This window comes from Gulosibacter sp. 10 (genome assembly GCF_900163695.1).
Lineage (GTDB): Bacteria > Actinomycetota > Actinomycetes > Actinomycetales > Microbacteriaceae > Gulosibacter.
This window is the reverse complement of the sequence record NZ_FUIC01000029.1, coordinates 1-56300: the sequence shown is the minus strand read 5'-3', so window position 1 is coordinate 56300 and position 56300 is coordinate 1. Positions and strand designations below refer to the sequence as shown.

At 72.1% G+C, this 56300-nt stretch carries 49 protein-coding genes and 1 pseudogene; 27 read left to right on the top strand and 23 right to left on the bottom strand.

The features are described 5' to 3' along the window. From FM112_RS11390 to rfbB, 3 genes are all read right to left on the bottom strand, one after another. Positions 1-942, bottom strand: a 942-nt coding sequence (locus FM112_RS11390; protein WP_087007611.1) for a glycosyltransferase family 1 protein, incomplete at its 3' end; no start/stop codon positions are given. Continuing rightward, positions 936-1808, bottom strand: a complete 873-nt coding sequence (gene rfbD / locus FM112_RS11385; protein WP_087007609.1) for a dTDP-4-dehydrorhamnose reductase — start codon at positions 1806-1808, stop codon at positions 936-938. The genes rfbD and FM112_RS11390, both read right to left, overlap by 7 nt. Then, a complete protein-coding gene (rfbB, locus tag FM112_RS11380; RefSeq protein ID WP_087007607.1) occupies positions 1805-2800 on the bottom strand; it encodes a dTDP-glucose 4,6-dehydratase in 996 nt (331 codons plus the stop codon). The genes rfbD and rfbB overlap by 4 nt, the downstream gene beginning before the upstream one ends. A gap of 92 nt (positions 2801-2892) precedes the next feature. Here rfbB and FM112_RS11375 point away from each other — a divergent pair, with 92 nt between their 5' ends. Continuing rightward, positions 2893-5067, top strand: a complete 2175-nt coding sequence (locus FM112_RS11375; RefSeq protein ID WP_176386799.1) for a glycosyltransferase — start codon at positions 2893-2895, stop codon at positions 5065-5067. Between the two features lie 574 nt (positions 5068-5641). Here FM112_RS11375 and FM112_RS11370 read toward each other — a convergent pair. After that, positions 5642-6205, bottom strand: coding sequence for a hypothetical protein (locus tag FM112_RS11370; protein WP_140400664.1), 564 nt, complete (start codon positions 6203-6205; stop codon positions 5642-5644). Between the two features lie 571 nt (positions 6206-6776). On the opposite strand from FM112_RS11370, the gene FM112_RS11365 reads away from it, so the two are divergent. Beyond that, positions 6777-7583, top strand: a complete 807-nt coding sequence (locus FM112_RS11365; RefSeq protein ID WP_176386798.1) for a ribonuclease HI — start codon at positions 6777-6779, stop codon at positions 7581-7583. A gap of 3 nt (positions 7584-7586) precedes the next feature. On the opposite strand, the gene FM112_RS11360 is transcribed toward FM112_RS11365, so the two are convergent. Then, positions 7587-8243, bottom strand: a complete 657-nt coding sequence (locus FM112_RS11360) for a response regulator transcription factor (RefSeq protein ID WP_087007598.1) — start codon at positions 8241-8243, stop codon at positions 7587-7589. After that, positions 8221-9516, bottom strand: a complete 1296-nt coding sequence (locus tag FM112_RS11355) for a histidine kinase (RefSeq protein ID WP_087007596.1) — start codon at positions 9514-9516, stop codon at positions 8221-8223. Before FM112_RS11355 ends, FM112_RS11360 begins: the two co-directional genes overlap by 23 nt. A gap of 124 nt (positions 9517-9640) precedes the next feature. Here FM112_RS11355 and FM112_RS11350 point away from each other — a divergent pair, with 124 nt between their 5' ends. Then, positions 9641-10513: an ABC transporter ATP-binding protein gene (locus FM112_RS11350; RefSeq protein WP_087007594.1), complete on the top strand. Its 873-nt coding sequence runs from the start codon at positions 9641-9643 to the stop codon at positions 10511-10513. Next, a complete protein-coding gene (locus FM112_RS11345; RefSeq protein WP_087007592.1) occupies positions 10510-11877 on the top strand; it encodes an FtsX-like permease family protein in 1368 nt (455 codons plus the stop codon). Before FM112_RS11350 ends, FM112_RS11345 begins: the two co-directional genes overlap by 4 nt. A 17-nt stretch (positions 11878-11894) precedes the next feature. On the opposite strand, the gene FM112_RS11340 is transcribed toward FM112_RS11345, so the two are convergent. From FM112_RS11340 to FM112_RS11320, 5 genes are all read right to left on the bottom strand, one after another. Beyond that, the gene (locus tag FM112_RS11340) at positions 11895-14114 is read right to left on the bottom strand and encodes an acyltransferase family protein (RefSeq protein WP_176386797.1); all 2220 of its coding nucleotides are present in this window, start codon (positions 14112-14114) and stop codon (positions 11895-11897) included. Between the two features lie 144 nt (positions 14115-14258). Continuing rightward, entirely contained in the window at positions 14259-16484 is a 2226-nt protein-coding gene (locus tag FM112_RS11335; RefSeq protein WP_087007587.1) for an acyltransferase family protein, read from the bottom strand. A gap of 28 nt (positions 16485-16512) precedes the next feature. Then, positions 16513-18678, bottom strand: a complete 2166-nt coding sequence (locus FM112_RS11330; RefSeq protein WP_087007585.1) for an acyltransferase family protein — start codon at positions 18676-18678, stop codon at positions 16513-16515. A 9-nt stretch (positions 18679-18687) separates the two neighbouring features. Beyond that, entirely contained in the window at positions 18688-20832 is a 2145-nt protein-coding gene (locus tag FM112_RS11325) for an acyltransferase family protein (protein ID WP_176386796.1), read from the bottom strand. A gap of 7 nt (positions 20833-20839) precedes the next feature. After that, positions 20840-22966, bottom strand: a complete 2127-nt coding sequence (locus tag FM112_RS11320) for an acyltransferase family protein (RefSeq protein ID WP_087007581.1) — start codon at positions 22964-22966, stop codon at positions 20840-20842. Positions 22967-23139: 173 nt separating this feature from the next. Here FM112_RS11320 and FM112_RS11315 point away from each other — a divergent pair, with 173 nt between their 5' ends. Together FM112_RS11315 and FM112_RS11310 are read left to right on the top strand one after the other, a co-directional pair. After that, positions 23140-24486, top strand: a complete 1347-nt coding sequence (locus FM112_RS11315) for a UDP-glucose/GDP-mannose dehydrogenase family protein (RefSeq protein WP_087007579.1) — start codon at positions 23140-23142, stop codon at positions 24484-24486. 113 nt (positions 24487-24599) lie between these two features. Then, positions 24600-25133, top strand: a complete 534-nt coding sequence (locus FM112_RS11310; RefSeq protein ID WP_087007577.1) for a thioesterase family protein — start codon at positions 24600-24602, stop codon at positions 25131-25133. Between the two features lie 212 nt (positions 25134-25345). Here FM112_RS11310 and solA read toward each other — a convergent pair whose 3' ends face one another. Further along, a complete protein-coding gene (gene solA / locus FM112_RS11305; RefSeq protein WP_176386795.1) occupies positions 25346-26485 on the bottom strand; it encodes an N-methyl-L-tryptophan oxidase in 1140 nt (379 codons plus the stop codon). Between the two features lie 171 nt (positions 26486-26656). Between solA and FM112_RS11300 the strand changes: the two genes are divergently transcribed. The 3 genes from FM112_RS11300 (at position 26657) to FM112_RS11290 (ending at position 29571) form a co-directional block, all read left to right on the top strand. Next, positions 26657-27895: an ammonium transporter gene (locus FM112_RS11300; protein ID WP_087007571.1), complete on the top strand. Its 1239-nt coding sequence runs from the start codon at positions 26657-26659 to the stop codon at positions 27893-27895. A 55-nt stretch (positions 27896-27950) separates the two neighbouring features. Then, positions 27951-28298 (top strand): P-II family nitrogen regulator, encoded by a 348-nt coding sequence (locus FM112_RS11295; RefSeq protein ID WP_087007570.1) that lies wholly within the window; start codon positions 27951-27953, stop codon positions 28296-28298. 142 nt (positions 28299-28440) lie between these two features. Next, positions 28441-29571 carry a tyramine oxidase subunit B gene (locus tag FM112_RS11290; RefSeq protein WP_254910466.1) on the top strand — a complete coding sequence of 377 codons (1131 nt, stop codon included), beginning with the start codon at positions 28441-28443 and terminating at the stop codon, positions 29569-29571. 13 nt (positions 29572-29584) lie between these two features. Here the strand turns inward: FM112_RS11290 and FM112_RS11285 are convergent, their stop codons facing one another. Then, complete coding sequence (locus FM112_RS11285; protein WP_087007568.1) at positions 29585-30526, bottom strand: glycosyltransferase; 942 nt, start codon at positions 30524-30526, stop codon at positions 29585-29587. Positions 30527-30601: 75 nt separating this feature from the next. Here FM112_RS11285 and FM112_RS11280 point away from each other — a divergent pair, with 75 nt between their 5' ends. The 3 genes from FM112_RS11280 to FM112_RS11270 all read left to right on the top strand — a co-directional run bounded on the left by FM112_RS11280 (position 30602) and on the right by FM112_RS11270 (position 32608). After that, positions 30602-31219 (top strand): dTDP-4-dehydrorhamnose 3,5-epimerase family protein, encoded by a 618-nt coding sequence (locus FM112_RS11280; protein WP_087007565.1) that lies wholly within the window; start codon positions 30602-30604, stop codon positions 31217-31219. Then, positions 31216-32088 carry a glucose-1-phosphate thymidylyltransferase RfbA gene (gene rfbA / locus FM112_RS11275; RefSeq protein ID WP_087007563.1) on the top strand — a complete coding sequence of 291 codons (873 nt, stop codon included), beginning with the start codon at positions 31216-31218 and terminating at the stop codon, positions 32086-32088. Before FM112_RS11280 ends, rfbA begins: the two co-directional genes overlap by 4 nt. Positions 32089-32233: 145 nt before the next feature. Then, positions 32234-32608: a nuclear transport factor 2 family protein gene (locus FM112_RS11270; protein ID WP_087007561.1), complete on the top strand. Its 375-nt coding sequence runs from the start codon at positions 32234-32236 to the stop codon at positions 32606-32608. A gap of 85 nt (positions 32609-32693) precedes the next feature. Here FM112_RS11270 and FM112_RS11265 read toward each other — a convergent pair whose 3' ends face one another. Continuing rightward, positions 32694-33677 (bottom strand): MsnO8 family LLM class oxidoreductase, encoded by a 984-nt coding sequence (locus FM112_RS11265; RefSeq protein WP_087007560.1) that lies wholly within the window; start codon positions 33675-33677, stop codon positions 32694-32696. A gap of 203 nt (positions 33678-33880) precedes the next feature. Here FM112_RS11265 and FM112_RS11260 point away from each other — a divergent pair, with 203 nt between their 5' ends. Then, on the top strand, positions 33881-34339 hold the full coding sequence (locus FM112_RS11260) for an SRPBCC family protein (protein ID WP_254910465.1): 459 nt from the start codon (positions 33881-33883) through the stop codon (positions 34337-34339). Between the two features lie 257 nt (positions 34340-34596). Here the strand turns inward: FM112_RS11260 and FM112_RS11255 are convergent, their stop codons facing one another. Beyond that, the gene (locus tag FM112_RS11255) at positions 34597-36114 is read right to left on the bottom strand and encodes an HNH endonuclease signature motif containing protein (RefSeq protein ID WP_176386794.1); all 1518 of its coding nucleotides are present in this window, start codon (positions 36112-36114) and stop codon (positions 34597-34599) included. Between the two features lie 1406 nt (positions 36115-37520). Continuing rightward, positions 37521-38288, bottom strand: a pseudogene (locus FM112_RS11250) (HAD-IIA family hydrolase); the annotation flags it as partial. A gap of 318 nt (positions 38289-38606) precedes the next feature. Between FM112_RS11250 and FM112_RS11245 the strand changes: the two are divergent. From FM112_RS11245 to FM112_RS11210, 8 genes are all read left to right on the top strand, one after another. Further along, complete coding sequence (locus tag FM112_RS11245) at positions 38607-39587, top strand: CPBP family intramembrane glutamic endopeptidase (RefSeq protein ID WP_087007554.1); 981 nt, start codon at positions 38607-38609, stop codon at positions 39585-39587. A gap of 27 nt (positions 39588-39614) precedes the next feature. After that, the gene (locus FM112_RS11240; RefSeq protein ID WP_087007552.1) at positions 39615-39866 is read left to right on the top strand and encodes a FeoA family protein; all 252 of its coding nucleotides are present in this window, start codon (positions 39615-39617) and stop codon (positions 39864-39866) included. Between the two features lie 53 nt (positions 39867-39919). Next, entirely contained in the window at positions 39920-40207 is a 288-nt protein-coding gene (locus tag FM112_RS11235) for a type II toxin-antitoxin system Phd/YefM family antitoxin (protein ID WP_140400662.1), read from the top strand. Then, a complete protein-coding gene (locus FM112_RS11230) occupies positions 40204-40629 on the top strand; it encodes a PIN domain-containing protein (RefSeq protein ID WP_176386793.1) in 426 nt (141 codons plus the stop codon). Before FM112_RS11235 ends, FM112_RS11230 begins: the two co-directional genes overlap by 4 nt. Before the next feature lie 94 nt (positions 40630-40723). Beyond that, the gene (locus FM112_RS11225) at positions 40724-41086 is read left to right on the top strand and encodes a GntR family transcriptional regulator (RefSeq protein ID WP_087007547.1); all 363 of its coding nucleotides are present in this window, start codon (positions 40724-40726) and stop codon (positions 41084-41086) included. Then, positions 41083-42084, top strand: a complete 1002-nt coding sequence (locus FM112_RS11220; RefSeq protein WP_087007545.1) for a hypothetical protein — start codon at positions 41083-41085, stop codon at positions 42082-42084. Before FM112_RS11225 ends, FM112_RS11220 begins: the two co-directional genes overlap by 4 nt. Before the next feature lie 186 nt (positions 42085-42270). Continuing rightward, positions 42271-43083: a tyrosine-protein phosphatase gene (locus FM112_RS11215; protein WP_087007544.1), complete on the top strand. Its 813-nt coding sequence runs from the start codon at positions 42271-42273 to the stop codon at positions 43081-43083. A gap of 63 nt (positions 43084-43146) precedes the next feature. Beyond that, positions 43147-43524: a DUF4186 domain-containing protein gene (locus FM112_RS11210; protein ID WP_217874531.1), complete on the top strand. Its 378-nt coding sequence runs from the start codon at positions 43147-43149 to the stop codon at positions 43522-43524. Between the two features lie 116 nt (positions 43525-43640). On the opposite strand, the gene FM112_RS11205 is transcribed toward FM112_RS11210, so the two are convergent. After that, positions 43641-44054 (bottom strand): NUDIX domain-containing protein, encoded by a 414-nt coding sequence (locus FM112_RS11205; protein ID WP_254910464.1) that lies wholly within the window; start codon positions 44052-44054, stop codon positions 43641-43643. A 239-nt stretch (positions 44055-44293) separates the two neighbouring features. Here FM112_RS11205 and FM112_RS11200 point away from each other — a divergent pair, with 239 nt between their 5' ends. The 3 genes from FM112_RS11200 (at position 44294) to FM112_RS11195 (ending at position 47364) form a co-directional block, all read left to right on the top strand. After that, positions 44294-46165 carry a BCCT family transporter gene (locus FM112_RS11200; RefSeq protein WP_087007540.1) on the top strand — a complete coding sequence of 624 codons (1872 nt, stop codon included), beginning with the start codon at positions 44294-44296 and terminating at the stop codon, positions 46163-46165. Between the two features lie 132 nt (positions 46166-46297). Further along, positions 46298-46420, top strand: a complete 123-nt coding sequence (locus FM112_RS17580) for a hypothetical protein (protein ID WP_254910463.1) — start codon at positions 46298-46300, stop codon at positions 46418-46420. Then, complete coding sequence (locus FM112_RS11195) at positions 46417-47364, top strand: phosphotransferase (protein ID WP_087007538.1); 948 nt, start codon at positions 46417-46419, stop codon at positions 47362-47364. The genes FM112_RS17580 and FM112_RS11195 overlap by 4 nt, the downstream gene beginning before the upstream one ends. 91 nt (positions 47365-47455) lie before the next feature. Here the strand turns inward: FM112_RS11195 and FM112_RS11190 are convergent, their stop codons facing one another. The 6 genes from FM112_RS11190 to FM112_RS11165 form a co-directional block, all read right to left on the bottom strand. Then, entirely contained in the window at positions 47456-48664 is a 1209-nt protein-coding gene (locus FM112_RS11190) for a peptidoglycan DD-metalloendopeptidase family protein (RefSeq protein ID WP_176386792.1), read from the bottom strand. A 150-nt stretch (positions 48665-48814) separates the two neighbouring features. Further along, entirely contained in the window at positions 48815-49138 is a 324-nt protein-coding gene (locus tag FM112_RS11185; RefSeq protein WP_087007534.1) for a transcriptional regulator, read from the bottom strand. Beyond that, positions 49135-49617: a hypothetical protein gene (locus FM112_RS11180; RefSeq protein WP_087007532.1), complete on the bottom strand. Its 483-nt coding sequence runs from the start codon at positions 49615-49617 to the stop codon at positions 49135-49137. Before FM112_RS11180 ends, FM112_RS11185 begins: the two co-directional genes overlap by 4 nt. A gap of 207 nt (positions 49618-49824) precedes the next feature. After that, the gene (locus FM112_RS11175) at positions 49825-51042 is read right to left on the bottom strand and encodes a glycosyltransferase family 2 protein (protein ID WP_087007530.1); all 1218 of its coding nucleotides are present in this window, start codon (positions 51040-51042) and stop codon (positions 49825-49827) included. Between the two features lie 7 nt (positions 51043-51049). Continuing rightward, positions 51050-52234, bottom strand: a complete 1185-nt coding sequence (locus tag FM112_RS11170; RefSeq protein WP_087007528.1) for an ABC transporter ATP-binding protein — start codon at positions 52232-52234, stop codon at positions 51050-51052. Then, the gene (locus tag FM112_RS11165) at positions 52234-53175 is read right to left on the bottom strand and encodes an ABC transporter permease (RefSeq protein WP_087007526.1); all 942 of its coding nucleotides are present in this window, start codon (positions 53173-53175) and stop codon (positions 52234-52236) included. The genes FM112_RS11170 and FM112_RS11165 overlap by 1 nt, the downstream gene beginning before the upstream one ends. Before the next feature lie 98 nt (positions 53176-53273). On the opposite strand from FM112_RS11165, the gene FM112_RS11160 reads away from it, so the two are divergent. The 3 genes from FM112_RS11160 to FM112_RS11150 all read left to right on the top strand — a co-directional run. After that, on the top strand, positions 53274-53516 hold the full coding sequence (locus FM112_RS11160; RefSeq protein ID WP_140400661.1) for a methyltransferase: 243 nt from the start codon (positions 53274-53276) through the stop codon (positions 53514-53516). 3 nt (positions 53517-53519) lie between these two features. Then, positions 53520-54329 (top strand): rhamnan synthesis F family protein, encoded by an 810-nt coding sequence (locus FM112_RS11155; protein WP_087007521.1) that lies wholly within the window; start codon positions 53520-53522, stop codon positions 54327-54329. A 48-nt stretch (positions 54330-54377) separates the two neighbouring features. Next, positions 54378-56300, top strand: a 1923-nt coding sequence (locus FM112_RS11150) for a glycoside hydrolase family 99-like domain-containing protein (RefSeq protein WP_087007519.1), incomplete at its 3' end; no start/stop codon positions are given.

Sequence of the window (56300 nt, the reverse complement as noted above, 5' to 3'; positions counted from 1 at the left end):
GAGCGCCGGCACATCCGTGTGCACGACGGGGGTCCCGGCGCGGAACGCCTCGAGCACCGGCAGCCCGAAGCCCTCGTCGAGCGAGGGCATGCAGAACACCGTGGCGCGGTCGAGCACGACGGCCAGCTCCTCGTCCGTGAGGTAGCCGAGGCCGCGCACCCGGTAGCGCTCGACGCCGGCCTCGGCGCACAGGGCGTCGAGGTCCACCTCGCCCCAGCCGTCCGGGCCGGCGTGCACGAGCACGGCACCGGCGAGCTGCGGCTGCGCGAGCGCCCGGATGAGGCGGTCGAGGCCCTTGCGGGGCTCGAGGGTGCCGACCGCGAGGATGAACTCGCCCGGCAGGTTGAGGCGCATCTCGATCTCCGCCCGGCGGGCCTCGTCGGCGGGTACCCGCAGGTCGGGGGAGGCGGCGCCGGGGATCACGCGCAGCCGGTCGCCGAAGTCGTAGAGCTCGGCCACCTGCTCGGCCACCGCGTGCGTGGGGGTGACCACCGCATCCGCGTACTGCCAGGCGCGCTTGAGCTGCGCCTTGTGCCAGCGCACACCGTTGGGGGTGAGGGTGTCGGGATGCCGCCAGGGCACGGTGTCGTGCACCGTCACGACGGTCTGGTGCGCGTCGCCGCTCGACGGGTCGCGCAGCGGCGCGAACAGGCTCGGCGCGTGGAAGAGCCCGCCGCCGAACACGCCGGTGAGGAAGCCGTGCTGCCAGGCCTTCGAGAGCGCCTTGCGGCTGAGCTTCGAGGTCTCGATGTGGGCGATGCCGGGGAAGCGGTCGTAGAGCCGCTGCTCCTCCTCGGAGGGGATCTGCGAGACGAGCCCCGCCACCTCGCATCCCGCGGGGGCGCGGCGGATGACCTCGCGCGCGAGGTTCTCGGCGTAGCGGCCGATGCCGCCGGGCACGTCGCCGAGCAGCTGGTCGAGGAAGAAGTTGAGGGTCACCATGATGAGACGAGCACTCCATCTGCCGCCGCGGCTTCGAGGGCCTCGCGCCAGTCGCGCATCGGGGACAGACCAGCGCGGCTCCAGGCGTCGTGGCCGAGCACCGAATAGGCGGGGCGCGCGGCGGGCCGAGCGAAGGCGGAGGAATCGGTGGGGGCGACGCGCTCGGGGTCGTGCCCCGCGAGCCGGAAGATCTCGCGCGCGAAGCCGAACCAGGTGGTCTCGCCCGCGTTCGTGGCGTGGTAGACGCCGGCCGGGCCGCCCGCCTCCGCGAGCCGCACCGCCTGCTCGGCGAGGTCGCGCGTGTAGGTCGGCTGCCCGAGCTGGTCGTCCACCACGGCGACCTCGGGGCGCGACTCGGCGAGCCCCACCATCGTCTTCGCGAAGTTCGGGCCGCCCGCGCCGTAGAGCCAGGCGGTGCGCAGGATGCACGTGCCTTCGGGGTGCGCGGCGAGCGCCGCCTCCTCGCCCGCGGCCTTGCTGCGGCCGTAGGCGTTGAGCGGGTCGCGCGGCGCGTCCTCGCGGTAGGGCTCGTGCGCGTCGCCCTGGAACACGTAGTCGGTCGAGAAGTGGATGAGCCGGGCGCCGGTGCGCGCGGCGGCCTCGGCGAGCACCGCCACGCCCCTCGCGTTGATCGCGAACGCGGCCTCCTCGTCCTCCTCGGCCCGGTCCACCGCGGTGTACGCGGCGGCGTTGAAGACCACGTCCACGCCCTCGAGCGCGGCGGCCACGGCCTCGGGGTCGGTGATGTCGAGCTCCTGCCGGGTGCGCGCGTCCACGGTGTCGCCGGCCGCGGCGCGCGGCTCGAGCGCGCGCCGCAGGTCCTGGCCGAGCATCCCGCCGGCGCCGGTGATGAGGAAGGCGCTCATCGCGCCGAGTCCAATGCGGCGCGCTCCTTGAGGGGCTCCCACCAGTCGCGGCGGTCGCGGTACCACTGCACGACCTCCGCGAGGCCGGCGTCGAAGGGCACCTGCGGCTCGTACCCCAGCTCCTCGGCGATCTTGTCGATGTTCACGCAGTAGCGCAGGTCGTGGCCCTTGCGGTCGGCGACGTGCTCCACGGCGGACCAGTCGTGGCCCGTGAGCTCGAGGATGCGCTCGGTGATCTCGACGTTCGTGAGCTGGGTGCCGCCGCCGATGTTGTAGACCTCGCCGGGGCGGCCGCCGGCGTAGACCAGCGCGATGCCGCGGCAGTGGTCGTCGACGTGCAGCCAGTCGCGCACGTTCTCGCCCGTGCCGTACAGGGGTACCCGCCTGCCGTCGAGCAGGTTCGTGGTGAACAGCGGGATGAGCTTCTCGGGGAAGTGGTACGGGCCGTAGTTGTTCGAGCAGCGCGTGATCGAGAGGTTCAGGCCGTGCGTGCGGTGGTAGCTGCGGGCGAGGAGGTCGCTGCCGGCCTTCGACGCGGCGTAGGGGGAGTTGGGCTCGAGGGGGAACCGCTCGTCCCATTCGCCCTCCTCGATCGAGCCGTACACCTCGTCGGTGGAGACGTGCACGAAGCGCTCGACGCCGTGGCGCAGCGAGGCGTCGAGCAGGCGCTGGGTGCCGAGCACGTTGGTCTCGACGAAGACGCCGGAGTCGAGCACCGAGCGGTCGACGTGCGACTCGGCGGCGAAGTGCACGACCCCGTCCACGCGGGGGAAGAGCTCGTCGAGTAGGCGCTCGTCGCGGATGTCGCCGTGGACGAACTCGAAGCGCGGGTCGTCCTCGACCGGCGCGAGGTTCGCGCGCACGCCCGAGTAGGTCAGCGCGTCGAGCACGAGGATCTCGGCGCCCTCGATGCCGGGCAACTCATCGCGGATGGCGCGGCGAACGAAGTTCGAGCCGATGAAGCCGGCGCCGCCGGTGACGAGAAGTTTCATGAAGCTCCCTGCAGAGACCTGGGTGCGCGCCGCTGATGTTCGCCGCCAAGCCTACCCAAGACCGGCTGCGAATCCCGGTAGCTTGGGGGACCATGAAGCAGAATCCCGAACCGATCCGAAGCCTGCTCGCGATCGTCGTGACCTGGAACGGCGGGGAGGAGGCCGCGCTGGCGGTGCGGTCGCTCGTGCGGCAGTCGGTGCCGGACCGCGCGCTGTCGGTGCTCGTGGTCGACAACGGCTCGGCCGACGACACCGTGCCGCGCTGCCGGGCCGAGGGCGCGGCGGTGCTCGAGCTCGGCGAGAACCTCGGGTACGGGACCGCCGCCAACCGCGGCATGGCCTTCGCCCGGGCCGACGCCTACGTGCTGTGCAACCAGGACGCGATCTACGAGCAGGGCTTCGTCGCCGGGCTCGCGGACGCGCTCGACGCCTCGCCCGGGGCGGGGGCGGCGACGGCGCAGGTCCGCCTCGCCGGACGCTTCGAACGGGACGCGGAGGGCGGATTCGTCGGCCACGACGGGGAGCGCTGGCGGCGGGTCGAGGAGGGCGGCGTGGAGCTGCTCAACTCGACGGGCAATCAGGTGACGCGCAGCGGCAACGGGCGCGACCGCGGCTGGCTCGCGCCGGTCGGCACGGAGTTCCCGCGGGCGGTGTTCGGCATCCACGGCGGCGCCTGCGCGCTCCGCGCCGCGGCCGTGGCGCCGCTCGGCGGGTTCGACGAGCGCTACTTCATGTATTACGAGGACACGGATCTCTCGTGGCGGCTGCGCGAGGCCGGCTGGACGGTGGTCTACGCGGCCGAGGCCGTCTCGGTGCATCGGCACGCGGGCTCCTCCGGCACCGCGAGCGCGAGGTTCATCGAGTGGAACACGCGCAACCGGCTGTGGTGCGCGCTGCGCAACGGGCCATTCGCGATGCGGCTCACGGCGACGACCCGTACGGCGCTCTCGGCGGCGAGGGCGGGGGTATCGTTCCTCCGTGCGCGCGGCGACGCGGATGCGCGTGAGGCGGCACGGGCGCGCATCCGGGGCGCGCTGGCCGGGCTGCGGGGCGCGCGGCGGCTCGCGGCGCAGCGGCGGGCGGCGCACGAGGACACGACGCGCGGCGCCTCCCGCGGGGTCTCCGGGGGCGCCTCCCGCGCTGACGGCGGCCGGCTGCCGGTGCTGCTCGACTTCACCTCGCTGCCGCCCCAGCTGGGCGGGGTGGGCCGCTACCTCGAGGGCCTCGCGGCGGGGATCGAGGAGCTCGGCGGACGGCCGCGGATCGTGCTGCGGCGCGAGCACGAAGCGCATTTCCGCGCGCTGGCGCCGCACGCCGAGCTGCACCTCGCGCCGGGGTGGATCGGCAGGCGGGGTTTGCGCTTCCTGTGGGAGCAGACGGGGCTGCTGCGGCTCGCGAGTTCGGTCGGCGCGGCCGCGATCCACTCCCCGCACTACACGTTCCCGCTCGCGGCGGGGGTGCGCCGCGTCGTGACGGTGCACGACGCCACGTTCTTCAGCGATCCCGAGGCGCACACCGGGCTCAAGCGGCGCTTCTTCGCGTGGTGGATCCGCCGCGGCACGCGCGCGAACGTGCGCCTCGTCGCGCCCTCCGCGGCGACGGCGCGCGAGATCGAGCGCTACGCGGGCAGGCCTGCCCGCCCCATCCTCGTGGCGCACCACGGTGTGGACCGGGAGGTGTTCCGACGCCCGGAGGCGGCGGAGGTGGAGGCGTTCCGCAAGCGGCACGGGCTCGGCGAGGCGCCCTGGATCGCGTTCCTCGGCACGATCGAGCCCCGCAAGCGCGTGGGCGAGCTGGTGCGCGCGCATCGGGCGCTGTGCAAGGCGGATCCGGATGCGCCGCTGCTGCTCGTCTCGGGCGCGCGGGGGTGGGACGCGGATGCGGCTGCCGAGCTCGACCGCGAGGCGGGCCGCGCGGATTCGAAGGTGCGGGAGCTCGGCTATCTGCCGCTCGAGGAGCTGCGCGCGCTGCTCGGCGGGGCGGTGGCCTTCTGCTACCCCTCGATCGCGGAGGGGTTCGGGCTGCCCGTGCTCGAGGCGATGGCCTGCGGGGCGCCCGTCGTGGCGACCCGGCTCTCGGCGCTGCCCGAGGTGGCGGGGGACGCGGCCGAATACTGCGAGCCCGAGGCGGCGTCGATCGAGGCGGCGCTGCGCCGCCTGGCGGAGCGGCCCGACCTGCGCGAGCGCCGGGCTGCCGCTGGGCTGCGCAGGGCCGGGAAGTTCACCTGGGCGCGCTGCGCGGAGCTCCACCTCGAGGCCTACCGCTAGCCCCGGACTCGCGACTCGCGCGCGGCTCGTGGCTTGCGGCTCGGCGGTTGCGGCTCGCGCGGCCGGCGGCGCGACTACAGATGCGTCGCAGAATGCCGTTATGCAGTGTCCATAACCGCGTTCTCTGACGCATCTGTGTGTGTGGGGCGGGCCCGGGCCTTGTCCGGTGCCGTGCGGGATCCGTTCGGCTGCCGAGCCGGTGCCGTCTGGGTGTCGGGCTGGTACCGGCCCCGCTGGATCCGGTGGCGACAGATGCGTCGATGAGTGCGGTTATCCGGCGTCCGTAACCGCATTTCGTGACGCATCTTTGGAGAGCAAGGTCGGACCTCGTTCGGGTGTCGTTCTAGTACTGGCCGGGGCCCGGTAGTGGCTGGGGACAGATGCGTCGATGAGTGCGGTTATCCGGCACCCGTAATCGCGATCTGCGACGCGTCTGTGGGAATGCCGACGGATTCTCCACGATGCCGCGCGGGGCGGCCTGTAAGGACTGCTACTGCCTCAACGATTTCCCGGTGCGAAGGCCACCTGTCGTGAGTGATCCGATATCACTCACGACAGGAGACGTCGCATGAAGCTATGGACGTGTATCCGATGGACCGGCGATCGACTCCCAGGCCTCCTCCAGCAGGACCCCGCCGGGATGTGGACTGTGCTCGTAGAGATGCCGCAAGGCAGCCCATTGCTCCTCGGTGGCGTCCATATCGATCAGGTACTGATCGATGGACTCGTAACTGTGGTCCCCGATCCGGGTGGGGTTCTTCACCTCGGGGGAGACGCGGGGATTATGACGAGCGGTAAGGCCGTTGAGGGGGTCGCAGCGCGCGATCGTCTCGAGCAGCGCCCTGGGTGCGTCCGAGTTTCCCGCCAAGACACTCACGGCCTCATCGTCTTGGCTGGCGAGGAGCGCCCAGTAGAGCGATTCGGGGAGATCGGGTTCGCTGGCAAGAAACCACCGAAACTCGCTCGTACCGACTCGAACGCGTCGAATCATGTCCCATTCCTCAGTCGATTCTATTTCGGGGATAGGCATCGGAATGCTCCTGTACTCGATTTCTTGCAGGCGGACGTCTTTCTTCCATTCAAGCGTCGATCGTGAGAGCCGGGTGGCTTCGGGGCTGCGCAGTACCGGAGAGTTCACCGGGCACACCGTGCAGCGGGCCACCTCGAGGCCTGCCGCTAGCCACAGATCGGTCGCAGAACGCGGTTATTCGTTATGAAAACCGCACTTTGCGACGCATCTGATTCGGGAGGAGCTGGTCGAATCGAGGAATCCGTTCAACATCGGACTGACGCGCGGCCCCGGGCAACCTGTCCGGAGCTGCGTTCGGGGTGATGGCTCGGCAACAGATGCGTCGAAGAGTGCGGTTATCCGGTGTTCGTAACCGCATTCTGTGACGCATCTGTGGAGAGCAAGATCGGGCCCCGTTCGGGTGCCGTGTGGGATCCGTTCGGCTGCCGAGCCGGTGCCGTCTGGATGTCGAGCCGGCACGCGGCCCCAGCTGGACCCAGCTGGACCCGGCGGCGACAGATGCGTCGAAGAGTGTGGTTATTCGATGTTCAAAACCGCATTCTGTGACGCATCTGTGCCCAGCGTCACGAACACAGCGCGGGCACCGGGGATCCGTGGACGCCGGACGGGCACCGGGGATTCGCCGGCGCCGGACGGGGGACGCGCGGCCCGTGCCGGTTTGGCCGTAGGGTTCTGGGTGATGAACGACATTCTGACTATCGGCACCGACGGCGGGGCCGCGCCCAAGAACCCCGGCCCGACCGGCAGCGCCTGGGTCGCGGAGGACGGCCGCTGGCAGGCGAAGCACCTCGGCCACGGCACGAACAACATCGGCGAGCTCACCGCGATCAAGCTCGCGATCGAGGCGAATCCGGACCGGCCGCTGCGGGTGCTGAGCGACTCGCAGTACGCGATCAACTGCGTCACGACCTGGGGGCCGAACTGGCGCCGCAAGGGCGTCAAGGACAAGAAGAACCAGGAGCTCATCTACGAGATCATCGACCTCGTGGCGGCCCGCCGGTCGAGCGCGCCGGTGACCTTCGAATGGGTGCGCGCCCACGACGCGAGCAACAGCGCGCCGCTCAACTCGCTCGCGGACCAGTACGCGAACGCGGCCACGGATCCGGGGTTCGGCGAGCAGACGGGCGTGATCGAGGACGTGGCCGAGGCCTCGGCGGCCGCCGCCGCGAGGCAGCCCGGCGGCAGGTCTGCCGGCGCGGGCAAGAGCGGCGCCGGGAAGACGGGCGCGGCGAAGGACGGCGCGACCGGCGAGAAGCCGCAGCGCAAGGCCTCGGGCGCGTGGCAGACGATGACGGAGATCGGCAAGGCCCACGGGCTCACGGCGCAGCAGGTCGGCCGCCGGCTGACGGAGGCGGGGCTGCGCGACGGCTCGCTCGCGAGCGAGGCCGCGGTCGAGGCCGGATGGGCGAAGCACCGCACGATGAAGAACGGCACGACGTTCTCGGTGTGGAACCGCCACAAGGTGGGGGAGCTGCTGGGCGGATAGCGGTCACCGCCGGTGCTCGAGGTAGAGGAGGATGGCGCGCACGCGCCGGTTCTCCTCGCTCGGCGGCAGACCGAGCCCCGTGAAGATATTGCCTACGTGCTTGCGCACGGTCGCGGGGCTGAGGTGCAGCCGCTCCTCGATCTCGTGGTTGGCGGCGCCCTCGGCCATGAGCTCGAGCACCTCCCGCTCCCGAGCGGTCAGCGCGTCGAGCGGGCCGGGCGCGGGCGCGTGCAGCAGGTGCCGGGTGACCTCCGGGTCGATGACGGTGCCGCCGGCCGCGATGGAGCGCATCGCGCGGTCGAAGTCGGCGATGCGCCCCACGCGCTCCTTGAGCAGGTATCCCACGGCCCCCTCGGGCAGCGTGAGCAGCTCGCGGGCCGACCGGTCGCCGAGGTACTGCGAGAGCACGAGGACCGGCTGGCGCGGATTCGCCGCGCGGATGCGCAGGGCCGCCCGCAGCCCGTCGTCGCCGTCCCCGGGCGGCATCCGCACGTCCGTGACGACGAGGTCGGGTCGCTCCTCCGCGGCGAGGGCGCCGTAGCGGTCGAGCAGCCCGGGCGCATCCTCCGCGGTCGCCACGATCTCGTGTCCGAGCCGCTCGATCAGCATGATGAGCGACTCGCGCAGCAGCGTCGCGTCATCGGCGAGCAGGATTCGCATCCGCGGACTCCTCCGCCCGGGCCGGCCCGCCGGCCGGGACCTCGATCGACAGCGCGGTGGGCCCGCCGGCGGGGCTCGAGATGCGCAGCTCGCCGCCGACCGCGTCGATGCGCTCGCGGAGCCCGATCAGCCCGGTGCCGCGGGCGGGGTCGGCGCCGCCGCGGCCGTCGTCGGCCACGTCGATCCGGACGCGCTCCCCGCCCGAGGCCGTGATGACGACCCGTTCGGCGCCGCTGTGCTTAGCGGCGTTCGTGATCGCCTCGGCGACGAAGAAGTAGGCCGCGCTCTCGACGGCCGGGTCGAGCCGTTCGAGCTCGCCGCCCCGGAACTCGGCGGGGAGGGGCGCCCGCACCGCGAGCTCCTCGATCGCCGCGCTGAGCCCCCGATCGGCGAGCACCGCGGGGCGGATGCCGTGCACGGTCGCGCGCAGGGAGGCGAGCGCCTGCTCGGTGCGGGCCCGGGCGAGGTCGAGCGCGGACCTCGCCCCGGCGGTGTCCGCATCGAGTGAGATCAGCTCGAGCTCGAGCACGCCGAGCGCGGCGGCGACGCCCACCAGCTCCTGCTGCGCCCCGTCGTGCAGATCGCGCTCCATGCGCCGGCGCTCCTCCTCGTGGGCCGCGACGATCGCCGCGCGCGAGCGGGCCAGCTGCGCGATCCGCTGCTCGAGCTCGTCGCCCCGCGGCGCGAGTATCCAGTGGACGAGCGAGGCCTGGCCGAGGGCGAGCAGGGCGTTCGTATAGGCGTAGACGGCGAGGAGCGGCGGCACGAGCAGCAGCGGCGCCCACCAGTTCTCCGGGCCGACCCGCAGGCCGAGGTCGCCGAAGACCGTGACCTCGCGCTCCTCGCCCGACGCGATGACGGCGAGGCCGATGGGCACGATGAGGAATACCGTCTGGAAGAAGAGCAGCACGACGGCCGCCGCCCCCGCCACGATGTCGACGAGCAGCACGGTCGTCTCGCGCCAGGTGGCGGCCTCCGTCATCCGGATGCCCAGCCAGTGGCCGCGCTCCTCCCGCGGCACGGGCACGTGCCCGCTGGGCACCGCGGGGAACCCGAGCATCCTGCCGCGGTGCCGCTCGAGCGCGCCGAGCAGGATGCCCCAGAGGGGGATGATGAGGAACGTGGCGATCGCAAGGGGCGCGAAGAGCACCGCCACGGCTGCGCTGAGGACCAGATAGGCGAGCGCCCGCCAGGGCGCGCCGCCGAGGAGGAACCGCCACGGCGGCACCGCGATCCGGCGCCACGTGTCGGAGGGCTGGACTCGCGCGGGCATACCCCCACCCTAGGAGGCGGCGGCGCCCCGGTCCCGCTCCGGACCGCAAGAGTAGACCTGGCTCTACCCGCGGAGTGGCCCGGGCTCCGCCGACGGGGAGCCGCCGGTCGGGTTCGCTGGGGGCATGAACGTCTCCGCACCCGACCGCATCCCGCTCATCCGCGCCCGGAACCTCCGCCACGAGTATCCGCCCATCGACAGGCGCGGCGCGCCGGTGGCGGTGCTGCGGGGCGTCGACGTCGACCTCCGGGCGGGCGAGATGCTCGCGATCGTCGGCCCGAGCGGGTCCGGCAAGTCGACGCTGCTGCACTGCCTCGCGGGCCTGGAGCCCCTCTCCGAGCAGTCGGAGGGGGCCGAGCTGCGGGTGTGCGGGGTGCCGCTGCTCGTGCCGTCGTCCGGGGGCGCGCGGGCGGCGGGCCGCGGCCGCGTCGCCCGGCTGCGCCGCGACCGGCTCGGCTTCGTCTTCCAGAGCCTCAACCTCATCCCCTCCCTCAGCGTGCGCGAGAACGTCGCCCTCCCGGCCCGGCTCGCCCGCCGGGGCCGGCCCGATGTCGAGCGGGCGCTCGCGGAGGTGGGGCTCGAGGGGAACGGCGGCAAGCGGCCGGGGCAGCTCTCGGGCGGCCAGCAGCAGCGCGTGGCCATCGCGCGCGTGCTCGCCGCGGCCCCGGCGGTCGTGTTCGCCGACGAGCCGACGGGATCGCTCGACACGATCACCGGGGCGCGCGTCCTCGACCTGCTGCGGGCCTATCCGGACGCCGGGCGGGGGCGGGCCGTGGTGCTCGTGACCCACGATCTGGATGCGGCCTCGCGCGCCGATCGCGTGCTCGTGCTGCGCGACGGCGCGGTGCTCGTCGAGCTCGAGCGGCCCGAGCCGGCGCGGATCCTGGCGGCGCTCGAGGGCGCCACGCACGAAGGAGCCGAGGGCGCCGAGCACGAGCGGCGCCCGGCGGCGCCCGGCGCTCGGGACGCGGCGATGGCGGAAGGCGGCGCGCGATGATCCGGCTGGTGGCCGCGGAGGCGGTCGCGGGGCTCCGGACGTGGGCGGGCCTGCTGCTGGTCGCCGCGGTGGCGGCCGTCGCGATCGGCCTGCCGGCGAGCGCGCTCGAGACCGGCGCGGCGGTGGCGGACGAGGTGCTGGCGGAATCGCTGTCGAGCATCGCCGCGGTCATGTTCGTCTTCGGCGGCCTCGCGGCGGTGGCGGTGACGGCCTCCGTCTCGCGGCTCGCCGTGCGACTCGCCCGGGCGGATTACGCGCGCTGGCAGCTCGCGGGGGCGACGCCGGGGCGGGTGACCGCGGTGGTGCTGGTGCAGCTGCTCGTCGCGGGGCTCCTCGGCGGCTGCGCGGGCCTCCTCGCCGTGCGGGGCCTGATGTCGCCGTCCTGGCACCTGCTGCTCGGGGAGGATCTCGACGGGGTGGCGGTGCTCGCGGGCGCCCCGACGGCGATCGCCTCGATCGCGGGGGCCGCCGCGCTCGTGCTGCTCGGCGGCGGTGCCGCGGCGATCGCGGCGGGGCGGGTCTCGCCGCTCGCCGCCCTGGGCGGGAGCGAGGCGGAGCCGCGGGGCGCCGGGGCGATCCGATGGGCGTTCGCGGTGCTGGTGCCGGCGGGGGCCGCCTGGTTCGTGCACTCGATCCTCGCCGCGCGGCTGCGGGGAGGCGAGCCCGACCCGGAGGGCCGGCTGCAGCTGATCTTCAACATCGGCCCGCTGCTCGCGCCGGTGCTCGCGACGGCGGTCGTGGCGATGGCGCCGCTGCTGTACCCGCTGCTGCTGCGGGCGTGGACGGGGATCGTGCCGGCCCGGTGGTCGGGGAGCTGGATGCTCGCGCGGCATCAGGCCCGGTACCACCTTCGTCGGAGCACAGCCGCGGTCACGCCGCTCTTCGTGGGCGCCGCGATGTACGGCGGCCTGTTCACGAGTGTGCAGACGATGGGGAACGCGCTCGACGGCGACGCGAATCTCGCCCCGAACGAGGTGCTCGTGCTCCTGGGCGGCCCCGTGGCCCTCGGCGTGGTCGGCGCGGCCGTGGTGATCTTCATGAGCAACCGGTCGAGCGGGCGCGAGCAGGCGCTCCTCGACGCCGCGGGCGCGGGGCGGGGCATGATCGTGCGGATCGCGGCGCTGCAGGCCTCGATGCACGTGGCCACCGCGGCGCTGCTCGCCGGCGGGGTGATCCTCGCGACCGGCTGGATCCTCGCCGAGGGGATGCGCCCGCTCGTGCCGGGCGGCGTGGCGCCGAGCTTCGAGCTGCTGCAGCCCGCGCTGCTCGTTGGCCTCGGCCTCGTCCTGACGCTCGCCGCCACCGTGCTGCCGGTGCTGGGGCGGCTCCGGGAGCCGCTCGCGCGCCGGCTCGCGGGGGAGTGAGACGGGGCCGCCCGCAGCTAGGGCCGCGCGTACAGCTCCGCCGGCCAGTCCGGCACGTCCTCGGCGACGGCGTCGGCGAAGTGCTGCACGAGGGTCTTCACGTAGGTGGCGGTGAGGTGGTTCTCGTCGAACCACACCACGACGCCGCCGACCTGCGGGCGGCAGACACCGTCGGGGCAGATGTGCTCGGAGAGGTCGGTCCAGGTGCCGCCCGCGGCCTCGACCTCCGCGATGAACCCCGGGTCGACTGCCGGCGGCGCGGGCACCTCGCAGGCGCTCGCGTCCCAGCCGTTCGCGAGGCCGCACTCGTACGGCGCCGTCTCGAAGCGCGGGGAGTCGCGCAGCACGATCACCGAGGTGCCGGGCGAGGACTCGAGCGCCTGCTCGATCCACTCGGGCGCGCCCGTCATGGGCTCGTCCGCCTCGCCCGCGGCGGACATCGTGCCCACGAGCACGACGAACTCTGGTCGCTCGTTCGCGATGTAGTCGAGCGCCGCGCGCCAGGTCTTGCCGCACGCGTCGTCCGCCTCGAGGTCGCCGTCGCGCAGCGGGCATCCCGGCCCCGCCTGCAGCCGCACGTTCAGCGACTCCGAGATCTCGGCGGTGCGGTAGCCGATCGCCGCGAACTGCTGCGTGTGCGAGTTGCCGACGAACAGCGCCGTGGGCGCATCCGGCCCGGCCCCGAGGGATTCGAAGCACACGCCGTCCGTGCCCGGGGGCGTGTCGTACTCGGCGCATTCGGCGCCCTCGCCGGCCCACTCGTACTCGATCGACCCGGCGCCCGGCAGCGGATCCGCGACGGACGGGAGCCCGGGCGCCTCGGCCCCGACCTCGATCGTGATCGGGTCCCAGCCCGGGCTGCGATCCTCCTCGGTCGGCTCGGGGGAGGGCGCCGGGGTGCCGCCGCTCAGCGCATCCTGGGCATGGCCGGCCTCGGCGGCCGCGAGCTGCGAGCGCACGAGCTCGCCGCCGCCCGCCACCAGGCCGGCGGCCACGAGGCACACCGCGACGGTCGCGGCGGGGGTGGAGCGGATGCGCGGGGAGCGCAGCGCGGCCGCGAAGCGGCGGGCGGGGCGCAGGAGCGGGGTGCGCCGCAGCGGCCCCGCGCGCACGAATCCGGGGACGCGCCGGCCGACCGCGCGCGCCGCGGGCCGCTCGACGAGGTGCACGAGCAGCGCGCTCGCCGCGGCGGAGATCGCCATGATCCACAGGCCGTCGAGCAGCGGCACCTCCTCGAGCCCGCCGAGCCGGCGGTAGAGGATGAGCACCGGCCAGTGCACGAGGTACAGCGCGTAGCTGTAGTGCCCGAGCCCGCCGAACCAGCGGCGGGTGAGCAGCCGGTCGGCGCCGAGGCGGGTCGGGGCGCCGGCCGCGGCGATCACGAGCGCGGCGGCCGCGACGGGCCAGAGCGCGGCGAAGCCGGGGAAGGTGGATTCGACGGGCAGCACGAAGCCGCAGGCCACGAGCATCGCGACGCCGAGCCAGCCGAGGAGGGCCCGCAGCGCGGGGCCGAGGCGCAGCGCCGGCAGCACGAGCGCGAGCAGCGATCCGGCCGCGAACTCCCAGGCCCGCGCCCCGGTCTCGAAGTAGGCCACCTGCTGATCGGCCGCCGTGAGCCAGACCGACCACGCGAAGGAGACGGCGAACACGGCGCCGAACAGCGCGATGAGCACCCCGCGCACGCCGCGGCCGAGGCGGCGGGCGATCCCGTATCCGAGCAGGTGCAGGAACGGCCAGAGGATGAAGATCTGCCCCTGCACCGAGAGCGACCAGAAGTGCTGGAACAGGCTCGATGCCGCGTCCCCGCCCGCGTAGTAGTCGACGTTCTCGAGGATGAGCCGCCAGTTCTCGACGTAGAACAGCGCGGCGAGCGCATCCCAGTTCGTATCGCCCCAGAGGTGCCTGGGCACGAGCAGCCAGGCGGCGAGCAGGGTCAGCACGATCACGGCGGCGGCGACCGGCAGGAGCCGGGCAAAGCGCTGCAGGATCGTGCGCAGGGGCGCGGGCCGCGCGCCGGCCTCGGAGGCCGCGGCGAGGGAGCGGGTGAGCAGGAAGGCGGAGACGAGGAGGAAGACATCGACGCCGCCCGAGACCCGCCCGAACCAGATGTGGAAGACGACGACGAGCAGCAGCGCGAGGGTGCGCAGCCCCTGGACCTCCGGGATGAACCCGAGCCTCGGCGCGGGGCGCCGGGCGCGGTGCGCGCCGGTGCCGCGCCGGGACGGCGGGGACGCCACGTGCTCCAACCGGCTCGCCACCTTCCTCGTTCGGACCTGGCATCGGGGCGTCGGCCCCGATCCGGACCCGGATAAGTGTAGGTCGCTCGCGCGGCCCAGTCGACCGCTCGCGGGATGGCCGCGAGGGCGGGCGGGCGCCGTCCGCTACGGCCGCGCGTAGAGCTCCGCGGGCCACTCCGGCACGCGCTCGGCGATCGCGTCGGCGAAGTGCTGCGCGAGGGTCTTCACGAAGGTGGCGGTGAGGTGGTCGTCGTCGAACCAGACCGCGACCTCGCCCACCTGCGGGCGGCACACGCCCTCGGGGCAGATGTGCTCGGTCAGGTCCGCCCAGACCCCGCCGGCGGCCTCGATCTCGGCGACGAACGCGGGGTCCACGGGCGGCGCGACGGGCGCCTCGCACTCGGGCGAGTCCCAGCCGTGCTCGACGCCGCACTCGTACGGCGCGCTCTCGAAGCGGGCGTTGTCGCGGAGCACGATCACCGCCGTTTCGGGCGAGGCGTCCCGCACCCGCTCGATCCATCCGGGCACGCCGGTCATGGGCTCGTCCTCGCCCGCCACGGCCGACATCGTGCCCACGACCACGACGAACTCGGGCCGCTCCGCCCCGATGTAGCCGAGCGCCGCGCGCCAGGTCTCGCCGCACGGCCCCTCGGCCTCGAGGTCGCCCTCGCGCAGGCCGCAGCCCGGGGAGGACTGCAGCCGCACGTCGAGCCGCCCCGAGAGCGCGGCGGTCTGGTAGCCGATGGCCGAGAACTGCTGCGCGTGGGAGTTGCCGACGAACAGCACGGTGCCGGCGTCCGCGGCGCCCGATTCGGTCTCGAAGCAGAAGCCGGGGGTGTCGGGCGGGGGGAGGTGGTCCGCGCAGGGCGAGCCCGCGCTCGACCACTCGTACTCCATGGCGCGCGCCCCGGGATAGGGGTCGTCGACGGGGTCGAGCTCCGGTCCCTCGGCGCCGATCCCGAGCTCGATCGGGGCGCGCTCGGTGGCCGGCAGATGCGCGTCCACCGCGGATTCGCCGAGCAGCACCTGCTCGGTGCGCTGGGTCGCGGCGGTGGAGAGCCCCCAGCGGGCGAGCTCGCTGCCGCCCGCCGCGACGAGCCCGCCCGCGAGGCAGACCACGACGGTGGCCGCCGCGGTGTCCCGGCGGCGCGGCGGCCGGAGCGCCCCGGGGCTCCGTCCGCTCGGATGCGCAGCACCCCGTTTGCTCGGATGCGCCGCATCCCGACCGCCCGGCCGCGTCGGCACGTGCCTGCCGAGCGCCCGCGCCGCGGGCCGCTCGACGAGGTGCACGAGCAGGACGCTCGCGGCGGCGGAGATCGCCATGATCCACAGGCCGTCGAGCAGCGAGGGCTCGTCGATGCGCGCGAGCCGCTCGTAGAGCACGAGCACGGGCCAGTGGGCGAGGTAGAGCGCGTAGCTGTACTGGCCGAGCCCGCCGAACCAGCGGCGCGTGAGCAGCCGGTCGGCGCCGAACCGGGTGGGGGCGCCCGCGGCGAGGATCACGAGGGCGCCTGCCGCGACGGGCCACAGGGCGGCGAACCCGGGGAAGGTGGACTCGACGGGCAGCACGAAGCCGCAGGTCACGAGCATCGCGACGCCCAGCCAGCCGAGGAGCAGCCGCAGCGCCGGCCCGATGCGGAGGGAGGGCAGGACGAGGGCGAGCAGCGAGCCGGCCGCGAACTCCCAGGCCCGAGCCCCGGTGTCGAAGTACGCGGCGCGCTGATCGACCGCGGTGTACCAGACCGACCACGCGAAGGAGGTGGCGAACACGGCGCCGAACAGTCCGATGAGCACCCCGCGCACGCCGCGCCGGAGCCGCCGGGCGAGGTGGAAGCCCAGCAGGTGCACGAGCGGCCAGAGGATGAAGATCTGCCCCTGCACCGAGAGCGACCAGAAGTGCTGGAAGGGGTTCGCGGCCGCGTCCGTGCCGCCGTAGTAGTCGACCTGCTCGAGGATGAGCCGCCAGTTCTCGACGTACAGGACCGAGTAGAAGGCGTCCCAGTTGACGGCGCCCCACGTGTGCCGCGGCAGGAACAGCCACACGGCGAGGAGGGTCGCGGCGATCACGACCACCGCGACGGGCATGAGCCGCGCGAAGCGCCGCAGCACCGCGCGCCCGAACTCGGGCGCCCGGCCGGCCTCGGAGGAGGCGGTGAGCGACCTGGTGAGCAGGAAGGCCGACACGAAGAGGAACACGTCCACGCCGCCCGAGACCCGGGCGAACCAGATGTGGAATACGACGACGAGCAGCAGCGCGAGGGTGCGCAGCCCCTGCACCTCGGGGATGAACCCGGGTTTCGCCACCTTCTCCACGCGCGTCTTCGCCTTCCTCGCCCGGCCTCGGGCCATGCTACCGATGAGCCCGGCCATGCTACCGGCGTCCGGAGCGCGGTGCGCGCTAGTCCTCCTCCGTGTGCTCGAGGATGTCCCCGGGCGGCGAGCGGTCGACGAGCTCGCCGCTCGAGTAGACCTCCTCGGGCCACCACTCGAGGCGGGGATGCACCTGCTCGGCGAACCGCTGGGCGAGGGAGCGCGCGTACGTGTCGGTGAGGTGGTTGTCGTCCTGGAACACCCACAGACCGCCCTGCGCGGGCGCGCACACGCCGTCCGGGCAGATCGCGTCCTGCAGGTCCACCCAGATCACGCCGGCGGCCTCGAGCGCCGCCACGAACTCGGGGTCGAGCGCGTCCACGGGCGCCTCGAGGCAGCCGCTCGCGAAGGGGCCGAACTCGCCGGCGCAGGCGGCCGGATCGCGGTCGAAGCGCGGATTGTCGCGCACCGCCACGAACTCGGTTCCCGGCGAGCGCTCGCGCGCCTCCTCGATCCACTCGAGCAGTCCCCACTGCGACAGCTCCTGCGTGAGCGTGGACTGCGTGCCGAACAGCACGACCGCGTCGGGGCGGTGCTCCTCGATCCAGTCGAGCGCGGTCGGCCACAGCTCGACGCAGGCGCCGCCCCGCTCCTGCGCGGTCTCGATCGTGCAGGACCACGCGCCGCGGGTGTGCAGCGCCCAGGTCGGCTGCCGCTCGACCGCCTCGAGCAGGGCGCCGTTGAACTGGATCGAGTGCGAGTTGCCGAGCGCGAGGATCGTGCGGTCGGGCTCGGCGCCGTCCAGCGGGGGCAGGTCGAAGCACAGCTCGGCGGCGTGCGGGGCGCCCTCCGCGCAGCGCTCGCCCGGCACGGAGGTGTCCTTGCGCACGTAGTCGAGGAGCTCGGCGGGCGGGTCGGCGCTCGCGGCCCCGCCCGCGGCGTTCGCCCCGAGGGAGGGGATGTCGAGCGCCGCGTACTCGGCCCGCACCCCGTCGAGCCGCGCCTGCCCGATCCCGCCCGCGGCGCCGACCGCCCCGAATCCCATCGCGAGCAGCAGCAGGACGGCGATGCCCGGCCGCCGATTGCGGCGGAGGAAGGCGCGGAGCATCCCGCGGAGCCCCGCCGCCCCGCGCCGCCCGCCGCCGCGCCCGGTCGCGGCGTCGTGCCGGGTCCGCCGCAGCCATCGCAGCACGGGCTGCTCGACGCCGCGGGCGAGGAGCACCGAGAGCAGGGCCGAGACGACGAGGACGGCGGTGCCGAGCAGCCAGTCGGCGCGGTCGATCCCGAGGGCCGAGAGCGAGAGCACGAGCACCGGCCAGTGCAGCAGGTAGAGCGCGTACGTGTACCGGCCGGCCGCGGCGAGCAGCGGATGCGCGAGCAGCCGCCCCGCCCCCGTCGGCGGAGCGCCGGGCGCCGCGGCCGCGAGGATCACGAGCAGCGAGGCGAGCACGGGCCACAGCGCGGCCCAGCCGGGAAAGCTCGACTCGACGGGCAGCGCGAAGCCGCACGCGAGGATCGCGAGCAGGCCGAGCCAGCCGCATCCCGCCCGCAGCGCGGCGGGCAGGCGCAGCCGGTGCTGCGCGAGCGCGAGCAGCGAGCCGGCCGCGAACTCCCACAGCCGCGCGGCGGTGTCGAAGTACGCGAACGACTGGTCCACGGCGACGAGGTGCAGGGCGTAGCCGAATGAGAGGGCGCCGATGAGCGCGAAGACGCCGAGCAGCACGCGGCGCACGGGCAGGCCGAGGACTCTCGCCGCGAGGTCGCCGAGGCAGTGCAGCAGCGCCCACACGACGAAGGCCTGGCCCTGCACCGAGAGCGACCAGAAGTGCTGGAAGGGGCTCGGGCCGGCGGGGCCGGGGTCGAGGTAGTCGGCCGAGGCGAGCTGCAGCTCGCGGTTCTCGACGTAGAGCAGCGAGGCCCGCGCGGCCTCGAGGTGCTGCTCCCACAGCGGCACGGGCTCGAGCAGGCACACGGCGAGCAGGATGAGCACGATCGCGGCGGCCGCCGCGGGCAGCAGCCGCGCGAACTTGCCGAGCAGATGCTCGACAGGCCGCGTGATGCGCCCCGCCTCGGCGCGCGCCGCGAGCGAGCGCGTCATGAGGTAGGCGGAGACGACGAAGAACACGTCCACGCCGCCCGAGACCCGGCCGAACCAGACGTGGAAGACGGCGACCAGACCGAGCGCGACGGTGCGCAGCCCCTGCACCTCGGGCAGGTAGCCGGTCTTCGCGCCGTTCGCGGTCGGACTGCTCATGGCCGCGGGCTACTTGTTGAGGTCCTCGAGCACGTCGTGGTTGCCCGCGCGGTCCACGTACTCGCCCTCCTCGTAGACCCGCTCGGGCCACCACTCGACCTCGTCGGCGATCGCGTTCGTGAACTTCTGCGCGAGCGAGCGGGCGTAGGTGCCGGTGAGGTGGCTGTCGTCGAGGTAGGTCACGATGCCCCCGCGCGAGGGCCGGCATTCGCGGCCGGGGCAGATGGAGTCGTTGAGATCCACCCAGATCGCGCCGGTCTCCTCGATCGCGGTGATGTAGCCGGGGTCGGTGCTCGTCTCGTAGCGGAAGACGCACTCCTCGCTGTCGTAGCCGTGCATCGAGGCGCACTCGAAGGGGGAGAACGGCACGCGCGGGTTGTCGCGGACGACGACGAACCGGGTGCCGGGCGAGGCGGCCGTGCCGGCCTCGATCCATTCGATGAGGTCGGGCTGGGTGAGCTCGAACTCGTGATAGGTCTGCGTGCCGAACAGCACGACGAGGTCGGGCTGCTCCTCGGCGATGTACTCGGCCGCCCGGTCCCACAGCTCGGCGCATCCGGCGCCCACGTCGTGGCGGGTCGTGTAGTAGCAGCCGGGGGAGACCTGCGAGCGGAAGGACCACTCGGGGTGCCGGTTCACGGCCTCGAGCAGCGTGCCGTTGAACTGGGTGGAGTGGGAGCTGCCGATCGCGTAGATCGAGTGCTCGGCCTCGCCGTCGACGGCCGGGATCTCGTAGCAGAGCGGGGTGCGGTAGGGATCGTTCGCGCCGCAGTCCGGCCCCGGGGAGACCCAGTCGTCCTCGACGAGGCTCTGCGCCGGCACCGGCTCGGAGACGATCGGCCGCGCGGGGTCCGCGTTGGCGCCGAGCTCGGAGAGGGCGAGCCCCTCCGCCGAGGCGGCGTCCTGCTCGAGCCGCTGCTGCAGCACGGCCCCGCCCGCGCCCGCGAGGCCGAGCACGAGGCCCGCGCTGAGGAGCACGGCGAGGGGGCTGCGCCAGCCGACCTGCGGCAGCCAGCGCGGCTTCGCGGGGCGGTCCCGCCGCAGCCAGGCCGCCATGGGCTGCTCGACGCCGCGGGCGATGAGCAGGCTCAGCGCGCCGGAGGCGGCGAGCACGAGCAGCCCCTGCCACCAGTTCGCCTGCTCGGTGCCGGAGAGCCACAGGAAGAGTACGAGCACGGGCCAGTGGGTGAGGTAGAGCGCGTAGGTGTAGCCGCCGAGCGTGTTGAGCACGCCGTGGGCGAGCACCCGGTCCGCGCCCCGCCGGGTCGGCTCGCCGGCCGAGATGATCACGAGCGCCGCCGCCGCGACCGGCCACAGCGCGGCCCAGCCGGGGAAGCTCGACTCGACGGGCAGCACGAAGCCGCACGCGAGCATCGCGGCCACGCCGATCCACGAGGCCCAGGCGCGGAAGGCGGCCGGGAGCCGCAGCCGCGGATGCACGAGCGCGAGCAGCGAGCCCACCGCGAACTCCCATAGGCGCGCACCCGTGTCGAAGTAGGCGTAGGCCTGGTTCTGATCGGTGAGCCACACCGAGTAGGCGAAGGAGCCGACCGCGACGAGCCCGAACATCCCGAGCAGCACCCCGCGCACGGGCCGCTTGAGCGCGCGGGCGAGGAGGTCGCCGACGAGGTGCAGCAGGGCGAAGAGGATGAAGACCTGCCCCTGCACCGAGAGCGACCAGAAGTGCTGGAAGGGGCTCGCGGAGGAGTGGTCGGCGTCGAAGTAGTTGACGGCGGCGTCCTGCAGCCGCAGGTTCTCCACGTAGAAGAGCGAGTGCACCGCGTCGCTGAGCGAGCCCTGCCACAGGTTCGGCGGCATGAGCGCGAACACCGCCACGAGCGTGAGCGCGATGGCGGCCACGGCGGCGGGCAGCAGCCGCGAGAACTTGCGGATGAGGTACGAGACCGGCCGGGTGAGTGCGCCGCGCTCGCTGCGCGCGGTGAGCGAGCGGGTCATCAGGTAGGCCGAGACGAGCAGGAAGATGTCCACGCCGCCCGAGACCTTGCCGAACCAGATGTGGAAGGTCGCGACCATGAGCAGCGCGACGGTCCGCAGCCCCTGGATCTCGGGGATGAACCCCGACGGGGCGTCGCCGGCCGCAGGCCGCGGGGCCGCGCCCGGGCGTTCGATGCTGCGTCGTTCGGCGCGCGTCATCGGGCTCCTAGGTCTGGTCGCGGATGATCCGGTCATCGTACTCGCCCGCGTACGCGTCGACTGGCCACCACTCGATGCGCTCCACGAGCTGGTCGGCGAGCAGCTGCGAGAGCGAGCGGGTGAACGAGTCGGTGAGGTGGTTCGTGTCCATGTAGGTGAACAGGCCGCCGCGGATGGGGGCGCACACGCCCTCCGTGCAGATGCCGCCGTTGAGGTCCGCCCAGGTCACGTCGAGCGACTCGAGGTGCTCGCGCCACTCGTCGATCTCGCCGCCGGGGTAGGGGCGCAGGCAGCCGATGTCGTCGAAGCCGCGCAGCTGGCCGCACTCGAACATCGAGTCCTCGAAGCGGGGGTTGTCGCGCACCGCGACGAACTGGGAGTCGGGCGAGTGCGACTGCATGTCCTGCAGCCACAGGTCGAGCCCCTCGGCGGGGATGTCGCCGGCGGCCTCGGAATGCGTGCCGATCACGATGACGAGGTCGGGCTGCTGCTCCACGACGTAGCGGCTCGCGGCCTCCCACGTGCCGATGCACTCCTCGGTGGCGTCGGCCTGCTGCGAGTAGGCGTAGTGGCAGTCCGCGGCGAAGTAGGTGCGCATGGACCAGTCGGGCTGGCGCGCGACGGTCTCGAGCAGCGTGCCGGCGAGCTGGTTCGCGTGGGAGCTGCCGACGAGCAGGATGTCGCGCTCGACCTCCTCGCCCTCGGCGACGGGGAAGAGGAAGCAGCGGTGGCTCGCGTAGGGGTCGTCCGGGGCGCAGTCGTTGCCGGGCCGGGTCCAGTCGCCGGCGGCGGCGTGCTCCTGGCCCGGGTCGAAGTCGAGCGTCTCGGCGGAGTTGGCGCCCAGCGCCGCGTAATCGATCGCCACCGCGTTCTCCTCCGCCTCGCGGAGCCGCTGCTCGGTGACGAGGCCCGCGGAGCCGACGAGCACGACGCCGGCCGCGAGGAACGCGCCGACCGCGAGCGCGGGCCGGGTCGCAGGTCTGGACGACGCGGGCCTGGACGACACGGGCCTGCGCGCCGGCTTCAGCCGGCCGTCCGGGGCGGGCTCCCGCTCGCGGCGGCGCGCGAGGAAGGCCGAGACGGGGCGCTCCACGAGGTGATGGACGAGCACGCTGAGCACGCCGGAGAGGAGGAGCAGCAGCGTGCCGGCGACGGGGCCCGGGCGGCTCGCGCCGGAGGCGAGCAGGTAGAAGACGAGCACCGGCCAGTGGACGAGGTAGAGCGCGTAGGTGTAGCCGCCGATGGTGGTGAGCAGGGGCCTGGCCAGCAGCCTCCCGGCCCCGGCGGGCCGCGAATCCGCAGTGCCCGTGCCGGCGCCGAGGATGACGAGCGCGGCGGAGAGCACCGGCCACAGCGCGATGTAGCCGGGGAAGCTCGACTCGACCGGCAGCAGGACGCCGCCGGTGAGGATGCCCGCGAGGCCGAGCCAGCTCATCCCGGCGCGCAGGCGGGCGGGGAGGCGCAGCAGCGGATGCGCGAGCGCGAGCAGCGAGCCGGCCGCGAACTCCCACAGGCGCGCGCCGGTGTCGAAGTAGGCGAGGGTCTGGTTCGCGTCCGTGAGCCAGACCGAGTAGGCGAGCGAGCCGGCGAAGATCGCGCCGAAGCCGACGGCGAGCACCGCGCGCAGGTCGCGCCCGCAGGCGCGCGCGGCGAGCTCGCCGAGGAGGTGCAGCACGGCCCAGAGCACGAAGACCTGGCCCTGGATCGCGAGGGACCAGAAGTGCTGGAGCGGGCTCGCGACCGATCCGGCCTCCTGGAAGTAGTCGACCTGGGCGGCCTGGAGGCGGAAGTTCTCGCCGTAGAGCAGCGCTGCGAGGGAGTCGCCGAGGAGCCCGCTGCGCATCGCGAGGGGCATGAGCACGAGCCCGGCCAGCACGACGAGCGCGATCGTGGTCGCGGCCGCGGGCAGGAGCCGGGCGAACTTGTTCACGAGGAACTCGACGGGCCGGGTGCGGACGCCCCGCTCGGCCCGCGCGGTGAGCGAGCGGGTCAGCAGATAGGCTGAGACGAGGAGGAACACATCGACGCCGCCCGAGACCCGGTCGAACCAGATGTGGAAGGTCGCCACGAGCAGGAGCGCGATGGTGCGCAGCCCCTGTATCTCCGGGATGAAACCCGATCGCGGAGTAGCCATCCGCCTCTCTCGTGGTCGTACGGGTCAGGCGTCCTGACATGGATCAGCGTGCCAGTCTACGCGGCCGGAGCCCGGCGCGTCGATTTGGCTTCCGTTCAATTTGGTGCGGTTGCCTGTCCGGACGCGTCCGCCGCGGAGCGGGCCCTGCGAGTGCGAAGGAAGACGGAAACGATATGAAGCGGATCTCAGTCGTCGGCTGCGGTTATCTCGGCGCGGTGCACGCGGCCTGCATGGCGGAGCTCGGCCACTCGGTGGTGGGCATCGACACGGACGCCGATCGCATCGCCGCGCTCGCGGCGGGGCGGGCGCCCTTCTTCGAGCCGGGCCTCGCGGAGCTGCTGCGGCGCGGGGTGGAGTCCGGGCGGCTGCGCTTCAGCACCGACTACGCCGAGGCCGCGGATGCCGAGGTGCACTTCATCGCCGTGGGCACGCCCCAGGTCGAGGGCGGGGATGCGGCCGATCTGCGATTCATCGAGGCGGCGGCGGACTCGCTGCTGGCCGCGCTGTCGGGGCACGGAGGCGCTGCGCGGGGGCCCGGGGAGGACGGCCCGCTCGTGGTCGGCAAGTCGACGGTGCCGGTGGGCACGGCGGCGGCGCTCGCCGAGCGGCTGCGCCCCGCCGGGATCGGGCTCGCGTGGAACCCCGAGTTCCTGCGCGAGGGCTTCGCGGTGCAGGACACCCTCAGCCCGGACCGCCTCGTGTACGGGCTCGACCCGGATCCGGAGGCCGCGCGGCGGGCGGAGCGCTCGCTCGACGAGGTCTACGCGGAGCTGCTCTCGCGCGAGACGCCGAAGGTGGTCGCCGACTACGCGACCGCCGAGCTCGTGAAGACCTCCGCGAACGCCTTCCTCGCGACGAAGATCTCGTTCATCAACGCGATGGCCGAGCTGTGCGACGCGACCGGCGCCGACGTCGCGACGCTCGCCGAGGCCATCGGCCACGACGACCGCATCGGCCGGAAGTTCCTGCGCGCCGGCATCGGCTTCGGCGGCGGCTGCCTGCCGAAGGACATCCGCGCCTTCGCGGCCCGGGCCGAGGAGCTCGGGGCGGGGGAGTCGCTCGACTTCCTGCGGGACGTCGACGCGCTGAACACGCGCCAGCGCACGCGGGTGATCGAGCTGCTCCGCGCCCGCCTCGACGGGCCGCTCGAGGGGGCGCGGATCGCGGTGCTCGGCGCCGCGTTCAAGCCCGACAGCGACGACATCCGTGACTCCCCGGCCCTCGACGTGGCGCGCACGCTGGCGCGCCTGGGCGCGCGGGTGCGCATCGCCGATCCCGAGGCGGCCGACGCGGTGCGGAGGCTGGGCACGGGATGCGAGGTCGTTGACTCGGCGGCGGAGGCGACGGCCGACGCGGACGCCGTCATGGTGCTCACCGAGTGGCCGCAGTTCCGGTCGCTGGACCCGGCCGAGGTGCGCGAGCGGGTTGCGCATCCGCTCGTCGTCGACGGCCGCAACTGCCTCGACGCGGCCACCTGGCGCGCCGCCGGCTGGACGTACGTCGGTATGGGACGCCGCTGATCGGAACCGCGATCCGTTGTAGCCAACCCACAAGGGAGACGGCCGTCGGCGGCGCGACTGCATAGGCTGGCCCGCGGATCGCGGCCGGTCGGCCGGCGGAGGAGGGACGCCCGATGAACATGTACCTGCGGCTGCTGCTGCTCCGGCTGCGCCGGCGCCGGGGCGGCCGACTCGGCATCTGGGATACGGCGCGCACGTCGCTGCGGGTGGGGGTGGCCGACCTCGACCTGCTCGGGCACGTGAACAACGGCAAGTACCTCACGATGATGGACCTGGGGCGCATGGATCTCATGTTCCGCTCCGGGTTCTGGCCGAAGCTGCGGCGCGAGGGCTGGTATCCGGTGGTGGCGGGGCAGACGATCTCGTACCGGAGGTCGCTCAAGCTCGGGCAGCGCTTCGACCTGCGCACCCGCATCATCGGCATGGACGAGCGGTGGTTCTACGTCGAGCAGACCTTCGTGATCGGCGAGACCGTGTACGCCCACGCGATCGTGCGCGGCCGGTTCCTCCGCGAGGAGGGCGGCGGCGTGGACGTCGCCGAGGTGGCCGCGCTCGCCGGCGGCATCCCCGAGGATCGCCGGACCCCGGAGTGGGTCGAGCGCTGGACCGAGGCCTCCCGCCCGCCACGCACCTACCCGCAGGAGTAGCCGCGCGGGCTGCGCCCGGCCCCGTCGGCCCGGCCCGCCGGGCCCCGCCGATCCGCCGGCACGGCCCGCGCGCAGCCCGTGCCCATCCCGCAGATGCGTCGCAGATCGCGGTTCCGGGCCCCGCATAACCGCATTCTGCGACGCATCTGTGCCGACGCAGCTGTGCCGATGCATCTGTGCGAGAACACGGGCTGCGCCCGCCCGGGCCGCGCTCAGCCCGCGAACCGGTCCGGAGAGAAGGCCGACAGGTCGTGCCGGGTCGGCCGCGCGAGCGCGAGGTCGGCGAGCGCGTTCCCGACCGCGGGTGCGAGTTTGAATCCGTGTCCCGAGAACCCGATGCCGACGACGATCCGCTCGCCGAGCGCACCGATGACGGGGCGCTTGTCGGCGGTGAAGAGGTCCATGTGGACGGATTCGCGGGCCACGTACGGCGGCAGCCCGGGCAGCAGGCGGTGCACGTCGGCGGCCACGGCCTCGCGCTGCTCGTCGGCGAGCGCGCCGGGGAGCTCGGCGGGATCGGCGATGGTGCCGAGCCGCGCGTCGTAGCCGGCCTTCACGAGCGTGCCGTCGAGCGTCGGGGCGCCGAAGAGGTGCGTGCTCCCGTGGTCGCGGATGAACGCGGGGAAGCGCTCGGGCGAGAACGCCTCCGCGTCCTCGGGGCAGAACCAGGTGAGGCCGATGGGACGGATGACGAGGTGCGGCGCGAGCCGCGGCAGCAGGGCGGGCGCGTGCACGCCGGGGGCGAGCACCGCGACGCGGGCGCTCAGCTCCTCGCCGTGCCCGAGCCGCACGATCGCGCGATTCCCGCGCTCCTCGACGGCGGCGACCCGCTGCCCGCCGCGCAGCTCGGCGCCCGCGAGGCGCGCCCGCCGCTGCAGCTCCGCCACGGCCGCCTCGGGCCGCAGCACGCCGCCGAGCAGGTCGAGCACGCCGATCTCGTCGGTGATGCCGCCGTGCTGGGGATGCTGCTCCCGCAGCTCGGCGGTCGAGAGCGCGCGGTGCGCGACGCCCGCGTGCCGGAGCGACTCGCGTACCCGGCGCATCTGGGGCGCCGCGGCCGAGCCGATCGAGAGCACGCCCGTCTCGCGGAGGATCTCGCGGGATCCCCCTCGCTGCAGCTCGAGCCACTCCTCGCGCGACTCGAGCAGCAGCGGCACGTACTCCGCGCCCTCGTGGTAGGCGGCCCGGAAGAGCCGGCTCTCGCCCGCGTAGGCGCCGCGGGTGTGCAGGAGCTGCTCGGCCTCGAGGCCGATGACCTCGACGCCCGTTTCGGCGATCCGCCGGGCGGCGTGGGAGCCGGCGGCCCCCAGCCCGATCACGACGACTTCTGCGTCCGATGGCTTCGCGTGCATGCGTGCTGTCTCCTCTGCGCTTCGCACCGCTCCGATGACGAGGGCGATTGTCCACTGATGGTAGCTATTAGAACTTTCTAGTTGACAGTAGATTCTACTGCCAGTTACTTTTGTCGCATGAAGGGTGACCATTCGGAGGTTCCCTCATCACGACTCCTCAAGGGGATGACAATGCAGCCAGCAGATATCGCCTGGATCCTCGCCGCGTTCGCCATGGTCCTGCTCATGTTCCCGGGCCTGTCGATGCTCTACGGCGGCATGCTCAACGGGCGGAACGTCCTCAACATGATGCTGATGGTGATGAGCTCGCTCGCCGTCACCGCGGTGGTCTACGTCCTCGTCGGGCACGGGCTCGTGCTCGGCGACTCGGTCGGCGGCGCGGGCATCATCGGCAACCCGTTCGAATACTCCTTCTTCAGCGCCTTCATGGCCGACGACGGCGCGGGCTCGACCCTGTGGGGCGCCTTCTACATCCTCTTCGCCGCGATCAGCGTGGCGCTGGTCTCCTCCGGCGCCGCGGGCAGGATGAAGTTCGGCGCCTGGCTGATCTTCGCGGCGCTCTGGGTGCTGCTGGTCTACGCGCCCATGGGGCACTGGGTGTTCGCGATCTCGGATCCCGAGACGGGCGTCGTCGGCGGCTGGATGCGCAACGTGCTCGGCCTGCACGACTTCGCGGGCGGCACCGCGGTGCACATGAACGCCGGTGCTGCCGGCCTCGCGCTCGCCCTCGTGCTCGGGCGCCGGAGCACCCCCTCCGCGCGGCCCCACAACCTGCCGCTCATGCTCGTGGGCGTCGGGCTCATCGCCACCGGCTGGATGGGCTTCAACGGCGGCACCGCGGGCGGTGCGAACTTCCTCGCCCAGTACGTCGTGCTCACGTCGCTGCTGGCGGCCTGCGGCGGCATGCTCGGCTTCATGGTCGTGGAGCGCATCCGCGACGGCCACGCCACGATGCTCGGCCTCGGCACCGGCCTCATCTCCGGCCTCGTGGGCATCACCCCGGTGGCCGATGCGGTCGACCCGGTGGGCGCGCTGCTCGTCGGCCTGCTCGCCTCGATGGCGGCCGCGTGGGCGATCACCTGGAAGCGCAAGCACCGCATCGACGACTCGCTCGACGTGTTCGCGGTGCACGGCATCTCCGGCATCGTCGGCGCGCTCTGCGCCGTGCTGTTCGCGGCGAGCTCGGCGCCCGCGGGGATCACCGGGGTGCTCTTCGGCGGCGACCCGAACCTCATCTGGAAGGAGCTCGTGGCGATCGGCGTCACGCTCGTCTACTCGTTCGTCATGACCTTCATCATCGCCTGGGTCATGAACAAGATCGTCCCGATCCGCTCGACGCCCGAGGACGAGGCCGCGGGGCTCGACCGCTCGCAGCACGCGGAGTCGGCCTACGAGGGGCGCATCCTCTGAATGCGCTGACCGGATCCCCGAAGGCCTTCCGTACCGTCGTCAGCAAGGAGACACCATGAAGCTCATCACCGCAGTCATCAAGCCCATCCGCCTCGAAACCGTGTGCTCCGCGCTCGAGAAGGCCGGATTCGCCGGCCTCACCGTCACCGATGTGCAGGGGCGCGGGGTCCAGGCCGGCCGCACCGAGTTCTACCGCGGCCAGGCCTACTCCGTCGAGTTCCGCACGAAGGTGCGCCTCGAGCTCCTCGTCGACGACGAGCGCCTCGACCTCGCGCTGGGCACCATCCTCGACGCCGCGCGCACGGGCGGCGACGGCGAGCTCGGCGACGGGAAGGTCTGGGTCACCGAGGTGCTCCGAGCCATCCGCGTCCGCACCGGCGAGCTCGACGCCGCGGCCATCTGACCGGGCGCCCGGCCGGGCCCGAGACCAGGCCAGGCGAGACCAGGCCGTGTCCGAGGCGGGGCCGACTGCGCCACCCCCGTCCGACGTCCATCCCCGATACCCCATACGACCACCGACCGAGTCCCGACGAAAGGAACTCTCCGTGACCGCAATCGACTTCCGCTACCTCAACGAGCCCGACATGATCGAGGCGGGGGTGACCGATATCGCCCGCTGCGTCGACGTGATGGAGGAGGCGCTCGTGCTCATGCGCAAGGGCGACTACATCATGGCCGGCGAGAACCACAACTCCCACGGCGCGATGATCACCTTCCCGCAGCAGCCCGAGTTCCCCGGCATGCCCGCCGACGGGCCCGACCGCCGCTTCATGGCGATGCCGGCGTACCTCGGCGGCCGCTTCGGGACGACCGGGGTGAAGTGGTACGGCTCCAACGCGGAGAACCGCAAGCGCGGGCTGCCGCGCTCGATCCACCTGTTCACCCTGAACGACTCCGACACCGGCGCGCCGCTCGCCGTGATGAGCGCGAACCTGCTCAGCGCCTACCGCACCGGCGCGGTGCCGGGCGTGGGCGTCAAGCACCTCGCGAAGGCCGACGCGGAGGTCGTCGCGATCATCGGGCCGGGCGTCATGGGGCGCACCACCCTCGCGGCCACGCTGGCCCTGCGGCCGAGCGTCACCACCGTGAAGGTGAAGGGGCGCAGCACAGCGGGGCTCCAGGCCTTCGTCGAGTACGTGAAGGAGACGCATCCGCAGGTGCGCGAGGTGATCGCGTGCGAGACCATCGAGGACGCCGTCGACGGCGCCGACATCGTGGTGGCGGCCACGACGACCGACTTCGGCGGCTCGCCGGCCTTCCCTTACTTCCCGAAGTCCGCGCTCAAGCCGGGCGCGCTCCTGCTGCTGCCGGCCGCGGCCCGCTTCGACGACGACTTCATCGTGAACGATGCGCGGCTCGTGCTCGACGCCCGGGGGCTCTACGACGCCTGGGCCGAGGAGTACGGCACGCAGGCCTACGAGCTGCTGGGGATCCCGGGCACGCACTTCCACGACCTGCTGCGGGCGGGCGAGCTGCCCGAGTCCAAGCTGGAGGAGATCGCGGACGTGGCGACCGGCGCCATCCCGGCGCGGCGCGACGACGAGGAGATCATCCTCTACTCGGTGGGCGGCATGCCGGTGGAGGACGTCGCGTGGGCGACCGAGCTCTACCGCACGGCGCAGGAGAGGAGCATCGGCACGGTGCTGGACCTCTGGGACTCGCCGGCGCTCGCGTAGCCGGCCGGTTCGGCTACCAGAGCCCCGTGACGAGCGTCGCGGCCAGCGCGAGCTGGTCGCGACGTCGGCGTCGGAACCGGTGCATGTGCCGGACGAGCCGCAGCCGCGAGGTGAAGTTGCAGGCGGCCACGCGCTCGTAGAGCCATTCGAGCTGCGCCGAGGTGCGGCCCGCGGCGACGGGGCGGCAGGCGAGGATGATGCGCAGCGCGTCCTGGTGGTGCGTGCCGGCGACGATGCCGCGCAGGCGCCGCCAGTTCTGCTGCAGCCCCTCGTTCGCGCCGAGCTCGTTGCGGCCGTGCTGTCGGTAGTCCACGGAGGACTCGCCGTCGATGAACCAGCGCCAGCCGTGCGCGCGCACGAGCGCGTAGAACAGCCAGTCGTGGGAGTTGGCGAGGGACGCGGGGCCGTTCTGGACGAGCAGCTGCTCGCGGACGAACTCGTAGGCCTCGGGGCGCAGCAGGAAGGTCGAGCCGGGGCCGCCGGACTCGAAGGCGTAGTCGCACTGGCGCTGGAGCTGGTTCTTCACGACGATCTGCCGGGTGCCGTCCGGCTGCACCGCCGTGACGTTGGAGGAGACGCCGGCGTAGGGGCCGCGGCCGTCGAGCCCGTTCGAGAGCGAGAGCAGCTCGTAGTGCCGCTGCAGCTTCCAGGGCATCCAGATGTCGTCCTGGTCGCAGAAGCCGATCGCGTCGTACTCCTCGGCCGGCACCTCGCGCACGAGGCGGAAGAAGTTGGCGGCGGAGGAGCCGAACTCGCCGGGCTCGAGCACGCGGACCCGCCCGTCGCCGCGATACCGGTCGAGCGCGGCGAGGGTGCCGTCGGTCGAGGCGTCGTCCGAGACCACGACCGAGACCTCGACGCCGCGCTGATTCAGCACCGAGTCGAGCTGTTCGGCGAGGAACTGCTCGCCGTTATGGGTCGCGAGCAGCACCAGGATTCTCGGGAGAGCGGTCATATCCACCTTCGAAGGGCACGGTCGATCCGGCTATGGTAGCCCGGCATCCAGGGGTCTACTCCTAGACTCCTCCATATGGATATACGCGAACTCGCCGTTCCTGGAAGCTTCGAAGTGACGCCTCGGCAGTTTCCGGATGACCGAGGGGTGTTCCTCGAGTACTACCGGTTCGATCGGCTCGAGGAGGCGGTGGGGCACCCGCTCGACCTCAGGCAGGCGAACACGTCGGTGTCGCGGCGCGGCACGGTGCGCGGCATCCACTTCGCCGACGTGCCGCCGAGCCAGGCGAAGTACGTCACCTGCACTCGGGGCGCCGTGCTCGACTTCGTCGTCGACATCCGCGTGGGATCGCCGACGTTCGGAGCGTGGGACTCGGTGCGGCTGGACGATGTCGACCGCCGCGCGATCTACGTGGCGGAGGGGCTCGGGCACTGCTTCGTCGCGCTCGAGGACGACGCTACCGTCAGCTATCTCTGCTCGGCCACCTACGCGCCCGGCCGCGAGCACGGCGTGAACCCGCTGTGCAAGACCATCGGGCTCGACTTCGGCCTGCCCGAGGAGGAGCTGCTGCTCTCGCCGAAGGACACCGAGGCGCTGGGCCTGCTCAAGGCGAGGGACGCCGGCATCCTGCCCGACTACGAGGAGTGCCTCGCGTTCTACGCCGAGCTGGATGGCGCCGGGGGCCCGCGATGAAGGGCATCATCCTCGCGGGCGGCTCGGGCACCCGCCTGTGGCCGATCACGCGCGGGATCTCGAAGCAGCTGATGCCGATCTACGACAAGCCGATGATCTACTATCCGCTGTCCACGCTCATGATGGCGGGCATCCGCGAGGTGCTGATCATCACGACGCCCGAGTACAACGACCAGTTCCGCTCGCTGTTCGGCGACGGCGCGCAGCTCGGGATGCGCATCGAGTACGCCGAGCAGGCGTCGCCCGACGGGCTCGCGCAGGCGTTCATCATCGGCGAGGAGTTCGTGGGCGGGGACTCCGTCGCGCTCGTGCTCGGCGACAACATCTTCCACGGCACGGGGCTCGGCTCCTCGCTGCGCTCCCACGGCGAGGTGGAGGGCGGCCTGATCTTCGCGTACCAGGTGGCGAACCCGCGGGCCTACGGCGTGGTCGAGTTCGACGCCGACATGAGGGCGATCTCGATCGAGGAGAAGCCGCAGCGCCCCAAGTCGCACTACGCCGTGCCGGGGCTCTACTTCTACGACAACGACGTGATCGAGATCGCGAAGGGCGTGCGGCCCTCGGCGCGCGGCGAGCTCGAGATCTCCTCCGTGAACAGCGAGTACCTGCGGCGCGGGACGCTGCAGGTGCACGTGCTCGACCGCGGCACTGCGTGGCTCGACACGGGCACCTTCGAGTCGATGATGCAGGCCGCCGAGTACGTGAAGGTGATCGAGGATCGCCAGGGGCTCAAGGTGGGCTGCATCGAGGAGATCGCGTGGCGCGCCGGGTGGATCGACGACGAGCGGCTCGCGGCACTCGCGGCGCCGCTCAACAAGTCCGGGTACGGGGAGTACCTCGAGCGGCTGCTGCGGGCCGAGGAGGTCTGAGGGCTCCGGAGCGGCTCGCTCTGCGCGCTCGGCACCCGCCTGCGGGCTCTTCTGCGCATCCGGGCTTCTCGCGCTGCGCCGCGTTCGAAGCCGCCGCCCAGGCGATACCCACGGACCGCGCTCCCGGGCTTGCGAGAATCTGCGCATGGCTCAACTGGAACTGGACCGACTGCTGGCGCTCGAGCACGCGGGGTGGCGATCGTTGTGCGAGTCCCTGGGCGGGACGTTCTATGGCGAGCTCATGACCAGGGACGGCTTGTTCGTGCTGGTGAACGGGGCGACCATGACGCGGGACGAGATCGCCGCGACTCTCGACGGGATGCCCGGATGGGACTCCTTCGAGATCACGGACGCGCGCCTGATCCCGATGAGCGAGGACGTCGCGGCGCTGGTGTATCGGGCATCCGCGACCCGAGGCGACCTGCCGAAGCCGTTCGTCGGGTTGATGTCGAGCATCTACCGGCGCATCGACGGGCAGCCGCGGCTGGCGCTCTATCAGCAGACGGGCATCCCCGAATAGCGGCGGGGCGCGGGCGCGGCCGGAGGTGCGGCTACGGGCTCGGGCTGGACCGGGTACTTCGATTCCGCCCCGTCGTGCGACCGGATCACAGGTCGTCGGCGACCCGCTTGAGCGCGGCGTCGAGTTCGCGGAGCGCCGCCGTGTCGTAGGTGGAGGTGGCGGCGAGAAGCTCGTCCGCCGCCGTCCTCGAGACGAGTCGCCGCAGCTGGTCGGCTACGGCGTCCTCCTCGCCTGCGAGCACCTGCTCGAGCTGCTGGTCCATCCGTTCGCGGACCCGGGGCGACCACGGCTGGGCGCGGATCCGCTCGGGCGATTCGAGCGGCGGGAACTCGCCGGTCTGGCGGGAGCGGGCCATGGCCCAGGCCTCGGGCAGCGCGAGTTCGCGGGCGCGGTCCTCGCTGTCGGCGATGAAGACGCTGAGCGAGAGGACCACGTAGGGCGATCGAGCGCCGGTCGGGGACGACGCGGCGACGAAGCGCTCGCGGTATCGGTCGAGGAGTCGTGGGAGGTCGGGGTCGAGCAGGGACGGACCGCCCAGGACGAGCGGCAGTCCGAGTCGGGCGGCGACGTCGGCGCCGGAGCCGGTCGCGAGCGCGAAGACCGGCACGGGGCCGGTTCTGGGGCGCGCGGTGATCTCGCCCGTGTCGTCGAGGAAGGCCTGCAGCTCGCGGAGCTCGGCCTGGAACTCCTCGAGCGGGGCACGTTCCCGGCCGAGGGCCCGTCGCACCGGGGCGGTGAAGCCCAGGGAGCGGCCGATGCCGAGGTCGATTCGTCCGGGGTGGAGCGCTTCGAGCATGCGGAACTGCTCGGCGACGACGAGCGGCCGGTGCTGGGGGAGCATCACGCCGCCGGAGCCGAGGCGGATGCGCCGGGTGGCGCCGCCGATGGCGGCGAGCAGCACGGCGGGGGAGCCTGAGGCGATGCCGGGGACGGCGTGATGCTCGGCCACCCAGAAGCGGTGGTAGCCGAGCGCCTCCGCCGATCGGGCTCGACGGACGGTGTTGTGCAGGGCCTCGCCCTCGGGCGCGTCGACGCGGGTTCGCGAACGATCGAGGAGGGAGACCTTCATGGCACGGGCAACGCGAATGCTCGGCTTCGTATTCCTGGGTGGTTCTGTATTCCTGGGTAGTTTCGTATTCCTGCTCGACTTCGCATTCCTGGGAGGCTCCGTACTCCGAGGCGGGCGGTGCCGGGGCCTCGGGTAGGTCGTACGATGCGGGGAGGAGTGGGCGCCGGGAGGGCGTCGCCTCGAGCGCGAGGGGAGGGGCGTGCGTGCCGACGCTGCTGCTGGAGACGAGGGTGATGGCCCCGATCGATCGGTGCTTCGCGTTGAGCCTGTCGATCGACGCGCATACGGGTTCGATGGAGGCGTCGGGGGAGCGCGCGGTCGCAGGGGTGACGAGCGGGGAGATCGGTCCCGGCGAGACGGTCACCTGGCGGGCGAGGCACTTCGGGCTGCCGTTCCGGTTGACTTCGGTGATCAGCGAGTACGAGCGTCCGACGCGGTTCGTCGACGAGCAGGTGCGCGGGCCGTTCGCGCGGTGGTGGCATGAGCATCGCTTCGTCCCGGATGGGGACGCCACGGTGATGATCGACCGGATCGAGTTCGCGGCGCCGCTGGGTGTGCTCGGGCGCCTCGTCGAGCGGATGGTGCTGACAAGCTATATGGAGCGGTTGATCCTGCAGCGCAATCGCTGGCTGAAGCGTGCGCTCGAGGGGGAGCACGGGTAGCCGGGAGCGAGGTGGCTGATCTTGGCGGCGTCGAACCGCCGCGCGGCTGTGGAAATCGATTATGGCGGTCGGCTATGACGGTTGCACGGGCTAGCCGTGGCCCCTATGAGTGCGATGAGCACGAGCACACTGAAGTTATGGACTGGCGCGGCGGACGTCATCCTTTGGGACCATGTTAGTCGGGGCACGAGGAATGCCGTTGGCGCGGGAACCTTCCGCTTGTTGTCGCCGTCGGAGCAGGGTTTCGTCGTGGGTTCCTAGAAGGGCGGCGGCTCGTCTCCCGGCGGTGCCGGGGCAGGCTGCCCCTTGGTGTTTCGACGCATATGGCTGCGCACTGTATGGCGTTGATCGCGGGAGTTCTGTTCCGCGTGTTGCTGCTCCGGGCACTGCGGTGGTTCGGCGTGGTGTCGGTCGGCATGCTGCTTGTCGGTGTGGTGCCGTCGTCCGGCGGTCCTCAGTCCTGGCGCGACGTGGTCTTCGTAGACGACGAATCGTTGTCCGGTCGGGGAGATCCAGACCGTTCGTCCGGGGCCGTCCTGTTCGAGTACCCAGCCGGCTTCGCGCATGGTGTGATGCCCGCGGCACAGCACCGCGAGGTTGTCGTATTTCGTGTCGCCGCCTTGGGCCCAGGGGGTGGTGTGGTCGATGTCGCAGTCTTTCGCGAGCCGGCGGCAGCCGGGTGCGACGCAGGTCACGTCTCGGATCTGGAGTAGTCGGCGGAGTGCGGCGGGTGGCCGGTAGGTCTCCGCACTCAACGGGGTGCCCTCGATCGGGTCGGTAAGCACCCGGTACCAGGTGGCCGTGTCCCCGCAGAACTCGAGCGCGGTGTGGATCGGGATCGGGGTGCGGCCGGCGAGTTCCGCAGGGCCCGTGAACGCGGCCAACGAGACCGATCCCCCGACAGCCGTCTGCTCGGCGGGTACGGTCGATGTCGGTATTGATTCGGTCGTCACATCGATGGTCGATGCTGTCGATGCGGTCGGGGTCGTTGTGGCGCGGTCTGCAGTGATCAGGGAGATCGCGGGCACAGTGATCGCGACGGTGGCCTGGATCGGTTTCGCGACGTGGTTCGGGGAGTCCGGGGGGACCTGGCCGGTGAGGAGCAGGTCGGCGAGCACGTCGGCGCGGGTCTGGTCGAAGGTGCGTTCCTCGTCCGGGTGCTGGTCTGCGTCGTGGAGCTGTTTCGCTGTCTGAGTGAGCCGGTCGAAGATCCCCGCACCCACCACCGCGGGCAGGAGTGCGGAAAGCTGGCACATGCCATCCGGCTCGTCCTGGACCCACACCCGGCGCTCGTCCTGCGCCTGGCGGAGGCGGTGCTCGGTTTCCTCGGGTTCCAGGTCCGCCGCCACGCGCTTCGCATAGACCCGTAACCGGCCCGGCGTGGTTTCCAGGGCTTTCGCGACCACGAGTTCTTCATACACCCGGATCGACTCGGGACGGGTGAGGCCGTCGCCGCAGGACTCGATCACTCGCACATGCCCGGTGCTGATCGACCCTTGACCCCACGCGTCCGCGGTACGCGGGTACCGGGCCTCCAACGCCGGTGCCGCATTGAGCTTCGCCGCCACGGTCCGGTCACTGGTGCGGGTGGTGGCACCGATCTCCGCCGCGAGCGACTTCAGCTCTTGCTCGAACGCGTCGGGGCCGTGGCCGGCGGTGAGCTGCCGGCAGTGCTCGTACGAGGCCGCGAGGAGCTGGGTCTCGAGGGCTTCCGCGGAAGCCCGAAGTTTCGCCGCGTGACCGAGAGCGTCCAGGAGTAGCCGCCGGTTGTGCATGGCTGCCGGGGTACGGGTCCCGCCCTTGAGGTGTTCCGGGGTCCCCACGGGACGGGACAAAGTACTGGGACGGGGGCGGTCATCCCCGGCGTTGCCTGTGCTGCTGCGGACGTCAGGAGCAGAAGGAGTGCCACCGCTCGAGGTAGGAACATCCGTGCGCCGAGCCGCGTCGGCGGCCCCGGTGTCAGTCGTGGTCATCGTCCCCACCTCCTTCTCGTGCGGTGTGTTCACCTGCGGTGTTCGCGCATTCATTCTACTACGCGGGTCGCTGTTTTCTTCGGGTTGTGGATAACTCCGCAGTGGTTTTCATCCCGTGTTTTCCTGCCCGTGCAGTCATCACCGTGCAGTCATCACCGCGCAGCAGTCGCCGTTCAGCCGCGGCCGCGTAGTCGTCCCCTGGGCATTTGCCGGCGGGTGTTCCGGCATGTTTCGGGGAAGACAGCAGTGTGTTCGGGTTCATGACTGCAGTAGACCACGAGCCACCGACATCGCCGCGCCGGTACGGCGCAGGGTCATGCATGACGCATCGATTCGGCCCGTGGCGGCGCCGGCCCTCCTGCAAACACGTGAGCCTGCCGGTATCACCGCTCGATACTGTTCGACTGGCGTGCTTTCGGTCGCCGAAGGGCGGGGACGCGGCGTTGTGCACGTCAGGTGGGCAGGGTGGGCAGGAGCGAGGCGGATGCCTCGAATGAACCCGTAGAGCCAGCCTTTCGACGACCCGCAGCCCTGGATCTGCGTCGAGCATCGCGGCACCGGAGCCACGTCAAGCATCATGGCACCGGCGCCGCCGTGAGCATCGCCGGAAGGGGCGAGCAAACGGCTTCATCCCCGGCGCGCGTGCCCGCCGTCCCCTCACCCTGCGCGCAGCTGCCAGGCCGGCCTGCACGCCGCTAGGCTCGGGGTGCGCACCGTCTTTTCTTCGGCGGGAGCGGTCGGCCCGTCCGTCGCCCGGCCCGTCGATGTTCGTTCGAACGGTACCCGTTCGGCTGAAGCCCATTCGGTCGGCTTCGTTCGAACGCGCGTTGTCGGTTGAGCCGGGATCTTCGCCGGGTTCGGAGGTGCGGGGTTCAGTGTCGCCGGGCTCCGACGTGCTCGCTTCGGATGTACTCGGTTCGGACGTGCTCGGTTCGACCGCGCTCCGTTCAGGCGAGGTCGGTCCGGCCGGGCCGTCCGGACGAGGCCCCTCCCGGACGAGATCCGTCCAGACGCGCCCTGCCAGACGAGACCTCCTCGAATCGGCCCTACGCGGGCGAATGCCCTGCGGTAGGCGAATCACCTGCAGACAAATCGCCGGTAGACGAATCACCCGCGGACGAATCCTCCGAGTGCGAATCCCTACCCGAAGAACCCCCTGCGCGCGACCCCTCATCGCGCCCCACCTCGACCGCGTCATCCGCACGCCGCTCGACGAGCTCGTACACGCCCTTGAGCACCCGGTCGGGCCGGTAGGGGTGCTTCGAGATGTCGGTGGGGCTCGTGATCCCCGACATCACGAGGATCGTGTGCAGACCCGCCTCCATGCCGGCGAGGATGTCGGTGTCCATGCGGTCGCCGATCATCGCCGTGTTCGAGGAGTGCGCGCCGATCTTGTTCAGCGCGGAGCGGAACATCATGGGGTTCGGCTTGCCGATCACATAGGGCTCCGCGCCCGTCGCCTTCGTGATGAGCGAGGTGATCGCGCCGGTGGCGGGCAGGATGCCCTCGGGCGAGGGTCCGGTGGCGTCGGGGTTCGTGGCGATGAATCGTGCGCCGCCGCTGATGAGCCGGATCGCCTTGGTGATCGCCTCGAAGGAGTAGTTGTGGGTCTCGCCCACGACGACGAAGTCCGGGTCCTCCTCGGTCATGATGAAGCCGGCCTCGTGCAGCGCCGTGGTCAGCCCCACCTCGCCGACGACGAAGGTGGATCCGCCCGGCACCTGGCCCGCGAGGAAGTCGGCGGTGGCGAGCGCTGAGGTCCAGATGCGGTCCTCGGGCACGTTGAGGCCCTTGCTGCGCAGCCGCGCGGAGAGATCGCGCGCGGTGTAGATCGAGTTGTTGGTCAGTACGAGGAAGGGGACGTCGGCCTCGGTCCACTGCTGGATGAGCTCCTTCGCCCCGGGGAGCGCCTGCTGCTCGCTCACGAGCACGCCGTCCATGTCGGTGAGCCAGCATTCGATCTGGGGGAGTTCCATGCGGCCAGCCTAGCCCGGGGCGCGGCCGCGGAGAGGAAGTCCCATCCACCTCTCGGCGGCGCGATGCGCCCGGGCGCTCATGCCTCTGTTCGCGCCTGCGCCTGTGCGGATGTCGGCAGGGTCCGAGTCGCGCAGGGGCGGAAGCGGATGGATCGCGCACATCTGCGGCTCCGCGTCGCCGGCGACTCCTCCAAGGTCGTACGAATTGCGTCGCTAAATGTTCTATATGACACTAGAACAACAGGATCATCTTCGGGGCGCGGGCCGAGAGCACGCAGCCCGGCGGGCGCCGAGGAAATCGAGACGAGGGAGCGGACGATGAAGAACGAGACTGATGCAGCCGCGAAGAGCGGGGGACTGCCGATAGCGGTGTTCGTGGTGGTGGCGTTCGCGCTCGCGTGGCTCATCGCGCTGCCGCTCTGGTTCGGCGACGGGCTGCAATCCGCCAACGCGCGCACCCTGATGACGGCGATGATGTTCGCGCCGACGGCGGCCGCGCTCATCACGGTGTTCTTCATCGAGAAGCCCAAGCACAAGGCGCGGGCGCTGGGGCTCGTGCCGCTCCGTCCCGCGGGGAGGCTCATCGGCTATCTCGCGCTCGGCCTGGTGCTCCCGGTGCTGCTCACCCTGGCGGCGCTCGTGGTCGGCTCGTGGCTCGGGCTCTTCCCCGCCGACTTCATCCACTTCTCCGGATTCCAGCAGCTGCTCGAGCTGAGCGGGCAGGCCGACCTGCCCGTGCCCCTGGGCGTGCTCGTCGCGAGCCAGTTCCTCAACGTGCTCATCGCCGCCCTCTTCGTCAACATCCTCCCCGCGCTGGGCGAGGAGATCGGCTGGCGCGGATGGCTGCTGCCGAAGCTGCTGCGCTTCGGGCCGTGGCCTGCGATCCTCCTCTCCGGGGCGATCTGGGGGCTGTGGCACGCGCCGATCATCCTGCTCGGATACAACTATCCGGGCACGCCGGGATGGCTCGCGGTCCTCGCGATGGTCGGCTCCTGCATCGTCCTCGGCGGCATCTTCGGATGGCTCCGGCTGCGGGGCGGGTCGGTCTGGCCCGCCGCGCTGGCGCACAGCAGCCTCAACGCGGCGGCGACGCTGTTCGTCGTGTTCTACGAGCGCGACGGCGTGTTCGACCCGCTGCACGCGAACATCACCGGATGGAGCGGCTGGATCGTGCCCGCCATCCTCCTCGTCGTGATCGTCGCGGCCAAGAAGTTCACGCCCTTCGTCCCGGCGCCGAAGCCCGCGCGGGAGCCCGCCCCGGAGCCGAGGTCGGCAGCGGAATCGGCGCCGGCCGAGTGAGCGCGCGGCCGCGGCGGGTCCGACGCGATCCCGGCCCGGCTGCTGACCGCCTGTGGAGCCGGCCAGGAGGTCGAGGTGGTGCGGGTCTCGGACGCGAATCCCGACATCCTCCGGTTCCTCGCGGACCGGGGCATCGTGGTCGGCTCCGCGCTGAAGGTCGTGGCGCCCATGACGACCACCGGCCTCATGACCATCCGGCATCGCGGCTCGGACATCGAGCTGAGCGCGCCCATCGCCACCGCGATCCACGTCGTCGCGGATGTGTTGCGGACGGACTGAACTCGGCGACGGAAACTCTGGAGTGAGATTGTACAGAGGTGTACAATATCTCCATGCCCACTATCAGCGCCAGCGCCGCACGGCAGACGTTGCCTGCTCAGCTCGATCGAGTCGAGAAGGGCGAAGAGGTTGCGATCACGCGTCATGGCCGGGTGGTCGCCGTACTGGTGCACCCGGATCTGCTTGCGGCTCGCCGCGCCTCGGAGGCCTGGGGTCGGGCCGATCGCATCGATGCGCTGCTGGAGCAGGCGCGGGCCGAGCCTCTTCGGGCTCCCGTCATCGAGCGAGAGCGAGCGGAGGAGCTCGTGGAGCAGGCTCATGCGGATCGCGACGCACGGTGAAGGGGAAGACTGCCTTCGACGCCGATGTGCTGATCTACGCCGCAGCTGCGGGGCATCCTCTCGGCTCCCGAGTCGCCGCGTTGTTCCGGGAGGCCGGTGAGGAGACCGCCGGCGTGGGATCGGTGCTGCTGCTCCCGGAGGTCTTGTCGAAACCGATGCGGGACGACCCCGAATCCGACGAGACCGGGGCGCTGCTGAGTCTGCTGAGCCGCATCAATCTGGTTCCGCTGGACGGTCCCGCCTCGCGGTTGTCGCTCGCGCTTTCGGTGTCCTACGGTCTTCGCGCTGCGGATGCAGCCCATCTGGCGACAGCGGTATCCTCGGGCGCCGATCGATTCCTCACCAATAATCGCAAGGACTTCGCGAAGACGATCAGCGAGATCGACATCGTGTACCCCGACGAGTTGCCGCCGGCGGAATAGGGAGTCGGGGAATGGGAGGGCGCCCGCCTTCCGCGTCATCGCCCGCGCCGCCCTTCACCGGCGAACCCGCCATTGTTCGCATATGATCTAGAACATGTTGTTCCGAGTGGATCAGAGCTCGTCGGTGTCGCTCGCCGACCAGATCGCCGTGCAGATCCGCGCGGCCATCGTCTCCGGCGATCTCGCTCCGGGCGAGCGGCTGCCCCCTGCACGGGAGCTCTCGGTCTCGCTGCGGGTGAACATGCACACCGTGCTCCGCGCGTATCAGCGGCTGCGCGACGAGGAGCTCATCGAGATGCGCCAGGGCCGCGGCGCCTACGTGCGCGAGGACGCCGGGGCGCTCGCGGTGCGCGTGGGCGAGCTCGCGATGCAGCTCGCCGAGGAGGCGCGCAAGCTGGGGCTCTCGCCGCAGGACGTGCACGCCCGCATCGACCGGCTGATGGGAGGAACCGCGTGAGGACAGCCCGCAAGACGTTCGCGATCCTCCTGCTCTGGCTGCCCGCCGCGGTCATCCCCGTCACCTGGGCGCTGTGGCGCTCGCGGCTGCCGCGGGAGCTGCCCTCGCATTGGAGCGCGAGCGGCCCGGCCGACTCCGCGACGGACGGCGCGACGCTGTTCGCCTGGCTGCTCGGCGTCGCGCTGGCCGCGGCGGCGGTGGGCACGGCGCTGCTGCTCGCGCCGCTCAAGGGCAAGTGGACGCAGCGGGCGATCGGCGGTCTGGCCGGATCCACGGTCGCGCTGGTGCTGGGCCTCTGGCTCATGAGCACCGCCACGGCGCTCGACGTCGCCGACCCGTACACGGTCGAGCTCGGGCCGTGGATCATCCCCAGCATGGTGGCGCCGCTGTACGGCCTGCTGCCGGTGGCGCTGCTGCCCAAGGGCGACTCGCCGCCCGTCGGCGTGGCTGAGCCCGAGCGGGTCGAGCCGCTGCGACTGCGCGAGGGGGAGAGCGTCGCCTGGAGTCGCACGATCTCCTCCTGGCTGTTCGTGGCGGTGGCCGTCCTCACGCTCGCCATCGGCGTGCCCAGCTACCTGCCGGCGATCCTTGACGGGGGACTGCGAACGGTGGGATGGACGATCATCCCGTACCTCGCCGGCCTCCTGCTCGTGCTGCTGTTCTGCGCCTACCGCGTCACCGTCGACTGGCGCGGATTCCGGGTGACCTCCATGCTGCTCGGCATCCCGCTGAAGCGCGTCGCGGCCGAGCAGCTCGTCGAGGTCGAGGTCGCCACGCTCGAGCCCATGGACTGGGGCGGCTGGGGCTTCCGCATCATGCCGGGCCGGTCGGCGATCATCCTGCGGAAGGGGCCGGGCCTCGTCCTCACGCAGGCCGACGGCAGGCAGTTCGCGATCACGCTCAAGCGGCCCGAGCAGCCCGCGAGCGTCCTGCTCGGGCTCATCGCGGATGAGGAGGGCGGCTCGAGCGGCGCGCGGGGAGGGGCGTCAGGAGGATGAGCGAGGGGGCGTGGGGCGCGCGGGCAACGCCGCCGTCGCAGGCGAGGCGGCCGCCGAAGCTCCGCGGAATCACGAGCCCGCGCCGGTAGTCTGGGCCGACCCGAGGAAGCGCGATCGGCGGCGCACCCGCGCGATCGGCGCCCGCGACGGCCGGGCCGTCGCCGCACACGAGAGAGGCTCCAGCGCATGACGACCGCATCCCACGAACAGCCCGAGCCCGGCATCCTCATCGATCTCCGGTCGCTGCCCAACCTCCGCGACATCGGCGGCTACCCGGTGGCCTCCGGAGGCCGCGTGCGCACGGGCAGGCTCTACCGCTCCGTCGCGCTGGACCGCCTCACCCCGCCCGACGCCGAGGTGCTGCGACGCTTCGAGGTCCGCACGGTGTTCGACCTGCGCACCGAGCACGAGCGCACCGCCGCGCCCGACCGGCTCCCGGAGGGGGCCGCCGCGGTGGTCTGCGATGTGCTCGCGGAGGCGACGGCGATGGCGCCGGCCGAGCTGCTCGACGTGGTGCAGCATCCCGCCCGCGCCGCCGAGGCGCTCGGCGGCGGCAAGGCCGTCGAGATGTTCCGCGGCGCCTACCGGGAGATCGTGTCCTCCGGCAGCGCGCTGCGCGCCTACCGCACCTTCTTCCTGCGCATGGCCGAGGCGGACGCCCCCGCGCTGGTGCACTGCACCACCGGCAAGGACCGTACCGGCTGGGCCTCGGCCGCGACCCTGATGCTGCTCGGCGCGGAGGAGGAGCACGTCTTCTACGACTACGAGCTCACGAACCGCTACCTGCTGCCGAGGTTCGACGCGCTCTTCGCGCAGTTCGCCGCGGACGGCGGCGATCCCGAGATCCTCAAGCCCGTGCTCGGCGTCGACCCGGACTATCTGCGCACGGCGATCGACGAGATGACGGCGCGCTTCGGCTCCGTGAGGGGCTACTTCTCGGACGGGCTCGGCATCGACGCGGACGCGCAGGAGCGGATCCGCGAGTCGCTCATCGAGTGATGCCGTCGCTCGGCCGATGCCGCGCGTCGCGGGCATGTCCGATGGCGGCGGTACGGTGCGGGCATGATGACGGACGATCTCGACGCGCTGCTCCAGCGGCTCGCACGCCAGCGGTTCCGCGCCCGATTCCACCTGCGCGGCCGCGAGCTGGAGACGGCGCGGACGCGCGGGCACGACACGATGCGCCGGCACGCGGCGGAGCTGATCGAGCGGCGGCTCGCGCCGGCCGAGCCCACGAACGACGGCAGGCAGACGCCGTACCGCGGGCACCCGGTGTTCGTCGCCCAGCACGCGACCGCCACGTGCTGCCGCACGTGCCTGCACCGGTGGCACGGCATCCCGCCGGGCCGTGCGCTCGACGGCGCCGAGCGCGCCCGCGTGGTGGAGGCGATCTGCCGCTGGATCGAGCGCGAGTGCGGCCGGGCCGGCACGGCGGGCTGAGACGGTCGGATCGAGCGGGTCGGATTGCGCCGGAAGGCTGCCGGAGAGACGTCGGGATCGGGCTCAGCCCCCGGGCTCCGGCGGGGATCCTCGGGCCGGGGCTCGGCCCGATGGGCTCAGTTCGTCCGGCGGGTGCCGAACACGTCGGCCCGGCGGAGATGGCCGGCGAGGTCCTCGGTCAGCGGCAGGGCGTCGAGCTCCTCGTCGGATGCCCAGCGCGCGTCGTCGGCGTCGTCGCCCGGGCGGAGCGTCCCGCCCAGCACCGTGGCGGCGAAGTCGTGCACCTCGAACGTCCGGCCGTCGCCGGTGGGGATGCGTACGACCCACAGCTCCTCGTGGATCTCGACGTGCAGGCCGGTCTCCTCGAGGGCCTCGCGCGCGGCGGCCTCCGCGAACGTCTCGCCGGGCTCGCAGCGTCCGCCGGGCACCGACCAGCGCCCCCGCTCGGGCTCGTGGCCGCGGAGGACGAGCAGCACGCGACGCCGGTCGTCCAGGATGATCGCGCTCGCCGCGCGGACGACGCCGCTCACCCGGCGACCTTCCCGCAGGCGAGTACGAGCGGGCGCATCGGCGCCCGTCTCGGCGATGGCGCGCTGGGGTGCATGCCCCGAGCATACCCATCCGGTCAGATCCGTCCCCGAGCGCATCCGAGCCGCGCGGGGCCGCGACTTCGAGGGCGCGGAAACGGCGTCGCGTTTGCCATTTCGGCGGGGCTTCCGCAAGGCTGTTGGATGCACATCGACCGATCTACAGAACGGAAAATGGGAAAATGAGCTCTCAGGAGCACACCTCCAGTACGTCCGAGAGCGGCGAGCCGCCCGAATCGAACGGGCCCGGGCAGGCCGCCGCCGTCGATGAGTCAGGGCTCCCCGAGACGGTGCGGCTGCACCGGGCGGTGCAGATCGGCGACGACGACACGGACGCGAAGATCGTCGCCAAGCTGCGCCGTCACGGCGTGCGCATCGGCAAGGGCATGATCTCACCGCGCGTCTTCTGGCCGGCGCTCATCGTAGTGCTCGGCGTCGCGCTGTTCGCGATCCTCCTGCCGGATGTGGCGGGAGAGGTATTCATCACGGTCCAGGACTGGATCGTCGCGACCTTCGGCTGGTACTACATGCTGGTCATCGCCCTCTTCATCGTGCTGGCGATCTTCATCGCCTCCTCCTCGCTCGGGAAGATCCGGCTCGGGCGCGACGACGAGCGGCCCGAGTACGGCGTGCTCTCGTGGTTCGCGATGCTCTTCGCCGCGGGCATGGGCATCGGCCTCGTCTTCTACGGCGTCGGGGAGCCCGTCACCTACGCCACCGTCGAGCAGAAGCCCGGCTGGGACGGCAGCCAGGAGGAGCTCGCGGGGCTCGCGATGGCCCAGACCTTCATCCACTGGGGCCTGCACCCGTGGGCGATCTACGCGATGATCGGCCTCGCGGTCGGCTACGCGATCCACCGCCGGGGCCGCCCCGTCTCGATCCGCTGGGCCCTCGAGCCGCTGTTCGGCGAGCGGGTCAAGGGCTGGGTCGGCGATGTCATCGACATCCTCGCGATCTTCGGCACCGTCTTCGGCATCGCGACCTCGCTCGGCCTCGGAGTCCAGCAGATCTCGTCGGGCATGCAGTCCATCGGCATCGTCGACACCGTCGACAACACGATCCTCGTGATCCTCATCGCGGTGATCACCTTCCTCGCGACCTTCTCGGTGGTCAGCGGCCTGGGCGCGGGCATCAAGTGGCTCTCGAACATCAACCTGTCGCTCGCCGGGCTGCTGCTCGTGAGCGTGCTGCTGCTCGGGCCCACCCTGTTCCTGCTGCAGAACTTCACCGAGTCGCTCGGCTACTACCTCGCGAACTTCATGCAGATGACCTTCGACGTCGGCGCCTTCCACCGCACCGACGAGGCGCAGGGCTGGTTCTCGAAGTGGACCATCTTCTACTGGGGCTGGTGGATCTCCTGGTCGCCCTTCGTCGGCATCTTCATCGCGCGGATCTCGCGCGGCCGCACGGTGCGCCAGTTCATCACGGGCGTGCTGCTCGTGCCGGCGCTGGTCGGGTTCATCTGGTTCTCGGTGATGGGCGGCGCGGGGCTCTTCCGCCAGCTCTTCGGCGAGGGCGATCTCGTCGAGAACGGCGAGGTGAACGCCGAGGGGGCGCTCTTCACGGTGCTCGGCGGGCTGCCGATGGGCAGCATCCTCTCGATCGCCGGCATCATCATCGTGGCGCTGTTCTTCATCACCTCCTCCGACTCCGGTTCGCTCGTGGTCGACATGCTCGCCTCCGGCGGACACCCCAACCCGCCGGTCTGGTCGCGAGTGCTGTGGTCGCTCATCGAGGGCCTCGTGGCGATCGGCCTGCTCGTGGCGGGCGGATTGCAGGGGCTGCAGTCGGCGGCCCTCGCGACGGCGCTGCCGTTCAGCGTGGTGCTGCTGCTCATGAGCTGGGCCACGGTGAGAGCCCTGGTGCTCGACGACAAGGTGCGCAAGCGCGACGAGCAGCGCGAGCGGCTCGAGCGGGTCACGCAGCGGATCACCGACGAGTGGGCGAGCACCATCGGCGAGCGCCCCGAGGTCGAGACCTACGTCGACGACCGCATCGACTACCGGCTCTCGCGCACGCGCGGGATGTTCTCGCGGCGGGACCCCGAGGACTAGCGCGGCGGCGCCCCGCAAGATGCGTCGCAGTCCGTCGTTCCGGCCCGGTCGGAACGACGGACTGTGACGCATCTGCGGCATGCTGGTCCTGCGGAGTGAACCGTCTCCGCATCGCTCGAGAACGGACCGCCGATGACCCCGACCGCACGGCTGCTGCTGATCATCCAGATCGGCGTCCTCGCGATCCTGCTCGTCGCGGGCGGCCTCGCGCACGACGGCCGCTCCCGCACCTGGGAAGGAGAGTCGCGCCGATGACGCCTGAGGAGATCCGGAGGGTCGAGTCGGCGACCGGCGCAGCCGTGCGCGAGGTCCGGTCGCTCGCAGGCGGGTACTCGCATGCGACGAGCCTCGTCGAGCTCGCCGACGGCGGGCGCGTCGTCGTCCGGTGCGGCGGCGAGGCCCCGCTCGTGGAGGCGGCCGTCATGCGCGAGGCCGCCCGCGCCGGCATCCCCGTCCCCGCGGTGCGGTGCGTCCTGCCGGCCTCCGACGGCGGCGACCGGGCCGTGACGGTGCTCGAGTTCGTCGAGGGCGAGCTGCTGGGCGAGGTGCTCGAGGCGGACCGCTGCGCGCCGGAGGATGCGGCGGCGCTCGGGGCCGAGGTCGGGTCGACGATCTCGAGGATCGGGAGGGTCTCGTTCGACCGGCCCGGATTCTTCGACGGCGAGGGGCTCGCGCCGGGAGCGGGGGAGCCGTGGTCGGCGCAGCTGCCGGCGTTCGCGCGGCAGTGCATGGCGAGGACGCCCGCGGAGCGTCTCGCGGCGGAGGAGCGGGAGGCCTGGGCAGCGCTCTGCGCGCGGCTCGCCCCCGCGCTCGACCGGGTCGACGCGCATGCGCGGCTCGTGCACGCGGACGCCAATCCCAAGAACATCCTGATCTCCCGCCGCTCCGGCGCATGGCAGGTGGCCGCGGTGCTCGACTGGGAGTTCGCCTTCTCGGGTAGCCCGTACGCCGACGCCGCGAACATGCTGCGTTTCGAGCGGGACTACCCGGCCGGCTTCCGCGAGGGCTTCCGGGCGGGATTCGCCGCGCGGCCCCCTGCGGGGCTGCCGCTCGAGGCCGATTGGCTCTTCCTCGGCCGCATCCTCGACATGTTCGCGCTGAGCGACCTCGCGACCCGGCCGCCAGGCCACGCGATCGCGGACCGGGCCGCCGCCGCGATGCGCGGCTGGCTCGAGGAGGGCGTGCCGGACCGCCCCTGAGCGGCGGGAGCCGTGTCGCCCGAGCCGGACGGGTCCCGTCGGACGAACCCCGCCGGATGGGCCCCGTCGGAAGGGCCCGGCGCCGTCCGGCTCAGGGCTTCGTCGGTGCCGGCTCCTCCGCGTCCGGCGGGCAGGTCGAGTCGGGGTCCTGCGTCTCGTCGCCGGGCTCGTCCGCACCGGCCTCGTCCTCGCAGGTCTCCTCGCCGGGGCCGCTGCCCGGGCCCTCGGATTCGCCCGGCTCCTCGGGACCGCCGGTCGGGGTCGGCTGCGGCGATTCTCCGGGGCCATCGGTCTCCTCGGGCGAGTCCGTCTCGCCCGGGCCGTCGGTCGGACCGGGATCCTCGCCCGGGGCGGGGGTCTCGCTCGGGTCGGGCGTCGGGGTGGGCGACGGCGAGGGGTTCCCGTGCTCGTCGGGGTCCACGTCGAGCGTGTCCTCGTCCGGCTGCCAGCCCTCGCCCTCGGCGTCGGGGTCCTGATCCTTCGCCCAGTCGACCGGCGGACGGTCGATGATGTCCACGTCATGACCGTCGGCGTATTTGCGCAGGAACGAGAGCGGGTCCACGTGCGTGCCCTGGATGATGATCTCGAGGTGCAGGTGCGGGCCCGTGGAGGCGCCGGTGTTGCCGAGCGAGCCGATACGCTCGCCCGCCTGCACCCGCTCGCCCACCGACACGGTGATGGAACCGGTGTGCAGATGCCCGTAGACGGAGTGCGTGATCTTGCCGTCGATCCGATGCTCGATCACGACGTGCACGCCGAGACCGCCGCGGTCGGCGGCCGAGAGGTCCACGACCACGCCGTCGGCGATCGAGCCGACGGGCATCCCTACCGCGCCCGCGAAGTCGAGGCCGCGATGGTTGGAGGAGCAGCCCGCGCACGGGGAGGTGCGGGGGCCGAAGTACGAGGTGATGTTGCGGTCGCGCGTCGTGAGCGGCCACTGCACGAGCTGATCCGAGCGCCCTGGGGGAGAAGCGGCCCCGGAGAGCTGGTCGCCCGGTGGCGCGAGGCCCGGGGCGCCGCTCCCGCCGGCCCCCTCGAGCGCGGCGTCGTGGGTGCCGCGCCCGCCCTGGCCGTCGAGGCCGCCGGCCTCCGACTCCGCGTCCGGGCCGGTCACCAGCGTGGGCTCGGGCGCTGCGGTCGGGACGGTCTCGATGGCGGCCGGGGCGCCCGACGGGTTGAGCAGCTGGGCGCCCGAAGCCGCCGCGAGTGCGGCGACGATGGCCCCGGCCAGGCACAGCCGCGCGAGTTTGCGGCGTCGAAGCACGGCGGGCGACGGGAGTGCGGCGTGTTTGGGACTCAAAGCGCGGGTTCCTCGAGGAGCGACGGGCATGCCTGGATGCGGGTCTGGTGCGGCCTCGCGGCAACAGCGCCGCGATGCTCCGGATTCTGCCACCTCAGCCTGCCGATATGCCTGGGAAACCGGCGGTCGGCACCGGAGGAGGGGTGGAACTCAGACCGGGGTACTACCCGGCGTCCCCGCGGCGATCCGCGCGAGCGCCGCGAGGTGGCCCTCGAGCGCACCGCGGCCCTTGCCGGTGAGCGCCACCCAGGTGAGCCGCCGCGCATCCCCGCGCTTCGGGGAGGGGCCCTTGTCGACGAGCACGAAACCCGCCTGGGCCAGCACTTTGAGGTTTTTCGAGAGTGTCGTGTCGCTCACGCCGAGCGTGTCCCGGATCGCCGCGAACTCGAGCTGCTCGGGCGCGCGCAGCAGCCCGCAGATGCGCAGGCGCACGGGGGAGTGGATGATGTCGTCGAAGACTGGCTCCGCGGTCACGCGGCGCCCCCGGCGATCTCGACGCCGATCGCGGCGTCGTAGCGGGGTCCGAGGAGCAGGATGGCCGCGAGCGCGAGCGCGGCGGGCAGGACCGCCCACCACGCCGATATCGGGAGGAACGAGATCGCGAGCGCCGCCGCGAAGGCGATCGCCACGAGGACGACGAGGCGGACGAACTCCCTCCGGCTCCGAGGGCCGGTGGGGCGGCTCACCGCGACGCCGGTGCGCCGTCGCAGGATCCCGGCGAGCAGCCCCGACCCGAAGATGGCGAGCGACGTGAAGAAGATCGAGACCGGGCCGGGCTGCGACAGCGCGCCCACGGCCGGAGCCACGAGCACGCCGACGGCGGGGTAGTACCAGCCCGGCGTGCTCGCGCGGCGGGCCAGCTCGGCGCCGTCGGCCTCGAGCCGCCCGAGCGTCTCGCGGGCGTCCTCCGGGCTGGGCCGCCGCCCGCCTTCCTCGTCCGAGTGACTTTCCATATCGGCAAGCATACGGAGCACTTGCCCTGTTGGAAAGTCTTTTCCGGCGGAGTGCCCTCGACGAGGTGCCGTTCCGGATGCGAATAGCCCGCAGACCTCGATATCCGGGCTCTGCGGGCTATTCGCATCCGGAACGGCAGCCCCAGGCGACAGCGGGCGCCGCCGGCGCACGCGGGGACGCCGACGCGGCCGGGAAACCGGAGGCGCCTACCGCTTGCGCGGCCTGCCGAGGAACGCGCGCATCGAGGCGCGGACTGCGGGGTGCCGCTGCGCGCGGGCGAGGTAGGTGTTGAGCTCCGCCACCGTCGTCTCGGCGTTCGCGGCCCGGGCGTGGAGCCGTTCCCGCTCCGCCTCGAGGGACTCGGTCGCGGCGAGCTGCTGGTAGAACTCGCCGGTGCGGTACTCGAGCAGGGCGCGCAGCTCGGCGGCCTCGGTCATGTGCGGGGCCACGAGTCGGTTGCGCGAGCGCAGCTCCGCCTCGTCCTCGAACCACTCGGGCTCGGGCTCGAAGGTCGCGCGCAGCCGCTCCGGCAGCCTGGCGCCGTCGGCGAGCAGGCCCGACAGCTCCTCCTGCAGCCGGACGTCGCGCACGAAGCCGGGCGTCAGGGTTTCGGCGCCGTCGAGCTCCGGGTGCCGCGCCACGAAGAAGTGCTCGAGCTCGCCGGCCTCGAGCCAGCGGGCGTCGCGCATGCCGTGGTGGCGCGGCGAGGGCGTGCGGCCCGAGGCGCGGTACCCCTCGGCGGTGACGCGCACGCGGTTCTCGTACACGGGCCACGCGCGGTACGGCATGTGCAGCACCTCGAGCCGAGCGGCTTCGGGAATGTCGGCCGGGTCCGCGAGCGGCAGATCCGTGGCGTGATTGCCCTGCACCACCGAGACGTCGGGGGCGCCGCGGTGCACGCAGTTCTGGGTGGGATGCGCGTGCAGCCCCACGGCGCGCAGCGCCTCCTCCTCGCGCTCGTCCCGCCAGCAGCGGCTCGGCAGCGCGGCGCCGGCGCGCACCGGCCGCCCCATGAGGTTGCGCACCGGCACGTCGAAGCTCTCGACGGCCGCGGGAACCGCACGGAGGGCGTCCGCGAGCGACCGGTCGCCGCTCGCGAACCAGAACTCGTCCGCGTCGGCGTTGATCACCCAGGCCGCGCCGTGCACGCGCGCGGCGCGGCGCGCCATGCCTGTCACGACCTCCGCCTGCTGCTTGCGGTGGCGCGGGTCGTCGTGCAGCTCGAGCACCCCGAGCCGCTCGTAGTCGGCGAGCACCTCGCGCGTGCCGTCCACCGAGCCGTTGTCGGTGGCGATGACGAGGTCCACGCCCTGCGCGAGGTGGTGCTCGAGCATCGCGGCGACGACGTCGACCTCGTCCCGCACCATGAGCGTCATGACGATGGGGCCGTCGCCGCGGTCGGCGGGATTCGGTGCTGCGGTCACGGGATTCCTATTCGATCGTCGCGGAGGCGGGGGAGTAGGTGAGGCCGACGGAGCGCTCGTCGCTCTCGACGAGGAAGGACGCGGCGTCGTCGAGGCGCGAGACCTCCTCGTCCTGGTCGTCGTAGAAGGCGGCGGTGAGCGTGTACTCCTGGTGCGGGAGCGAGAGCCGGGGCAGCACGAAGCGCACCGTGCGGGCGCCCTCCGAGAGTCTCGAGATCGGCAGCCCCGCGCGGCGGGCGCTGGTCATCAGCGCCATCTGCCGCAGGCCGTTCGTGATGCTGAGGCCGACGTTCCAGCCCTCGAGCTCCTGGAAGATCTCGAGATCCACCTCGACCACGAGGTCCTCGCCGGGGGAGAGCCGCTCGCCCTCGAGCACCGGGCGCACCGCGGTGATCCTGCCCGCCCGCCGGCCGATCGCCGCGAGGCGCGCCTTCGACGCATCCGCCTCGACGAGGCTGTCGAAGCCCGAGCGCAGCACGCCCACCGCGTCCTCCGGGTCGCCGTCGAACACGACGTTGCCGTGGCCGAGCACGAGCGCGCGGGTGCAGAACTCGGTGATCTGCGAGAGCGTGTGCGTCACCATGATGATCGTGCGCCCCTCCTCCTGGAAGGTGCGGATGCGCTCGAGGCACTTGCGCTGGAACGCCTCGTCGCCGACCGCGAGCACCTCGTCCACGAGCAGGATGTCGGGGTCGACGTGCACGGCGACCGCGAAGGCGAGTCGCACGTACATGCCCGAGGAATAGAACTTCACCTGCGTGTCGATGAACTTCTCGATGCCCGAGAACGCGACGATCTCGTCGAAGTAGCGGTCGGTCTCCTGGCGCGAGAGCCCGAGGATCGAGGCGTTGAGGTAGATGTTCTCGCGGCCCGTGAGGTCCTGGTGGAAGCCCGCGCCGAGCTCGAGGAGGGCGGCGATGCGCCCGCGGTGCAGCACGCGGCCGCTCGAGGGCGCGAGGATGCCGCCGACGATCTTCAGCAGCGTGGACTTGCCCGAGCCGTTGGGGCCGATGAGGCCGATCGTGTTGCCGGCGTTGATGTCGATCGACACGTCGCGCAGCGCCCAGAAGTTCTCGGCGAACCGCGCGGTGCGGCGGGGGTGCAGGATGCGGTCCTTGAGCGACTTGTCCTGGCGGATGACGAAGCGCTTCGAGACGTCCTGCACGGAGATGACGGTGGGGTTCGAGGTCACTAGAGCTCCTGCGCGAAGTTGCCCTGCAGCCGAGCGAAGATGCGCTGGGCGAGGAAGACGAGGACGAGTCCGATGAGGCCGGCGATGAGCATCCGCAGCGCGAGGTGCTCGGGCATGATCGCGCCCTCGCCCGCGCCGGGCGCCCAGAACGCGGCCTGGAAGCCGAGCACCGCGAGGGTCATCGGGTTGTCGAGGTACACCTCGAGCAGCCAGGAGGGGATGCCGAACTCCACGAACGCGTCGCCCACGAACTGCCACGAGTAGACGATGGGGGAGGCCCACATCATGAGCATGACGATGACCTCGATGAGGTACTGCATGTCGCGCAGGTACACGTTGATGGCCGAGAGGGCGAGGCCGATCGCGAGTCCGTAGATGAGGATGAGCACGACCGCGGCGAGCGCGAACAGCAGGTTCCAGCCGAGCACGAAGGTGCCGGTGACCAGCGCCGCGGCGGTGAGGATGAGCAGCTGCAGCGCGAAGTTGAACCCGGCCGAGCCGATGCCCGCGAGCGGGAAGATCTCGCGCGGCAGGTAGACCTTCTTCACGAGCCCGGCGTTCGCGACGATCGAGCCGGTCATCACCTGCAGGATCTCGCTCGCGAGGCCGTAGATGGTGAGGCCGGCGAAGATGTAGACGGCGAACTCGGGGATCGACCGCGCGGCCCCGAGGAAGTGCCCGAGCACGAGGTAGTAGATGAGCAGCTGCGTGAGCGGACGCACGAGGCCCCACGCGAAGCCGAGCACCGAGTCCTTGTACCGGGCCTTGACCTCGCGCGCGATGAGCAGCCGCAGCAGCTCGCGCCGCTGCCAGATGTCGCGGATCGAGTGGAAGAACCCGACGAACAGGGCCCCCCGGGTTCCGGTCTGCTGCAGCGGGAGCGCGGCCAGGCGCGCGTTGCGCGCGAGGGTCGCGGCCCGAATGTCATCGAGTTCTTCCATAGCTGATGAGAGTCTACCGAGGCCCCTGCCCGTAGACTGGCAGCCGCGACGGCCGCGTTCGGCGGGCGGGCACGTGTTGGGCGAGCAGGAGGATGGCCGTGGCCGAATCGGTCGAAACCGCCGACGGGGCGGACGAGGTGCGCAGGCTCCGCGGCGAGCTGCGCGCGGCGCGGCTCGAGGCATCCGAGCTGCGGCGGAGCCTCGACGAGCTCGAGCGGCGCCACGCCGCCCAGAAAGCCGCCTCGGAGCACTTCGCGAAGCAGCTCAAGGAGCTGCGCAACTCGCGCTCCTGGCAGGTGACGGCGCCCCTGCGGCGCGCGATGCGGAACGGGCGCGGGTAGCGCGTGCGCAGCCTCTTCTACGACGCCCTCGAGCCGCAGCTGCGCTGGGAGAACGACCTGCGCGTGCCGTATTACGCCGACCGGGTCGCCGTGGTCGCCTCGTGGTCGCTGAATCCGCGCCTCTCGCGCTCGCTCAGCGAGCTCGTGCGGCAGGTGTCCGGCCGCGGCTACTTCGTGCTGCTCGTCAGCGCGTGCCCGGACCCGGCGCCGCTCGAGTGGGCCGGCGAGGCGCCGGAGCGGGTGGCGATCCTGCGCAAGCCGAACATCGGCTACGACTTCGGCAGCTGGGCCGCCGCGTACCTCGCGCAGCCGCAGCTCTTCGAGGCCGACCGGGTGCTGCAGCTCAACGACTCCCTGCTCGGCCCCTTCGACCGCATCGACGCGGTGCTCGACGACTTCGAGGGGACCTACGGGGACTGGTGGGGGATGGTGCGCAGCACGCAGTTCCGCGACCACCTGCAGAGCTTTGTGCTCGGCTTCACCCCCGCGGTGCTGCAGTCGCCCGACTTCCAGGGGTTCTGGCGGGGCGTGCGCATCCAGGGGGACAAGGACGAGGTCATCCGCCGCTACGAGCTCGGCCTCTCGGCGCTGCTCTACGGCGAGGGCTTCGCCGGCACCGCGCTCCTCGAGCCGCAGCTGGTCGGCACCGACCACGCGAATCCCATGATCACCCGATGGGACGCGGTGCTCCGGGAAGGCGTCCCGTTCATCAAACGCGAACTCATCACCCGACCCGAGATCGTGCCGGACGGCGATCGCATCCCGCAGCGGCTGCGCGACGAGTTCGGCATCGAGATCGCCGACTGGCTGTAGCCCGGATCCGTCGACGACGAGACCGGAATCGAGAAAGGACGGGCCACCATGCGCCGGATCACGAAAGCAGGCATCAAGCGCCGACTGGTGCGCGGACGCGAGATCATCGGCGACCGCATCGCAGGTCGCACCGCACCCGCCGGGGCCACCGGCACCGGCGTCGACCTCGAGGCCTGGCTCGAGCGCGGCGCGGGCGCGCACTTCGTCGGGTTCCCCGCGAAGTGGCGGGTCGACCACCCGCCGCTCGCCGAGCCGGCGCCCATCGGCGTGCATCTGCACGTCTACTATCCCGAGCTGGTCGCGGAGCTGTGCGAGCAGCTGCGGGCGATCGCGCACCCCTTCGACCTGATCGTGACGAACGCGTCGGGCGCAGCGCTCGACGCGGAGGCGCTGCGCTCGAGCGGCGCGAAGCACGTGCGCGTGCTCGAGGTCGCGAACCACGGCCGCGATATCTGGCCGCTGCTGCAGATCGTGAACGCGGGGCTGCTCGACCCCTACGACATCGTCCTCAAGGTGCACACGAAGAAGAGCGAGTGGCGCGAGGGGCACGACACGCTCGCCGGCTCCGGCCGGGAGTGGAAGGAGGGGTTCTACCGCGACCTGCTCGGCGGCGCCGAGAACGTGGACGCGATCCTCGCCGAGCTGCTCGACAACCCGCGGGCGGGCGTGATCACCGCCGAGCACGCGATCGTGGGCCCCGAGCACTGGGGCGGCGACGAGCCCTTCGTGCGCGAGCTCATGCGCCGCCTGCGGCTCCGCCTCGACCGGGACGCGCTCGAGTTCCCCTCCGGCTCCATCTACTGGATCCGCGGCTTCCTGCTGCAGGGTCTGCGGGCGCTCATGGTGGACGAGGCGGACTTCGAGCCCGAGGCCGGGCAGGTGGATGCGACCACCGCGCACGCGATCGAGCGGATGATCGGCATCCTGGCGAAGGAGGCCGGCTACTCGATGCTCGAGCGGCCGGCGCTCGCGGGCCCCGCCGCATCCGCCGAGGAGATCGACCGGCGGCTCGCGGAGCCGCTGCTGCGCGCGAGGGCGATGGCCTTCTACCTGCCGCAGTTCCACCCCTTCCCCGAGAACGACGCCTGGTGGGGCAAGGGCTTCACCGAGTGGTCGAACGTGACGAAGGCGAAGCCCGTCTACGCGGGGCAGCCGCAGCCGCTGCTACCCGGGGAGCTCGGCTACTACGACCTCCGGCTCGACGAGATCCGTGCGCGCCAGACCGAGCTCGCGAAGCGGCACGGCGTCGAGGCGTTCATGTACTACTACTACTGGTTCTCGGGCCACAAGCTCATGGAGATGCCGATCGAGCGGCTCGTCGAATCCGATCTCGACCAGCCCTTCTGCATCATGTGGGCGAACGAGAACTGGACGCGCCGCTGGGACGGCGACACGAAGAACGTGCTCATCGCCCAGGAGTACGACAAGGTGCCCGCGGAGCAGTTCATCGAGGACGTGCTGCCGCTGCTGCGCGATCCCCGCTACCTGCGCGTGGACGGTGCGGCGGTGCTCGCCGTGTACCGCATCGCGCAGCTGCCCGACTACCCCTCGGTGATCGCGCACTGGCGCGAGCGCGCCCGCGAGGAGGGCGTGGGGGAGCTGCACCTCATGTCGGTGGACGTGGGCGCGAACTTCGACGGACTCAACCGCTCGTACCTCGAGGCGGGCATCCAAGGCGCGCTCGCCTTCCCGCCCCACAACCACGAGTACGTGCCGGTCTCGCACGACGGCCTGAGCGTGGTGCCGCGGTTCCAGGGCGGGCTGTTCGGCTACGCCGACATGTGCGACAGCGGCATCCGGCGGCTGCGGGAGGGGATCCCCGAGAGCGACTTCCCCGGCGCGATGGTGGCCTTCGACAACACGGCGCGGCGGCAGTGGGAGCCCCACGCGTGGGTCGGGGCGAACCCGTACACGTTCCGGCGCTGGCTGCGGGCCTGCGTGGAGGCGGTGGCCGACCGCGACGAGGAGCAT

Excerpts from the sequence above, each read along its gene's own strand:
- FM112_RS11310 (WP_087007577.1), top strand. The coding sequence starts at position 24,600 with ATGAACATGTACCTGCGGCTGCTGCTGCTCCGGCTGCGCCGGCGCCGG.
- rfbD (WP_087007609.1), bottom strand. The coding sequence starts at position 1,808 with ATGAGCGCCTTCCTCATCACCGGCGCCGGCGGGATGCTCGGCCAGGAC.
- FM112_RS17580 (WP_254910463.1), top strand. The coding sequence starts at position 46,298 with ATGACCCCGACCGCACGGCTGCTGCTGATCATCCAGATCGGCGTCCTC.
- FM112_RS11335 (WP_087007587.1), bottom strand. The coding sequence starts at position 16,484 with ATGGCCGGGCTCATCGGTAGCATGGCCCGAGGCCGGGCGAGGAAGGCG.
- FM112_RS11180 (WP_087007532.1), bottom strand. The coding sequence starts at position 49,617 with ATGGAAAGTCACTCGGACGAGGAAGGCGGGCGGCGGCCCAGCCCGGAG.
- FM112_RS11270 (WP_087007561.1), top strand. The coding sequence starts at position 32,234 with ATGGCTCAACTGGAACTGGACCGACTGCTGGCGCTCGAGCACGCGGGG.
- FM112_RS11165 (WP_087007526.1), bottom strand. The coding sequence starts at position 53,175 with ATGGAAGAACTCGATGACATTCGGGCCGCGACCCTCGCGCGCAACGCG.
- FM112_RS11200 (WP_087007540.1), top strand. The coding sequence starts at position 44,294 with ATGAGCTCTCAGGAGCACACCTCCAGTACGTCCGAGAGCGGCGAGCCG.
- FM112_RS11285 (WP_087007568.1), bottom strand. The coding sequence starts at position 30,526 with ATGACCGCTCTCCCGAGAATCCTGGTGCTGCTCGCGACCCATAACGGC.
- FM112_RS11245 (WP_087007554.1), top strand. The coding sequence starts at position 38,607 with ATGAAGAACGAGACTGATGCAGCCGCGAAGAGCGGGGGACTGCCGATA.
- FM112_RS11300 (WP_087007571.1), top strand. The coding sequence starts at position 26,657 with ATGCAGCCAGCAGATATCGCCTGGATCCTCGCCGCGTTCGCCATGGTC.
- FM112_RS11255 (WP_176386794.1), bottom strand. The coding sequence starts at position 36,114 with ATGCACAACCGGCGGCTACTCCTGGACGCTCTCGGTCACGCGGCGAAA.
- FM112_RS11265 (WP_087007560.1), bottom strand. The coding sequence starts at position 33,677 with ATGAAGGTCTCCCTCCTCGATCGTTCGCGAACCCGCGTCGACGCGCCC.
- rfbA (WP_087007563.1), top strand. The coding sequence starts at position 31,216 with ATGAAGGGCATCATCCTCGCGGGCGGCTCGGGCACCCGCCTGTGGCCG.
- FM112_RS11210 (WP_217874531.1), top strand. The coding sequence starts at position 43,147 with ATGATGACGGACGATCTCGACGCGCTGCTCCAGCGGCTCGCACGCCAG.
- FM112_RS11280 (WP_087007565.1), top strand. The coding sequence starts at position 30,602 with ATGGATATACGCGAACTCGCCGTTCCTGGAAGCTTCGAAGTGACGCCT.
- FM112_RS11325 (WP_176386796.1), bottom strand. The coding sequence starts at position 20,832 with ATGACGCGCGCCGAACGACGCAGCATCGAACGCCCGGGCGCGGCCCCG.
- FM112_RS11365 (WP_176386798.1), top strand. The coding sequence starts at position 6,777 with ATGAACGACATTCTGACTATCGGCACCGACGGCGGGGCCGCGCCCAAG.
- FM112_RS11295 (WP_087007570.1), top strand. The coding sequence starts at position 27,951 with ATGAAGCTCATCACCGCAGTCATCAAGCCCATCCGCCTCGAAACCGTG.
- FM112_RS11215 (WP_087007544.1), top strand. The coding sequence starts at position 42,271 with ATGACGACCGCATCCCACGAACAGCCCGAGCCCGGCATCCTCATCGAT.
- FM112_RS11355 (WP_087007596.1), bottom strand. The coding sequence starts at position 9,516 with ATGCCCGCGCGAGTCCAGCCCTCCGACACGTGGCGCCGGATCGCGGTG.
- FM112_RS11315 (WP_087007579.1), top strand. The coding sequence starts at position 23,140 with ATGAAGCGGATCTCAGTCGTCGGCTGCGGTTATCTCGGCGCGGTGCAC.
- FM112_RS11375 (WP_176386799.1), top strand. The coding sequence starts at position 2,893 with ATGAAGCAGAATCCCGAACCGATCCGAAGCCTGCTCGCGATCGTCGTG.
- solA (WP_176386795.1), bottom strand. The coding sequence starts at position 26,485 with ATGCACGCGAAGCCATCGGACGCAGAAGTCGTCGTGATCGGGCTGGGG.
- FM112_RS11330 (WP_087007585.1), bottom strand. The coding sequence starts at position 18,678 with ATGAGCAGTCCGACCGCGAACGGCGCGAAGACCGGCTACCTGCCCGAG.
- FM112_RS11350 (WP_087007594.1), top strand. The coding sequence starts at position 9,641 with ATGAACGTCTCCGCACCCGACCGCATCCCGCTCATCCGCGCCCGGAAC.
- FM112_RS11345 (WP_087007592.1), top strand. The coding sequence starts at position 10,510 with ATGATCCGGCTGGTGGCCGCGGAGGCGGTCGCGGGGCTCCGGACGTGG.
- FM112_RS11360 (WP_087007598.1), bottom strand. The coding sequence starts at position 8,243 with ATGCGAATCCTGCTCGCCGATGACGCGACGCTGCTGCGCGAGTCGCTC.
- FM112_RS11195 (WP_087007538.1), top strand. The coding sequence starts at position 46,417 with ATGACGCCTGAGGAGATCCGGAGGGTCGAGTCGGCGACCGGCGCAGCC.
- FM112_RS11235 (WP_140400662.1), top strand. The coding sequence starts at position 39,920 with ATGCCCACTATCAGCGCCAGCGCCGCACGGCAGACGTTGCCTGCTCAG.
- FM112_RS11225 (WP_087007547.1), top strand. The coding sequence starts at position 40,724 with ATGTTGTTCCGAGTGGATCAGAGCTCGTCGGTGTCGCTCGCCGACCAG.
- FM112_RS11320 (WP_087007581.1), bottom strand. The coding sequence starts at position 22,966 with ATGGCTACTCCGCGATCGGGTTTCATCCCGGAGATACAGGGGCTGCGC.
- rfbB (WP_087007607.1), bottom strand. The coding sequence starts at position 2,800 with ATGAAACTTCTCGTCACCGGCGGCGCCGGCTTCATCGGCTCGAACTTC.